Origin of the sequence: Plantactinospora sp. KLBMP9567 (assembly GCF_033446045.1) — a bacterium.
Taxonomy (GTDB): domain Bacteria; phylum Actinomycetota; class Actinomycetes; order Mycobacteriales; family Micromonosporaceae; genus Plantactinospora.
Window position 1 is genome coordinate 1 of record NZ_JAWQRR010000059.1, and the last position, 55,641, is coordinate 55,641.

Genomic DNA, 55,641 nt, shown 5'->3' on the forward strand with positions numbered 1-55,641 from the left:
GGGGACGCGGGGTGCCATTGGAGAAAATGTGTCCCGAGGCGTCGTGGCCTCCAGGGACAACAGGAGCACCCGAATACCTGCGCGGGGGGCGGCTGGTACTCGGGCGAACACCATATGTAACGACCGGCGGCCCCGGATCATTCCCCGGGGGCCCGGCATCAGCCCAGGTCACAGGCGGTGCTACTCGGCCGTACGCGAAATGTAACGACCGGGTGGGGCCCAGCATTCCACCCAGGCGAAGTCGATCTTAAAACCCGGAGCCAGCCGGGCGCATCATCCGGATTGCCCGGCGACGCGTGCGCCGTCCCCCATTCAGGCAGCGGTGAGCCGGACGACGAACCGGCAGCCGCCAGCGGTGTTCTGTACGTCGACGTGCCCGCCGTGCGCCTCGACCAGTCCGTGCACGATGGCGAGGCCGAGTCCACCGGAGGCGCTGCCGCCGACCCCGACGCCCTGTCCAGGGGTACGCGCCGGTTCGCCCCGGAACGCGACGTCGAAGAGTCTGGGCAGGTCGGACGGGGGAATTCCGCCACAGCTGTCCGTTACCGCCAGCCAGGCGGCGTCACGTTCCCGACCGGCCTCGACGCGTACCGTGCCGTCCTCCGGGGTGTACCGGACCGCGTTGAGGAGCAGGTTGCCGACCACCCGGGCGAGTTCCGGTTCGCTGGCGACGACGGTGGGCCAGCCGGACTCGGCGGCGACGAGTCGGATCCGTCGGGCCGCCGCGAGCGGGGCGGTCGTGGCGAGCGCGTCCGAGACCACCTCACCGAGCGGTACGGCGGTCAGCGACAGCCGCAGCGCCCCGGCGTTGATCCGGGACAGCTCGAACAGGTCGTCCACGAGTCGGGTCATTTGGTCGGTCTCGATCCGGATCCGCCGGTGGTACTCGCCGACGGTCTCCGGATCGTGCACCACCCCGTCCTCGAGCGCCTCGGCCATCGCCCGCAGCCCGGCGAGCGGGGTACGCAGATCGTGGGAGACCCAGGCGACGAGATCGCGGCGCCCCTTCTCGAGCTGCCGTTCCCGGTCACGGGCCTGGGCGGTCCAGACCGCCGCGGCCGCCAGCCGCCGGCCGAAGTGCCCGCCGACGGCGAGGCTGACCACCGCCGCCGCCGCGACCGTGATCAGGACCACCTCCAGGTCGTGCGGGGACAGGAACATCGCCTCCGCTACCACGGCCACGCCGCCGACGACCGCCAGCACAGTGACGGTGAGCAACACGTAGAGGTGCACGGTGATCGAGGTGTGACGCAGTCGCCGCAGCAGCAGCGCCCCGGCCACGCCGACGGCCAGCGCCGCGGCGAGCGCCATCGTGAAGATGAGTACGAGGTCACGCATCGGCTGGCTCGTACCGGTAGCCGACGCCCCAGACCGTGACGATCCGGCGCGGCTCGGCCGGATCGGTCTCGATCTTCTCCCGCAGCCGCCGTACGTGCACGGTCACGGTCGAGTGGTCGCCGAAGTTCCAGCCCCACACCTGTTCCAGCAGTTCCGCGCGGGTGAACGCCCGGGACGGATGCCGCATCAGGTGTACCAACAGGTCGAACTCCCGCAGGGTCAGCGCGAGTTCGGTACCGCGCAGCGCCGCCACCCGGGGGCCGGTACGCACCTCGAGGTCGCCGTCGGCGAGCCGTTCCGGCCGATCCGGTGCCGGCTCGCCGCCGGTGCGGCGGAGCACGGAACGCACCCGCAACACCAACTCGCGCGGGGAGAAGGGCTTGCTCAGGTAGTCGTCGGCACCCAACTCCAGGCCGAGGACCCGGTCGGCCTCGTCGCCGAGCGCGGTCAGCATCACGATCGGGATGCCGTCCGGCCGGCGGCGCAGCTCGCGGCAGACCTCCAGGCCGCTCACCGTCGGCAACATCAGATCGAGTACGACCAGGTGGGGTGCCTGGCGGGCGACGGCGGCCAGTGCCGCGGCCCCGTCGCCGACGTGACTGACCTGGTAGCCGGCGTGCCGCAGATAGCGGCAGACCACGTCGCTGATGGTCCGGTCGTCGTCCACCACCAGCACGCGTTGCGTCACCACCGACCTCCCGCCGATCCCACCCGACCAGCGTAGCCAGGCCCCCGGGAGGAGCCGGCCGTCCGAGATCTTGCGGGAGTCTTACGGCTCCGCCGGAACCTCCGGTGCACCCGTCGGCGGCGCATACCGTGACCGGAATGCGGATACTCGTCACCGGAGCCGCCGGTTTCATCGGATCGCACGTCGCAGACCTGCTCGTCGCGCACGGCCACGAGGTCGTGGCCGTGGATGCGTTGCTTCCGGAGGCGCACGGCCCGACGGCGCCGGACTGGGCGCACCGGCACCGGCCGGTCGTCGGTGACGTTCGCGACCTCGACCTGCTGGCCGGGCTGCTGCGCGGCGTCGACGCCGTCTGCCACCAGGCGGCCATGGTCGGACACGGTCTCGACCCCGCCGACGCCCCCCGGTACGCCGGCCACAACGACGTCGGTACCGCGACCCTGCTGGCGGCGATGCACGGCGCGGGGGTACGCCGGCTGGTGCTGGCCAGTTCCATGGTGGTTTACGGCGAGGGCCGCTACCACTGCCCGGAGCACGGGGTGGTGCGGCCGGCCGAGCGGCGGGCTGCCGACCTGGCCGCCGGCCGCTACGAACCGGTCTGTCCCCGGTGCGCGGTTCCGCTGGTTCCGGGTCTGGTGCCGGAGGACGCCCCCCTGGAACCGCGTAGCACGTACGCGGCGACGAAGCTGGCCCAGGAACACCTGGCCGGTGCGTGGGCCCGGCAGACCGACGGGCAGGTCTGGGCGCTGCGCTACCACAACGTCTACGGCCCCCGGATGCCCCGGGACACCCCGTACGCCGGGGTGGCGTCGATCTTCCGGTCGGCGCTCGCGGCCGGCCGGCCGCCCCAGGTGCTGGAGGACGGACGACAGCGGCGCGACTTCGTCTCCGTCAGCGACGTCGCCCAGGCCAACCTGCTCGCGTTGACCACTGCCCCACCGGAGCCGGTGGTGGCGGTGAACGTCTGCTCCGGTGATCCGCACACCGTCGGCGACCTGGCCCGCGAACTGGCCGCCGTGACGGGCGGCCCCGACCCGGTCGTGGTCGGCGGCGGCCGGGCGGCCGACGTCCGGCACGTGGTCGCCGATCCCGCCCGAGCGGCCCGGCTGCTCGGCTTCACCGCCCGGATCCCGTTCGCCGCCGGTGTCGCCGAGTTCGCCGCCGCCCCGCTGCGCGCACCGGCGACGGTCAGGACACCGTCCACAGTAGGTGGTTGACCGCCAGTGCGGTGACCGCCTGGACCACGAGCCACCAGCGCCGCTGCCGGGCGGGCAGGTGCGCGGTGGCGACCAGCAGCCAGACCCCGAATGGTAGCCAGATCCGCTCGACCTCCGCCTTGCTCAACGCGGACAGGTCCGCGACCAGCACCGCTACGGCCGCCGCGATCGGCAGCCACACCGTCGCGCCGCCAAACCCGCGCCGCCGGCGGTGCGGCCGCGCCCGATCCTCGCACTCCGCGCCGCCCGCCCGATCCGCCGGGCGTGGCCGCCCGGGCCACCCGGCAAGCACCGCGCGGCGGAGCGCCGGCCCGACCACAGGGCCGGCGGAGAGCAGCAGGGCGGCCAGGTTCGCCCAGATCCAGTACCCGAACGGGCGGTCCGCCGCCCAACCCTGGTAGTACCGCCGCACCACCAGGTGGTAGCCGTCCCACCACCGGAAGCCCGCCGCAGTGAACACGGCGACGACGGCGGCGACCGCGAGCGCGGCCAGCACGCCGACCCCGACCCGATCCCGGGTACGCAGCGCCAGCACGGTCAGCGCGAGCAGTCCGACGAGCACGAACCCGTACGACAGGTAGAGCGCGAAGCCGAGCAACAGCCCGCCGAGGACCGCCGGAGCCCGGCCGCCCACCGCCAGCAGGGCCAGCCCGGCGGCGACCACTCCGGTGAAGATCCCGTCCGCCGAGGCGCCGACCCAGACCGCGCCGGGGAACAGCAGCAGGAACGGCCACACCGCCCGGGCCGCGTCCTCGGCGCCCAGCGCCCGCAGTGTCACCGGGACCGAGACGGCCACCGTCGCCCCGAGCAGCACACAGGCCAGCCCGGCGGCGGCGCCTCCGCCGAGACCGATCCGGTCCAGCCAGACGAAGAGCAGCAGCGCGCCCGGCGGGTGCCCGGCGGTGTGCGTGGACCACGAGTCGGGCTGGAAGTCGAGGATCCGGCCGGTGAACCCGGCCAGCATCGCCCCGACATCGGCCACCCGGGGCACCTCGTGCAGGTACTCGGCCTGCGCGGTGAGCCGTCGGGCCAGGCCGGCGGACCAGCCGTCGACCAGAGCCAGTGACAGCGTCCAGGCCAGCGCGCCGAGATAGCCGACGGCGAGCAGCCGGGGCCAGGACGCGCTCCGGGCCCAGCCGGGACCCCGCCCGATCACCAGCGCGGCGACCAGCAGCGCGGCCGGGGTGCCGGGACCGAGATGCGGTCGCCAGGCCGCGTAGAGCGGGGCGGCGTCGGCGTACAGCTGGACGCCCCGGGCGTTGAGCAGTGCGCCGACCCCGATCGCGGCGAGGAGCAGCGCCGCCTCCACCGTGACGACGACCGCGTCGGCGTGCCGGTGTCGTACCGGCCGGTTCAGCATGGTCATGGCGACGGCCGACGATACGAGCCCGGCAGCCGGGGCGGAAGGCGATCGGGCCGGACGTCAGGAAGTCGTAAGAACCGTTGCGGCGTAAGCGATCCGTAAGCCCACCAGGCATTCCCGGCGGGTGGTGCGGCGCCTAGCGTCGCCGGACATGAGCACAACGATTGACGTGGTGCTGCCGTGTCTGGACGAAGCGGCCGCCCTGCCCGCCGTACTCGCCGCGCTGCCGCCCGGTTACCGGGCTGTGGTGGTGGACAACGGCTCCACCGACGGGTCGCCGGAGGTGGCCGCCGCGCACGGGGCGCGGGTCGTCTCCGAGCCGCGGCGCGGCTACGGCGCGGCGGTGCATGCCGGACTACTGGCGGCCGAGGCGGAACTGGTCTGCGTCCTCGACGCGGACGGGTCGTTCGACCCGGGCGAGCTGCCCCGGCTGGTCGCGCCCCTGCTCGCCGACCGGGCGGACCTCGCCGTGGGCCGCCGTCGACCGGTCTCGGCCGCTGCCTGGCCGTGGCACGCCCGGGCCGGCAACGCGCTGGTCGCGGCGCTGCTGCGCCGCCGGGGCGTACCGGTGCGCGACATCAGCCCGATCCGGGTGGGCCGCCGTACGGCGCTGCTGCGGCTCGGCGTCGCGGACCGGGCCTTCGGCTATCCGCTGGAGCTGCTGCTGCGGGCGGCAGCGGCCGGGTGGCGGATCGTCGAGCTGGACACGGCGTACGCGCCCCGGGCCGCCGGCACCGCCTCGAAGGTCTCCGGCTCGGTACGGGGCACGCTGCGCGCCACCCGGGACTTCGCCGGGGTGCTGCGCTCCACCGCCGGTGCCGGCCGATGAACGTCCTGCTCGTGGTCGCCAAGGCACCGGTGGCCGGGCTGGCGAAGACCCGGCTCTGCCCGCCGGCCACCCCCCGACAGGCGGCCCGGATCGCGGCGGCCGCCCTGCTGGACACGCTCGCGGCGGTACGCGCCACCACGGCGGCCGTCCCGGTGCTCGCGTACACCGGCCGGTTCTCCGACGCGGAGTGCGCGGCCGAGCTGACGGCCGCACTCTCCGGCTGGCATCTGCTGCGCCAGTACGGCGACACGTTCGCCGACCGGCTCGCCCACGCCCACGCCGAGGTCGGCGTGGCGTTCCCCGGGATGCCGGTGTTGCAGATCGGCATGGACACCCCGCAGGTCCGCCCCGGTACCCTCGCCGACGCCCTGCACCGGCTCAGCGGTGCCGACGCGGTGCTCGGGCCGGCCGCCGACGGTGGCTGGTGGGCCCTCGGCCTGCACGACCCGGCGCAGGCGGCCGTGCTTCGGCCGGTGCCGATGTCCACCGCCGACACCGGCCGGCTCACCCTGGCCGCACTGCGGGACCGGGGCGTGCGGGTCGCCGCCCTGCCGGTACTGCGCGACGTGGACGACTGGCCCGCCGCTCAGGCGGTCGCGGACGGGCTGCCCGGCAGCCGGTTCGCCGGAGCCGTACGCGCCGTCGAGGTCATGACGGCCGGCCACCGGGCGCGCCGATGAACCGGAGCAGCTCCTCGGGTGGCTTCGACGGCCCGCTCGCACCGCCGGCCTGGCGAGGCTGGCCGCCGGCCGGACGCCGTCGACCGGGTGGGTGCGGCGGCACGGCCGACACCCGCCGCGCCGAGCACTGGCTGGTGCACGCCGACGCGCCGGCGTACCCGTTGCCGGTGCGCCGCTGGCACGGCCCGCCGGAACCGGCCGTCGCACCGATCGTGGCGCGCTGCCTCGGCCCGACCATCGACCTCGGCTGCGGACCGGGCCGGCTGGCCGCCACACTGGCCCGACGCGGCGTGGTCACGCTCGGGGTGGACATCTCTGCCCACGCGGTACGGCTGACCCGGGCCCGTGGTGCGGCGGCGTTGCGCCGCGACATCTTCGCTCCGCTGCCTGCTGAGGGACGCTGGGCACACGCCCTGCTGATCGACGGGAACATCGGCATCGGCGGTGACCCGGTGGCGCTGCTGCGCCGGTGCGCCGCGCTGCTCGCCCCGGGCGGCACCGTGTTCACCGAGTTGGAGCCGCCCGGCACCGGCCTGTGGCAGGGCCTCGCGCACGTCGCCTCGACCGGGCCGGACCGCGGCCTGCGGCGCGGGTCCGCGTTCCGCTGGGCCCGGGTCGGGGTGGAGTCGGTGCAGCACGTCACCGCCGGCACCGGGCTGCGGGTGACGGAGCTGCTGCGCTGCCGCGGCCGCTGGTTCGCCGAGCTGGTTCGCCGATGATCCGCCGACGATCCGGAGGACCGGCTCGGCGCCCGGCCGGGCCAGCCGGTCCGATCAGCCGGCTGGTCCGGTCGGTGCCGCGCCCCGAGGACTTCACCGGGCCGTCACACTCGCCGCTGGTGGCGGCCCGGCTCGGCCGCTGGCTCGGCGTCGCGTTCGGGCTCTGCTTCGTCACCGGGCTGCTCAGCCACGCCGTCGCGCACCCGCCGGACTGGTTTGCCTGGCCGACCCGCCCGGCGAGCCTCTACCGGGTGACCCAGGGCGTGCACGTGCTGTCCGGGATCGCGGCGATTCCGCTGCTGTTGGCGAAGCTGTGGAGTGTCTACCCCCGGTTGTTCGCCCGTCCGCCGCTGCGCCGGCCCGCCCGACTCGTCGGGCACGTACTCGAACGCGTCTCCATCCTGCTGCTGGTCTGCGCCGCGTTCTTCGAACTGGTCACCGGGCTGTTCAACGTCGCCCAGTCGTACCCGTGGCGGTTCTTCTTCCCCGCCGCGCACTACGCGGTGGCCTGGCTGGCGGTCGGGGCGCTGCTGGTGCATGTCGGGGTCAAGTTGCCGGTGACCCGGGCGGCCCTGGCCAGCCGCCTCGACCAGGAGCCGGTACCCGGCCGGCGGGCCTTCCTGCGCACCGCCGCCGGCGCGAGCGGCGTGGCCGTACTGGCCACCGCCGGGGTCACGGTGCCGTGGCTCCGGCACGTCTCCGCGCTGGCCTGGCGTTCGGCCGGCGGCCCGCAGGGCGTACCGGTGAACCGCACCGCGACCGCCGCCGGGATCGTCGTACCGGCCGACTGGCGCCTGGAGATCGTCTGGGCCGGCGGCCGGCGCGGTCTCGGCCTCGCCGACCTCGCGGCCCTGCCGCAGCGGACCGGACGGCTGCCGATCGCCTGTGTGGAGGGCTGGAGCGCCGTGGCGGACTGGACCGGCGTACCGGTGGTCGACCTGCTCACCGCCGTCGGCGCGCCCGCCGGCCGCCCGGTACGGGTCTCCTCGCTGGAGACCGCCGGGCTGTACGCGACCAGCACGCTGCCGGCGGTGCACGTCGCCGACCCGCTGACCCTGCTCGCCCTGCGGGTCAACGGGGAGGTGCTACAGCCCGACCACGGGTACCCGTGCCGGATCATCGCGCCGAACCGTCCCGGTGTGCTGCAGACCAAGTGGGTGACCCGGCTGGAGGTGCTCGGATGAGCCGCACCGGAAGGAGCCCGGGCAAGCGGCCGGCACCGGACGTCGGGACCGACAGCCGGGCGGGCGGTACCCGAGCGGTCCGGATCGCCCTGGTGGTGCTCGGCACGGCAACGGCGGCGTACGGCGGATCGCTGATGCCCCGGCCCGGGCCGGTCCTCCCCTGGCTGGTCGCCGGTCCGCTGCTGCACGACGTGCTGGTCGCCCCGCTGATCGGACTCGTCGGGCTCGTCCTCGGCCGCCTGGTGACCGACCGGACGACCCGTACCTGGATCGGTGCCGGCCTGACGGTGACGGCGACGCTGCTGGTGATCGCGGTGCCGCTGCTGTGGCGGCCGGCACCGGCACCGCCCAATCCGGGGCTCCAGGACCGGGACTACCTGGTCCAGCTCACGGTCTGGCTGGCCGTCCTCTGGGCTGGGCTCGCGATCGGCTACCGGATCCGCCGCCGCGCCACCCGACGCCAGGTGGACGGGGAACCGGACCGGTAGCGGACGGTGACCCGGGGAACCGGGTCGGCCGACCCGGTAGTCCGGGGAACCGGACCGGACCGGCGGGGAACCGGACCGGACCGGCGGGGAACCGGGGCGGTCCGGGTTCCGGGACCCAGCGGATCGAGGTGGCGATGGAACAGGCCGGCGTTTCCGGCACGTTCCGCCGGTCTGAACCGTGCGTGATCAAGATTCGGTCCAGGAACGGTCGAGGAGAGATCGTTACCTTTTTGTCCTTACCGCTGCCCGGATCCCGGAGGCGGGCGACCGGCTCCGCGGATTCGGAGGAAGCGCCGTGACCAGCACCTACCTGGGCGCCAACCCCGACGAGGCCGGCCATCCACCGCCGCACCGGCAGCCGGGTCCGCGCACACCGGCGCCGTCGGCACCGGCCGGGCCGCGCCGCCGCCCACGGCGGCAGGCCTACCCGAGAGCCGGGCTGGTGCTGCTTCCGCTGCTGGTCACCACCGCCGCGATGGCGGTGCAGCACCGCACCGGGAGCTACTGGGGCGACCTCGCGACCTACCACGCGGGAGCCTCCGCCGCCGCGTCCGGGGACGGCGGCCTCTACCAGGCCAGCCACCGGGGCACGGACGGCATCGCGCTGGGCTTCACCTACCCGCCGTTCGCGGCCCTGCTGTTCCAGCCGCTGGTACCGCTCGGTGTGCCGGTCGCGGTCGGGGTGTGGACCTTCGCCTCGGTCCTCGCGCTGCTGGCTGCGGTCCGGCTCACGCTCCGCGCCACCGGCGTGCCGGCGGAGCGCCGCGCACTGGCGACGCTGGCCGGCGGTGCCGCCGCGCTGCCGATGTTCGCGGTGTCCGGGCACCTCCAGGCCGGCCAGGTCGGGCTCTTTCTGATGCTGCTCGTGCTGCTCGACCTGACCGGTGACCCTCGACGCCGCTGGTCCGGCCTCGGCGTGGGGATCGCCGCCGGGATCAAGCTCACCCCGCTGGTATTCGTGGCCTACCTGCTCGCCACCGGCCGGTTCCGGGCGGCGGGCACCGCGGCCGGCGGGTTCGCCGCCACGGTCGCGCTCGGGTTCGCCTGGCGGCCGGGCGACTCGGTACGGTTCTGGACGGGCGCGCTCTTCGACACCTCGCGGGTCACCGCCGATCCCCGGACGGTCCTGAACCAGTCGCTGGCCGGCGCGCTGGCCCGGTTGACCGACTCCGCCGATCCGGGTACCACTTGGCTTCCGGTGGCCCTCCTGGTCGCGGCGCTCGGGATGGCGGTCGCGGCGTACTGCGCCCGGGCCGGCGAGCAACTGCTCGGCGTTCTCGCCTGCGCGACGACCGGCGTCCTGGTCTCGCCCGTCTCGTGGCACCACCACTGGGTCTGGTGCGTACCCGCGCTGGTGCTGCTGGCCGTCCGGTGGTGGCGGCGCCGCAGCCGGCTCGGGCTCGCGGCCGCCGGCCTCACCTGGCTCGTCTTCGTCGCCAGTACGAGCTGGGTACTCGCCGGCCTGCACGGCTGGGACCTGCACTTCCGGGGTTGGGGGCTGCTCTACAGCAACCTCTACGTACTGGTCGGCCTCGCCGGGCTCGGCTATCTCCCGGTCCACCTGCGCCGGGCCGGGCGGCGCGGTCCGGCCCGCCCCGGCTCCGAGCCACCGACCGGTCTCCGGCGGCGCGTCGCGTCGCTCCCGCCCGGTGCCGAACCGCTCGAACCGAGGCCGGAGCCCGGGACGAAGCTGTAGCGGTACCGAGATCGGCGGACCTGTGGTCACGCCGTGTCGACGGTGGTGTGCACCTCCGCGGCGTAGAGCAGCGCGGGGTCGAAGCTCATCCCGGTGAAATGACCGGCGACCTCCAGGCTGACCACGCCGTGCAGCCGGGTCCAGAAGGTGAGTGCGCGACGCAGCGCCGCCGGCGGGGCGGGATGCCCGTCCGCCCACTGCCGGTGGGTGGCCAGATGCTGGTCGAAGGCTGCGGCGGGTTCACCAGTGGGTCCGCTCCGGTCCTCGCCGGCGGCCTCCGTGAAGGCGTCGAGCAGTATCGACATGATGCTGGCGGCAACCGTCGTCGCCTCGGGCGGGGCGGCGTAGCCGGGTACCGGGGTGCCGTAGATGAGCAGGTAGCGGTGCGGGGCGCCCAGGGCCCAACCGCGCAGGGCGGCGGCGACCGCCGTCAGCCGGGCCGTGGCTGTGTGCTCGGCTGCCGCCGCGGCCCGACAGGTCTCGAACAGGTCGTGGTAGGCGTCCAGGACGAGGTCGGTGATCAGGTCGTCCCGGTTGCGGAAGTAGCGGTAGAGCGCCGGACCGCTGATCCCCATCTGTCTGGCGATGGCGTTGAGCGACAGCGCGGACGCGCCGGTACTGGCCACCTGCGTCCAGGCGTGCGCCTTGATCTCGTCACGGACCTGCGCACGGTAGCGCTCCCGCGGACTCCTGGCGGCCTCGTCCATGCCGGTCCCCTCGCTTGACATCGCTTCAGTGAGGCCATAATACTGAAGTTAGAGGTTCTAACTGTAGCTAGATGCAATCATCGCCCCTCGGAGGAGACGAGATGACAACCGATCGACGGACCGAGATCGTGCTTCCCGGCGTGGTGACCCCGGACGGGCTACAGATACGCATGTCACCGATCCCGACTCCCGGCACCGGCCAGGTGGTGATCCGGATGGAGGCCACCGGCGTGTCCTTCGCCGAGCAGCAGATGCGGCGGGGTCGCTACTACGACCAGCCACCGTTCCCGTTCGTCCCCGGCTACGACCTCGTCGGTGTCGTCCAGGCCGCCGGACCCGGCACCGACCCCGTGCTGCTCGGGCAACGCGTCGCGGCGCTGACCAAGGTGGGCGGCTGGGCCAGCCACGTCGTCGTCGAGGCCGCCGACGTGGTGCCGGTGCCCGCCGGGCTGGACCCGGCGGCGGCGGAGACCGTCGTGGTCAACGGCATCACCGCCTGGCAGATGCTGCACCGGAAGGCGCGGGTCCGCGCCGGCCAGACGGTCCTGGTACACGGCGCCAACGGCGGCGTCGGGACCACGCTGGCACAGCTCGCCCGCCTCGCCGGGGCTCAGGTGATCGGCACCGCCTCGCCGCGCCACCACGACCGGCTGCGCGAGCTCGGCATCACACCGATCGACTACCACGCCGACGTGCCCGCCGCCGTCCGGAAGATCGCACCGGGCGGCGTCGATGCTGTCTTCGACCACCTCGGCGCGCGTAGCGTGTCGGACTCGTGGCGTCTGCTCGCCCCCGGCGGCACCCTGGTCGCCTACGGAAGCGCCAGCACCCGGGACGACACCGGCTCGAAGCAGTTGCCGGTACTCAGGATCCTTGCCAGGGTCTGGACCTGGAACGCCCTGCCCAACGGTCGGCGCGGCTACTTCTACAACATCTGGGCCGGCCGCCCGCTGGCGAAACAGCGGTTCCGCGCCCGGCTGCGAGACGACCTCGGCCAGGTCCTGGAGGCCATGGCCCAGGGACACCTCAGCGCACAGATCGCCGCCCGGTTCCCCCTCGCCCGCGCCGCCGACGCCCTGCGCCTCGCCGAATCCGGAACCGTCACCGGCAAAGTCATCCTCACCCCCTGACCGCGCCTGCCGACCCGGGACACCACCGGGGCCGGTAACGCGGAATCAACGCCGGCACGGGGACGTTGCCGGGACACCTGCGCGGTACCGTCGCACCGTGGACCAGGCCGAGGAGGGCGCCCGGATCGGCGCCGCGCTGACCCGTTGGCTGGGCCGGCTGACCTTCGCCGACCAGACGAGTGACGAGGTCACCGTGCTGCTGATCGACTCGGTGGCGGCCTGGGCCATGGCACAGGGCTGGCGAGTGTACCGGCGGGCCGCCAGCGTGATGCCGCTGCCACCGCCGTACGAGCACCGGCACTCCATAGTGGATGTCGGGTGTGCGCGGGCGGACGGCGCGCCGGTGGTGGTCGAGGTCGACCACTCCGACCGGCAGCGTTCGGTCGACAAGCTCAACCTGGAGGCGGCGGCCGGTCGGATCGCCATCTGGCTGCGCTGGGGCGAGCGCAGGTTCGAGCCGCCGCCGGCACCGATCGTGATGGTGCCGTTCCGGGTCACCTCCCGGCCGGACCGAGAGGGATCCGGGCGGCGGTATTCAAGGCTGCCGGCGACCGACCGGCCGGCGCCGGCCCACCTGGCCGGGGACGTGGAGCTCGGCGAGCAGGTCGACCTCTTCCCGCCCCCTGCCCCGGAGGGCCGGGCCGACCCGGCCCGGAGTTGACCGGGGCGGGAAGCCGGCGCCGTCGCCGCCGAGCAGTCAGCCGCGCTTCATCAGGCGCCCGACTGCGGCCATCATCTCGGTGGCCATCTCGTCCGCCCGGCCCTCGGCGGCGCCCTCGTGCATGCAGTGCCGGGCGTGTCCGTCGAGCAGCCCCAGCGCGACCTTGTCCAGCGCCGCCTGGATGGCGGAGATCTGGGTCAGCACGTCGATGCAGTAGCGGTCGTCCTCGACCATCCGCTCGATCCCGCGGACCTGCCCCTCGACCCGGCGCAACCGCGCGAGCAACTGGTCCTTGCTGGCGGTGTAGCCGCGAGTCGGGGTCTCCGCAGGTGTCGTCATGCAGCAAGCATAGCTAACCCCCCCGGGGTATGCTACGGTCCTGGGTACGGATACCCCTGAGGGGTAAAAGTGCCCGGCAAATACCCCCCTCGGGTATATCGCGGGTCAGGGAAGGGAGAACTGCAATGATCACCCAGAGCTACCAGGTCAAGGGGATGACCTGCAGCCACTGCGTCAGCGCCGTCAGCACCGAGGTCGGGGCGATCCCCGGCGTGACCGAGGTGAGCGTCGACCTGGCCTCCGGCGCGGTCACCGTCACCAGCAACGACCCGGTGGACCAGGAACAGCTCCGCGCCGCCGTCGACGAGGCCGGCTACGAACTCGTCACCTCCTGACCGTGCTCGATCCAGCAGAAACCAGGTAGCGCGATGAACACCGCGACGAAGTTGGGCGCCTTCGCGCTCGGGCTCGCGACAGTGTTCGGCGGGGGGGGGGGGGGCGCCGCCCGCCCCCGCCCCCCCCCCCCCCCCCCCCCCCGGCTCCAGCAGTTCGACCGGCTCCGCCCACTCCACCGGACACGGCACCGGCACCGGGGCGAGCACCGCACCGCGGCTACCGGGCGGGCTGCTCGTCTCCGACCGGGGCTACACGCTGACCGGCGTACCGGCCCCGGCCGGCGAGTTCGCGTTCCGGATCATCGGGCCGGACGGGCAGCCGGTGACCGGCTACGACGTGGAACATGACAAGCGCATGCACCTGATCGTCGCCCGCCGGGACCTGTCCGGCTTCCGGCACGTGCACCCGGAGATGACCGCCGACGGCACCTGGCGGGTCGCCTCGCCGTTGACCGGTCCCGGGAGCTGGCGGGCGTTCGCCGACTTCAAGCCCAGCGGCGCGGAGGCGCTGACCCTCGGGCTCGACGTCGCGGTGGCCGGCGACTTCCAACCCCGACCGCTGCCGGCACCGGCCCCGACCGCCGAGGTCGACGGCTACCGGGTACGCCTGGACGGCGCCCTGACGCCGGGACAGACCAGCGAACTGACCCTGACCGTCAGCCGCGACGGGCGACCGGTCACCGACCTGCAGCCCTACCTCGGCGCGTACGGCCACCTGGTCGCGCTCCGCGAGGGTGACCTGGCGTACCTGCACGTACACCCGGACGGCGAGCCCGGTGACGGGCGGACGCCGGGCGGTCCCGAGATCACCTTCTTCGCCGACGTCCCCTCGGCCGGCAGCTACCGGCTGTATCTCGACTTCCAGCACGGCGGCACCGTCCGGACCGCCGAGTTCACCCTGACCGCCGGCACGCCGGCCCAGCCCCCACCCACCGGTACGCCGGGCGGCGGTGCGACACCCGACGGGCCCGCTCCGACGGCCACCGCCGGAGCGGACGAGCCGGGGCACGGCGAGCCCGGCCACGGACACAACTAGCACAGGAGGCAGGAATGGCACCGGCCGCCGGACGACCACCGATGGCACCCAACCGGATCGAACTGAAGATCGGCGGGATGACCTGCGCCTCCTGCGCCAGCCGGATCGAGAAGAAACTCAACCGGCTGGACGGGGTGACCGCCACGGTCAACTACGCCACCGAGAAGGCGACGGTCACCTTCGACGACACCCGTACCCCGGACGAGCTCATCGCCACGGTGAAGAAGACCGGCTACACCGCCGCGCTGCCACCGCCGCCCCGACCGGCCGACGACTCCGGGTCGGAGCCGGGGGCACCCGTCGACGAGCTGCGGACGCTGCGGACCCGGCTGCTGGTGTCGCTGGTGCTGACCGTGCCGGTGATCGCCCTGGCGATGGTGCCGGCCTGGCAGTTCGACTACTGGCAGTGGCTCTCGCTCACCCTCGCCGCGCCGGTCGTGGCGTACGGCGGGCTGCCGTTCCACCGGGCGGCCTGGGTCAACCTGCGGCACGGCGCCGCCACCATGGACACCCTGATCTCGCTCGGTACGCTCGCCGCGTTCGGCTGGTCGGTGTGGGCGCTCTTCCTCGGCACCGCCGGTACGCCCGGCATGACGCATCCGTTCAGCCTCGACATCGGCCCGAGCGACGGCGCCGGCAACATCTACCTGGAGACGGCGGCCGGGGTCACGCTCTTCATCCTCGCCGGCCGCTACTTCGAGGTCCGGTCCAAGCGTCGGGCCGGTGCCGCCCTGCGGGCCCTGCTCGAACTCGGTGCCAAGGAGGTCACGGTGCTCCGCGACGGCGTCGAGCATCGGATCGCTGCCGACCAGCTCGCCGTCGGCGACCGCTTCGTGGTCCGCCCCGGCGAGAAGATCGCCACCGACGGTGTGGTCGAGGACGGGTCGTCCGCCGTCGACGTCAGCATGCTCACCGGGGAGTCGGTGCCGGTGGAGGTCGGTCCCGGCGACCAGGTGGTCGGGGCGACGGTCAACGCCGGAGGGCGGCTCGTCGTCCGGGCCACCCGGGTGGGTGCGGAGACCCAGCTCGCCCAGATGGCGACCCTGGTCGAACGGGCCCAGACCGGCAAGGCCCAGGTGCAGCGCCTGGCGGACCGGATCTCCGGGGTGTTCGTACCGATCGTGATCGCCCTTGCCGTCGCCACCCTCGGCTTCTGGTTCGGCTCCGGGGACGGCGTGAGCGCGGCGTTCACCGCCGCCGTCGCGGTACTGATCATCGCCTGCCCGTGCGCCCTCGGGCTCGCCACCCCCACCGCGCTGCTGGTCGGCACCGGCCGGGGTGCCCAGCTCGGCATCCTGATCAAGGGCCCGGAGGTGCTGGAGTCGACCCGGCGGGTGGAGACCGTGGTGCTGGACAAGACCGGCACCGTCACCACCGGGCGGATGACGCTGACCGAGATCCTCCCGGCCGACGGCCAGGACGCGGACGAGCTGCTGCGACTGGCCGGCGCCCTGGAGAACGCCTCCGAGCATCCGATCGCCCGCGCGGTCGCCAGCGCCGCCGCCGAGCGGACCGGGCCACATCCCGAGGTGGGCGGGTTCGCCAACGTCGAGGGGCTCGGCGTGACCGGTACCGTCGACGGCCGTGCCGTCACGGTGGGCCGGGCCCGCCTGCTCGCCGACCGCGACCTGGAGCCGCCCGCCCCGCTCGGCGCGGCGGTCGCGGACGCCGAGGCCGCCGGCCGGACCGTGGTGCTGGCCGGCTGGGACGGTCGGGTCCGGGGAGCGCTGGTGGTCTCCGACGCGATCAAGCCGACCAGCCGCGAGGCGGTCGCCGGACTGCGCCGGCTCGGCCTCACCCCGGTGCTGCTCACCGGCGACAACCACGCGGTCGCCCGGTCGGTCGCCGCCGAGGTCGGCATCGACGAGGTGATCGCCGAGGTGCTGCCGGCGGACAAGCTCGACGTGGTCAAGCGGCTCCAGGCCGAGGGTCGTGTGGTGGCGATGGTCGGGGACGGCGTCAACGACGCCGCCGCGCTGGCGCAGGCGGATCTCGGGCTGGCCATGGGCACGGGTACGGACGTCGCGATCGAGGCCGCCGACCTGACCCTGGTACGCGGTGACCTGACCGCCGCCGTGGACGCGATCCGGCTGTCCCGGGCGACGCTACGGGTGATCCGGGGCAATCTGTTCTGGGCGTTCGCCTACAACGTCGCCGCGCTGCCGCTGGCCGCGATCGGGATGCTCAACCCGATGATCGCGGGTGCGGCGATGGCGTTCTCCTCGGTCTTCGTCGTCGGCAACTCGCTGCGGCTGCGCCGCTTCAGGCCGTACCAGGACGACCGGGCGGTCGCCGCCGGCAGATAGCCGCAGTTGGGCGCCCCCGGGGCGGGTCAGCCGAGCAGAGCCAGCGCGGCGCGTACCCGGCGGCGCTCCAGGGTGCGGTCGAAGCTGGTCTCGCCCCGGCAGAAGGCGGTGAACATCCGCCAGCCGGGCGGGGTGGCCAGGGCGGTGTGGAAGACCCCCGGGTGCTGGGAGAAGGCGGCGAGAATCCGGTGCCCGGCCCGCATCGGCGGGACGAGCTGGTCGTGCACCGCCCGGACGTACCCGTCGAGGCCACCGCCGGCCGCCGCCGCGCCGGCCAGCGCACCGGAGCGCAGCGCGAAGCTGATCCCCTCCCTGGTCCACGGCTCCAGCAGGCCGGCCGCGTCACCGGCGACCAGCACCCGGCCGTGCCGCAGCGGGGAGTTGTCGGCCCGGCACCGGGTCAGGTGCCCGGAGTCGTGCGCCGGCTCCAGGCCGGACAGGCCCAGCCGCTCGACGAACCGCCGCAGGTAGCGCCGGGTCCGCTCCCCCTCGCCCCGCGCGGCGATCACCCCGACGGTGAGCCGGTCCCCCTTGGGGAAGACCCAGGCGTACGACCCGGGCAGCGGGCCCCAGTCCAGCAGCAACCGGCCGCGCCAGCGCTGCTGGAGCGGGGCGGGGATCGGAATCTCCAGTTCCAGCCCCAGGTCGACCTGCGAGTACTCCACCCCCACCTGGCGAGCCGTCACCCCGGCCGAGCCGTCGGCGCCGACCGCCACCCGGGCACGCAGTTCGGTGCCGTCGACGAGCCGGACCCGTACGCCGTCGGGGTCCTGCTCAATCCCACGCACCGCGATCCGTTGCCGGAGTACGGCGCCCGCGTCGACGGCGGCGCCCCGCAGCCGGTCGTCGAACTCCTCCCGCCGCACCATCGTGAGCAGTTGCCCCGGCCGGTGCCGCCGGGTGAACTCCCGCCGGCCGTCGGCGGTGAACGTCACCCGGTCCACCCGGTCGTCGGCGGGTACCTCGATCCGCGCGGCGGCGGCGGCCAGCGAGGTGCCGATCAGACCACCGCCGCAGGTCTTGTAGCGCGGATGCTCGGACTTCTCCAGCACCACCGTCCGCGCTCCGGCCCGGGCGGCGGCGAACGCGGCGGAGAGCCCGGCCGGTCCAGCCCCGATCACGGCCACGTCCCAGATCACGGGTAGCAGCCTAGGCGACCGCCCGGTCGGCTCCGGGAACGGGACGCCGGCCGACTATCGTGGCGGATCCGTTACCCGGGTGCATCAACGCCGTCTCGGTGGGTAATCGCGGCCTCGCGAACTGCCCGTGCGCGGTGCGCGGGCGAGGAGGTCACCATGCAACAGCTACATCTCAGCGACATCGAACAGCGGGTGTACGAGGCGGTCACCACCCTGGAGGCCCGGGGACAGGTGCCGTTTCCGGAGGCCATCGCGGAGGAGGTCGGCCTGCCACCGGACCAGTTGACGACGCCGCTGCACGTGCTCGGCGAGAAGAACCTTCTGCACCGCGAGGACTCCCCGTTGGAGGGTCTGGACTTCGGTCCGCGCTGGTGCTCGCAGCAGCTCACCTGAGCTGCCTGGCCGACCGGGTCGAGCGGCGGGGCGACGAACCACCGGGCAGGTCAGCAACCGTGCATTGGGGCGGTTTGCGCTAGTCTGTCCCCGGTGGTCACCGTTCGCGGCCCACGACTCGGACGCGGCACCAGTCAGCGAGGCCCGATTGAGCGCGGCACAAGGCAATCCACCGGATCGTGCCGGCCGGCCCGGGCCGGGCGACCGGGCCGGACCGGCAACACCGGAACCGGATCCACTGGCCGGGCTGGACGAGCGGACAGCCGCCCGGCGGCGCCGGCAGATCCTGACCATCGGACTGGTCGCCGCGTTCATGACGCTGCTCGATGTGAGCATCGTGAACGTCGCGATCCCCTCGATCGACCGGGCCATCCACGCCGACCCGAGCGATCTCCAGTGGATCCTCTCCGGCTACGCGCTGACCTTCGGCCTGATGCTGGTGCCCGCCGGCCGGTTCGGTGACGCCCGGGGCCGACGCAACGTCTTCATGCTCGGTCTCGCGCTGTTCACCCTGACCAGCGCGGCGGCCGGGCTGGCCGAGTCGCCGGCCTGGCTGATCGCCGCCAGACTGCTGCAGGGCGCGGCGGCCGGACTGGTGAACCCGCAGGTGATCGGGCTGATCCAGCAGCTCTACCGGGGTGCGGCCCGGAGCCGTCCGTTCGGGCTGCTCGGCGCCACCATCGGCATCTCCACCGGCGTCGGACCACTGCTCGGCGGCGCCCTGATCGAACTCGGCGGCCAGCATCTCGGCTGGCGGTTGGTCTTCTTCGTCAACGTCCCGGTCGGCATCGCCACGATCGCCTTCGCCTGGCGGCTACTGCCGGCCGGTCCCGGGCGGCGGGCCGGCCGGAAGGATCTCGACCCGTTCGGCGTACTGCTGCTGGGACTCGGTGTCGTCCTGCTGCTGCTGCCGCTGGTGCAACAGCGGCAGTGGCACGGGCCGCTCAAGTGGCTGCTGATCCCGGTTGGGCTGCTGGTGCTGCTCGGCTTCGTCGGCTGGGAACTGCGGTACCGGCGCCGCCGGGAGCCGCTGTTCGACCTGGCCCTGTTCCGGCTCCGGTCGTACTCGCTCGGCACCCTGATCGGGCTGCTCTACTTCGGCGGCTTCGTCGCGGTCTTCTTCCTCTTCACCCTCTATCTGCAGGCCGGGCTGCACTACACCGCGCTGGAGGCAGGCTTGGCGATCACGCCGTTCGCGCTCGGTTCGGCGGTCACCGCAGCACTCGGCGGCCGGATCGTCAACCGGTTCGGCCGGCCGCTGGTCGCGATCGGCCTGGCCACCGTGGTGCTCGGGCTCGGCGCCGTCATCCTGGCCCTGCACTTCGTGCCCGGGCGCGGCGCACCGCTGGCGACCGCCCTGCCGCTGCTGGTCGCCGGGCTCGGCAGCGGACTGGTGATCACGCCCAACCAGAACCTCACCCTCTCCGAGGTACCGGTCGGCCAGGCCGGTAGTGCGGCCGGAATGTTGCAGACCGGCCAGCGGATCGGCGCCGCCACCGGCATCGCCGGAGTCGGCACGATCTTCTTCAGCACCCTGGCCGCCACCCACGACGGCTGGTCACGGGCGTTCCGGGACGCTCTGCTGGCCACCATCGGTTTCGTCCTGGTCGCGCTGGTCGCGGCGATCGTGGACAGTTGGACCGAGCGGCCCGGCACCCCGGCCGGACCGGGCCGCACCAGGTGACCAGCACGCGGAGCGGTTCGCTGGCCGGGCGTACCGGTCCGCCGGTAGTGGTGCGTCAGGCCGTCTGGCCCGGGGTGAGCCAGCGGTAGCAGCCGGCGCTCTCCTCGGCGAGCCACCCGTGCACGCTCTGCAGCCCCCGATCGTTGACCTGCCCGTCGTGGATGCCGTACGCCCGTTCGGGTGCGACGGCCCGGACGAAGTCGATCGCCTCGGCAGTCTTCAGCCAGGACCCCTGCACCGGTACGAGCAGGGTCTGCACCGGCACGTCCGGCCGGTGCACCGAGTCGCCGGGATGATAGACCTGCCCCTCAACGAGGTATCCGAGGTTCGGGCAGTCCGGCTGGCCGCCGTAGATGGTGGCGTGCCGACCGCCGAAGGCGCGCACCCGCAGGCCGGCGGCGGTGAACTCCTCCCCCGGTGCGACGGGGTGCACGTCGAGGCCGGGGATGTCCGCCCCGGCCGGGGCGTAGACCGGGACGCCGAGGCCGGCCAGCCGCAGCACGTCGACGTGGTCGGTGTGCTCGTGCGTGACGACGACCGCGTCGGCACCGCGCAGCGCCGCCTGCTCGCTCCAGACGCCGGGGTCGATGACCAGGACACCGCCGGAGTGTTCGAGCCGTACGCAGGCGTGGGTGTATTTGGTGAGCCGCACCCGGTCACGCTATCCGCCGCTCCGACAGTCATGATCTCCGCGTTTGAAGTGACGCAGATCACACATATCGCCGGTTCAGTGGGGTTCGAGTTCTCCGCCAGCGTGTAAGCACTGCCGACCTGCCGCGCCCAGCCGGGGAGGAACGCATGTCACGCCAACAGTTCGGTTTCGTCGTCGGTTTCCTCGTCGCGGCGGTATGGGCCGTCGCCGGCTTCGGAGCGGCGGCGGGTGCCGTGCTCGCCGGCCTGGTCGGGTGGCTCGCCGTACGGGTGATCGACGGTGATCTCAGCGTCGCCGGCCTGGCCGACCGGGCGAGCGCGTCCCGACGGCGCTGAGCGGTGCAGGCAACCCGCACCGGATCGACCCGGCATCGGCAGGAGATGGGGACAGGCGATGGCTGACAGCAGTACCGCCACCAAGAACGACAACCGCACACAGGCGGCCACGCCGGGCCCGATGGCCACGCCGGACGGCGGTGGACCGGCCCGGGCCGAGTTGACCACCGAGTCCGGCAAGACCCGCATCGCGGAGGGCGTGGTCGCCAAGATCGCCGGGTTCGCCGCGCGGGAGATTCCGGGCGTGCGCTCGATGGGTGCCGGCCTGGCCCGGCGGGTCGGACAGCTCCGCGGTCTCGTCCCGGGCGGCAGCGAGACCATCCGGCAGGGCGTCTCGGTCGAGGTCGGCGAGCGCGAGGCAGCGATCGACCTGGACATCGTCACCTTCTACGGCCAGAGCATCGTCGAGGTCTCCGAGGCGGTGCGCCGCAACGTCGTCGACCGGGTCCAGGCGATGACCGGCCTGCGGGTCGTCGAGGTGAACATCAACGTCGACGACGTCTTCGTCGAGGGCGACCAGGACGGCGACGACGGCCAGCAGCGGGCGCGATGACCAGCCGGGCGGCGAGGAGCGACACCAACCGGGCGGCGCAGGGCGGCACCAACCGTGGCGGCCGGACCACCGCCGAGGCCGGCCGCGCGACGACCGGCCGCGACACCCGTAACCGCCGCACCTCGCCGCGGACCAACCCGGCGACGGCGGAGGCCCCGAACACCAGGACGGCGACTCCGCAGAGCGGCCGGGCGACCACCACCCCGACCCCCGAGGCCGCCCCTGAGGCCAGCCCCGTCACCGAGGCTGCCCCGGTCACCGTCGCCGACCAGGCCACGGTCGCCGGGAAGATCCGGGACGCGGTACTCGGGGTTCGCGGCGTGACCGGGCTGACCGCCGGTACCGGCGTGGAGGTGGCCACCCTGTTTCCCGGCGGCAAGGTCGTCGGCATCCGGCTCGGGGACCCGGTCGAGGTGCATGTCGGGCTCGGCCCGGTGCCGATCGCCCCGGTGGCCGAGCAGATCCAGGTGGCGGTCCGGGACGTACTGGCCGGCTTCGGTCAGCAGCCGTCGGTGGAGGTGGTCGTCGACGACATCGACCTGCCGGTGCCGGTGGACGGGAGCTGAGATGCGCCTGGTCAACCGGCTCGCCACCCTGCTGCTCGGCTGCGCTCTGCTGGGCGGCGGGCTGCTGCTGATCGTGGAGGTCTTCGCGGTGGCCCTGGGCCGGGAGTCGGTGGTCGTCGACCGGGCGGCCTGGTACCGCACGCTGACCGGTACCCGGCTGGAGGATCCCTGGGTGCGGACCGGGATCGTCGCCGCCGGCGTACTCGGGCTGCTGATCCTGTGGGGACAGTTGGTCCGCTGGAAGCCCGACCGGCTACCCACCCGGCTCGCCGACGGCTGGCACCTGCAACGCCGCTCGGTGGAACGGCAACTGGCGACGGCCGCGAACTCGGTACCCGGAGTCGAGTCGGCGAGCGCCCGGGTCCGCCGCGAGGGCCTCGGCTGGCGGACCCGGATCCGGGCGGTCGGCGACGCCTCGGTCAGCATGGCGGTGGAGTTCACCGTCCGGCGTGAACTGGAACGCCTCGGCGCCCCGCCGCACGACCACGTCGGCGTGCAGATGATCCGGTCGGGCAGCCGGCCGCGGACCGACGTACCCCGGGTGGAGGGCTGATGCGGCAGCCTGGAGAGCCGGCATGACGAACAGCGCCATCCGGGTGCTCTGGACGGTGGTCGGCCTGGTGCTCACCGCCATCGGCGTGGTCGGGCTGATCGCCAGCCTCGGACACCTGGCCGGCGTCGACAACAACGCACCGCTGCTCTGGTCGGGTCTGCTCCGCACCTGGCGCGACCTCGACCCGTGGGGTCTGGTCATCCTCGGCGTGCTCGGCACCTTCTTCGCCTGGCTGGGGTCGAAGCTGCTCGGCCGGGTGCTCCGGGCCCGCCGGTACCCGGTGCTGGGCGACCTCGACCTGCGGTCCGTCACCGGTCAGACCGCGGCCGCCGGTCCGGCGCTGCCCGGCGCCACCCGCGTCCGGGGAGCCCGGCTGGCCCGCGGCCTCGAACGCGACCTCGCCCGGGATCCGCAGGTCCGCCGGGCCTCGGTCACGCTGGCCGGCACGGCGCCCCGGCCGGAACTCTGGATCGAGTTGCAGCTCAACTCCCGGGCCGGGCTGACCGCCGTCCGGGAACACGTGGCGGCGGCGGTCGAGAGGTTCCGGGCCACCTCCGGGCTGGCGCCCCGCCGGCTGGAGGTGACCGCCCGGATCGACGCCGCCGGTCCGGTCCGGGTGCACTGAGCCCGCCGCCCGGCTGCACCGCCCGGCCACGGTCACACCGCCCAGCGAGTGGCCGAACACGCCGTGCCGGGACGGCGGGTCAGAGCCAGCCGTAGCGGCGGGCGATGGCCACCGCCTCGTGCCGGTTGGCGGCACCGACCTTGCCGGCCGCCGAGGAGAGATAGTTGCGCACCGTCCCCGGCGAGAGCGAGATCCGCTGGGCGATCTCCTCGATCGGCGCGCCGTCCGCCGCCAACTCCAGCACGTCGGCCTCGCGGGGCGTGAACGGGCTGTCGCCGGCACTGATCGCCTCGGCGGCCAACTGGGGATCGACGTACCGGCCACCGCGGTGGACGCTGCGGACCACGTCGGCGAGCACCTCGGCGGAGACCGTCTTCGGCAGGAAGCCCCGTACCCCGACCGCGAGTGCCCGCTTGAGGTGCCCGGGCCGGCCGTGGCTGGTGACGATCATCGTCCGGCAGCCCGGTACCTCGGCCCGGATCGCCTCGGCGACCGCGATGCCGTCCAACTCCGGCATCTGCAGGTCGAGCATGGCCACGTCGGGCCGCAGCGCCCGGGCCAGCGAGAGCGCCTGGGTGCCGGTCGCCGCCTGGCCGATCACCACCAGGTCGTCGTGCAGCCCGAGCAGCGCGGTCAGCGCGCCGCGGATCAGGTGCTCGTCCTCGGCGAGCAGGATCCGGATCTGCTCGGGCGAGCCGGCCCCGATCCGTTCGCCATCCCGCACGACGGGCTCCGGCTCCGGCGGTCCTGGCCGGCCGGTCACGATCGGCTCCGCTGTGCCGGGACGGAGTCGGGCGCCTCCCCGGACGGGGCCCCGCCGGACGGCCCACCCCCGGGCACCGCACCGGAGCCCGCCCCGCCGGACGGCGGCGCCGCTGCGGTCAGCGGTAACTGTGCGGTCAGCCGGAACCGGTCCCGGCCCGGTCGGGTGGCGGTCACCCGACCGCCGAGCGGCGCCAACCGCTCGCTGAGCCCGAGCAGGCCGTTGCCGAACACCAGCGGGTCGCCGGGACGTACGCCGTCGTTCTCCATGACCAGGGTCACCAGGCACGCGCCGTCCGGCGGGTCGGGGGCGTACCGGGAATGGTCGCCGTCGACTGCTCCGGCTCCGTCGGCCGCCGGCCGGCCCCGGCGCACCGAGACGGTGCAGGTCAGCGCCTCACTGTGCCGCAACACATTGGTGGTGCCCTCCCGGACCACCCAGCCGAGCGCGCTCTGCGCCTGCGGGCTCAGGTCGTGCCCCTCCCCCAGCACCCGGCACCGCACCCCCGCCGAGGTGAGCACCGCGCGGGCGCCGGCCAGTTCCGCGTCCAGGTCGGTGGAGCGGTAACCCCGGACGACCTCGCGTACCTCGGTCAGCGAGTCCTGCGCGATCCGGCGCACCTCCAGCATCTCCTCCACGGCCCGGGGCCGGCCCCGCTTCGCCAACTGCGCGGCCAGTTCGCTCTTCAACGCCACCACCGCGAGGTTCCGGCCGAGTACGTCGTGCAGGTCCCGGGCGAACCGCAGCCGTTCCTCGGCCACCGCCAACCGGACCTGGTTGCCCCGGGACCGTTCCAGCTCCCAGAGCACCCCGAGCATCCACAGCGAGCACCGGAAGGTGGAGAGCAGCACGAGGAAGCCGAAGAACACCGTCCAGGCCGACGAGAGCAGCAACCCGGCCGGCGCCCGGTCGATCAGCCCGACCAGCATTACGACGCCGGCCAGCCCGACGGCCCCGCAGAAGGCGTACCGGGGTGGGGCCACGGTGCAGAGCACGCCGAGGAAGTAGCACGAGACCAGCACCGTCACCGGCAACGTCCACCCGGCGGAGCCGGGCTGCGCGCCCGTCAGCGCGTTGGTCACCTCGGCGGCGACGATGGTGACCAGGGTCAGCCACCCCGCGGCCACGACCAGCCGGGTGGGGCGGTCCCGGCGGCCGATGAAGTGGTCGACCCCGGCCCGTACGGCGAGCAGGCAGAGCACCATGTGTGTGGTGCCGAACCCCAGTACCGCGATCCGGCCGGCCGTCGGCCACCCGGCACCGGTCGCGTTGAGCAGCGCGATCGGCTCGGTCGCCGAGACCAGATAGAGGGTGGCCCGGGTGACCAGGTCGAACCGCTCGGGCTGGCCGCGTCCGGTCCACCAGCCGACCAGCTCACGCATCCGGGACCTCCCTGCGTCCGACCTGGGCTAGCGTCGCGTGTCCCAGCGGAACCAGCGGCGGGTCGCCGAGACACCGACGGCCAGCCACAACAGTATGATCAGCGCCGGTCGCCCCGCCTCGGCCAGTACGCCGACGAAGTCGCGCGGCGCCTCGGCGCCGGTGGTGCCGACCCAGCCGAGCCGGACCAGTTCGAGCACCGGAGTCAGCGGCAGCATCTGGAACACCCTGGCGACCCCGTCCGGGAGCGAGTCCACCGATCCGGTGAAGCCCGACCCGATCATCGACAGGATCAGCACCGGCATCGTGGTGATCTGTGCGGTCTCCACCGTCCTGGTGAAGCCCGACGAGGCGGCCGCGAGCAGGACGAAGACGGCACCGCCGGCCAGTACCGCGACGAGCAGCAGCGGAAGGTTGACCGGCACCGGCAGGTCGAAGAGGACCGTCGCCGCGACGACGGTGAGCACCACCTGGGCCAGGGCCAGCACCAGGGCCGGAACCGCCGTGCCGACCAGGATCTCGCCGTCGGTGACCACCCCGGTACGCAGCCGCTTGAGCACCCGCTCCTCGCGCCGGGCGACGTAGGTGGTCACGAGGTTGTAGTAGACGACGTAGAGCAGGACGAAGCCGAACATGCTGGTGGCGAGCAGCGCTCCGGTGGAGACGTGCCCGTCGCCGCTGAGGAAGGTCGAGAAGAGCCCCACCGTGGCCAGCGGCAACAGCAGCGCGGTGATCGCGGCGGTCCTGTTGCGTACCAGCAGGACCAGCTCCGCCCGGCCGAGCGCGCCGATCCGGCGCAGGCTCACCCGGCCGAACCCGAGCCGCCGGACGAGGCCGCCGCTGGTCGCCTTCGCCGGTGCCGTCATCGGACCTCCTCCTCGACCAATCCACCGGAATGCGCCACCGCGAGGAACGCCTCCTCCAGGGACGCGGACCGGGCGTCCAGCCCGGCCAGGTCGAGGCCGCGCCCGTTGGCCCAGCCCAGCAGCGTGGTCAGCGCGGGTTGCAGCGCGTCGGTGTAGAGGGTCAGCCGGCCGCTGGGCGCGGCCGGCGCACCGGCCGGCGGCGGCTGGATCCCGGGCAGGGCCGGCAGCTCCGCCGGGTCGAGCCCGTCCGGCAGCGCGAAGCTGATCCGCGCCGGGTGCGCGGCCACCACCTCGGCGACGGTACCGGCCGTGACGATCCGGCCCCGGTGCATGATCGCCAGCCGGTCGGCGAGTTCCGCCGCCTCCGCGAGATAGTGCGTGGTGAGCAGGACCGTGACGCCGTCGACGAGCAGCGCCCGGACCAACTGCCAGGTGTTGTGCCGGCTCTCCGGGTCCAGCCCGGTGGTCGGCTCGTCGAGGAAGAGCACGTCCGGCCGGCCCAGGATGGCCATCGCCAGGTCGAGCCGGCGCCGCTCACCGCCGGAGAGCTGCTTCACCTGGGTACGTGCCCGGTGGCGCAGGTCCACCAGCTCCAGCACCCGGTCGACCGGTTGCGGGTCGGGCAGCGTACCGGCCCACATCCGGGCGGTCTCCGCCACGGTCAGGTCGGCGGGAAAGCCGCCCTCCTGGAGCATCACCCCGGTGCGCGGCCGCACCGCCGCCCGGTCCCGGTACGGGTCCCGCCCGAAGACCCGGACCGTGCCGCCGCTGGGCCGGTCCAGCCCCTCGACCAGTTCCAGGGTGGAGGTCTTGCCCGCACCGTTCGTGCCGAGCAGCGCGAACAGTTCACCCTGGCCGACCGAGAAGGAGACCCCGCGCACCGCCTCGAAGCCGCCGCTGCCGCCGTACCGTCGTCGTAGGTCGCTGACCTGGACAACGGTCGGGTCGGGCGGCGCGAGTCCCGGGTCGGTGGCCGTCATCGTCTGGTTCATGGCTCGATTCTTCGGGCCACCGGTCACCGGCGGCAGTGCCACCGATCACCGCTTTCCGTGCGGGGCACCCGGTCGCACCCGTGACGAATGTCAGTCGAGCAGCGCGGCGACGGCAGCCGCCGGGTGCCGCTGCCGGCGGGCGCCGACGGTCAGCCGGCCGGGACCACCGGGACCGGTCGCGGTGGCTGGGTGGACAGGTCGACCACCCGGGCGCTGCCGACCGGCGCGTCGAGCGGTACGGCGGTGCTCTCGACCCGCGCCGAGTTCGGCACCTCCTCGGCCGGGCCCGGGGCCCGTTCCCGCACCCAGACCAGCAGGCCCACCTGGTCACCGTCGCGGCGCTGCTCGACCCGGTCGATGCCGTCGGCCAGCGCCGACATCGCCACCCGGATCCGCAGCTCGCGGTCGCCGGGCGCCGGACTGCGCTCCAGGGTGAGGCTCAGCGCCGGAACCACCCGGGACGAGGCCGGCCCGCCGCCGCTGCGGTCCGCACCCGCACACGCCGCCGGCGTTGCCGCCACGGTCGAGAGCACGACCATGGCGACAACCCGGCGGCGTACGGAACGCATCAGCTCAGGTTACGCACCGCAGCGTAGAGGTTCGAGACCCCGTCACCGAAGTACGGCCCGTAGATCTGCGTCAGGTCGTTGCCGACGTGGTAACTGTTCACGCTGATCGTGTAGCCCGAGTCGCCGTTGAAGTCGGCCAACCAGGCGCCGCCACTGCCACCGCCCTGGATGGTGCAGGCCAGCTTGAGGTCGCCCCAGAGGACGTACCGGAGCGACGTCGCGCCGTCGCAGGTGATCAGGTCCTCGCCGTCGAACGGGGAGTTCAGCGGGAACCCGAAGTGCCACACCGACGGGGTCGACGGGCCGTTGATCCGGATGCCCTGGCTGCCGGTGACGTCGGCGAGCCGCTGCCCGGCGTTCAGGTGCATCACCGCGACCCCGACGTCGTACGCCCGGTCGCCGTCGTTGATCCAGCCGTTGAGCGACCACAACTCCCGGGCGGTCCAGGTGCCGAGCGGCCGGTCCCCGTAGTAGTAGTCGGGGATGAACGTCCAGTTGGTGTTCTGCCAGGCACCGCCGGAGCCTTCGTGCACGCAGTGTCCCGCAGTGAACACGGTGTTGCGGGCCTCGCTGCTGACGACCACGCCCGAGCAGTGCCAGAGCCCTCCGTTGTGCTCGTAGAGCACCTTGCCGTTGGTCAGCGACACGAAGTCGTGCCGCCACGGCCAGGAGGTACCGGTCGGGCCCGCCATCACGGACGCGTCGCCCCGGGCGGCCTTGGCCGGCCCGGCACCGGACTGGCCGTGCAGGTTGGTCGCGGCGGCGCGCGGCGGCAGACCGGCCACGGCGGTTTCACCGAGTACGGAACTCTGCGCGGTCTTGCGGAGTTCGGCGAGCGAGACGCCGTTGTCGGCCGGCCTGGCCGCTGCGATGCGCTCCTTCGTCCAGAACCGGGCGAGCGCGATCTCCGGAGTGCTGCCCAGCGCGGCGGCCTCCGGGCTGAGCTTGACCGACGTCGAGCTGACCCCGGCCGGGTCCACGGGTGCGGCCGCGGCGCCCGCCGTCGTCAGCGTCGACGACAGGACGGTGGCGGCCAGGATGACGATCGTCGCGGTGGTGGTCCGAAGAGATGGTCGTAGTCGCATGGATGTCCCATCTGATGCGAAGCAAATCAGGACCGGCTCTCGAGTGCCACACCGAAGCTATCGAGGAACGTTCATATTGTTCTGTCGCCAGAACGGCAGTGTCGGAAAACTCCCCCGGGCCGCCGGGAACGTCGGTCAGGGCTTGCGGGCCACGGCGCCGTAGGCGTCGATGTGCTCGGTCTCGGAGTCGTCCGGGCGCCACCGCGTGATCGGCACCAGGCCGGGTTCCACCATGGTCAGGCCCTCGAAGCAGCTCGCGAGCTGCTCGGGGCTGCGCAGGATGTAGGGAGCTCCGCCGCTCTCCACCAGCTTGTCGGCGCCGTCGACCACCGCCGGGCTGGTGTCGCTGCCGTCCCACAGCACCAGGTGGCTGCCGGAGGCGGCGGGTTCCAGTATCCGGCCCACGATGGAGCGTACGACGTCCAGGTCGGGCTCGTAGCCCAGTACGCCCATGAACATCACCGCGACCGGCTTGCGGAAGTCGAGCGCCTCGGCCGCCTTGGCGAGGATCCTCTCCGGATCGTGGTAGTCGGCGTGCACGTAGTTGGTCAGCCCCTCGGAGGTGGTGCTGGCCAGCAGGGCGCGGGCGTGCACCAGCACCATCGGGTCGTTGTCGACGTAGACGATCCGGGACTCCGGCGCGATCTGCTGGGCGACCTCGTGGGTGTTCTGCATGGTGGGCAGGCCCGTGCCGACGTCGAGGAACTGCCGGACGCCCGCCTCGGCGGCCAGGTACCGCACGGCCCGGATGAGGAAGCGCCGGGACTGCCGGGCCATGACGACGATCTCCGGGTAGACCTCCGCGACGGCGGCCCCGGCGGCCCGGTCGGCCTGGAAGTTGTCCTTGCCGCCCATCCAGTAGTTCCAGATCCGCGCCGCGTGCGGCACCTCGAACTGCAACCTGGCAGCGAGTTCGGGATCCAGGTCGGCCATGGCCAGGCTCCAATGTGAGGGGACCATCGGGTGCGAAGACGGGTGCGCAACGAGATCGACATCGTACCCGCGAGGCGGTCGCGAGTTTTTCTCAGCACGCCGCCGGAGTCGGGGGCACGGGCGAGCCGCCCGGCCCTCCGGCGACGGTTACCTCTGCCGCGGCAATCCGCGGCCGCCCGGACCCGGGCGGCCGCAGTCTCGGAGTACCTGACGGCGCGGCACTGCTCCGACGCGCGCCGCGCCATCACCCGGTACGACGGGAGTCGCCATGTCCACCGTGTCCACCGCAACCCCCGGGCTGGAGATCCTCTCCACCGCCCTCACCGCGCTCCGGCCCCGGATGGAGGCGGTCAGCCTCGCCATCCACGCGCGGCCGGAGCTGAAGTTCACCGAGTTCCACGCCCGGAAGCTGCTGACCGACTGGCTCGCCGAGTCGGGCTTCACGGTGCGGGCGCCACTGGGCGGGCTGGAGACCGCGTTCGCGGCCGAGCACCGGGGCGGCCGTCCCGGCCCGTACGTCGCGGTTCTCGCCGAGTACGACGCGCTGCCCGGCGTCGGGCACGGCTGCGGCCACAACCTCATCGCGGCCGGTGCCGCCGCAGCGGCGATCGCGGTCGTCCGCGCGCTCCCCGATCATCCGGGCACCGTCGCGGTGCTCGGCACTCCCGGTGAGGAGATGGGCGGCGCCGGCAAGGTCCGGCTGGCCGAGGCCGGGGTCTTCGACGGCGTCGACGCGGCGTTGATGTTCCATCCCGGCGACCGTTCCCTGACCGCCCGCCCCGGACTGGCCGCGGCGCACCTGCGGGTCGCCTTCACCGGGACCAGCGCGCACGCGTCGATCTCCCCCTGGCTGGGCCGCAGCGCGCTGGCCGGAGCCCAACTGTTCCTCCAGGCGGTCGACGCGATGCGCCAGTTCGTGCCGCCCACCGTACGGCTGCACGGCATCGTCTCGGACGGCGGCGCGGCCCCGAACGTCGTACCGGCGCACGCCGCCGTGGACCTGTACGTCCGGGACCGGACGGCAACCTCGGTCGAGGCGCTGGTCGAACGGCTCCGTAACGCGGCCGACGGCGCGGCACTGGCCACCGGGACGGCCGCGGCGCTGCACGAGACCGGCCCGATGTACGCCGAACGTCGCAACAACACGGTGCTCGCCGAGCGTTTCGGTGCGGCGGTACGGGCGCTCGGGGTGGAGATCCTGCCCGGTGACCCGGCCGGCCCGGCGGGCTCCTCCGACATCGGCAACCTCTCCGGGCTGCTGCCGGTCATCCACCCGTACATCCAGATCGCCCAACCCGGCACGCCGAGCCACTCGGCGGCGATGCGCGAGGCGGCGGCGACGCCCTTCGCGCACGAGCGCACCCAGATCGCGGCGACCGGACTGGCCCGGGTGCTCGCCGAACTGCTCACCCGGACGGAGCTGCTGGCGGCGGCGCGGGCGGAGTTCGCGGCGCAGGCCGAGGTGCGGGCGTGACGAGGTGCCGACCATACACTCACCGTCATGTCGGTCGTGATCCTCCTGGCGGGGGTGGGCCCCGACCGATTTCCCGTCGTCGTGTCGCCGCTGGCCGAGCTGGCGGCGAGCCTGCACGTGCTGACCGGCCATCTCCACCACCCCGAGCACGCGTCCTGGGCGGCCGAGGTCTCCCGGGCCGCCCCGCCCGCCTTCCGGGCCGGGCTGCTGCGGTTCGCACCACTGTGGACCGCACTGCGCTGGCGGGCCTTCTATCCCGGGCTCGGCACGGGAGCACCGGCAGCGCCGCTGACCCGGCTCCCACTGAACCTTTTTCAACCTGAACCGCGCGGCGCTCACACACCGCGTCCGACCTCGCGCTCCGGCGGACCGCAAGGGGAGGTTGAAAGAGGTTCACTGCACCGGTTCGCCGAACTCACCGCGTTCACCTGCGCCAGCGGCTACCACGGCTTCGACTTCGGCCGGGTGCTGCACGACCCGGCGCAGGCCAGTGCGCTGCGGCAGGCCGCATCCCGGCTGCCGGAGCCGCACCTCAGTCTCGCCGAGGACCTGTTGCGCGACCCCGAGGCGCTCCGCGCCGACGTACTCGACTTCCTCGGCCTGTGCCACCGGGTCTACTTCGGCGACCTCTGGGCCGAGACCGAGCCCCTCCTCACCCGGGCCGCGCACCGGGTGCGCCAGCGCCTGGCCGACGAGGGTCCGGCGGCCGCCCTGGTCGGGCTGAGCCCGTCCACCGCGCGGACGGCCACCCCGTCGACCGGGCCGGCCCGGGTCGTCTTCGACAAGGTGCACCACGCGGTGATCAGCCCGTCCCGTACGCCGGTCCTGCTCATCCCCACCCGGTACGGCGCACCGCACCTGCTGGTGAAGAACGAGCCGGGGCTGCCGCCGGTGGTGCACTTTCCGGTCGAGGCGCCGGAGGTCGGGGTCACCCTGGCCCGCAGCCGCCTGCTGGCCCTCACCGACCCGCGTCGGGTACGCCTGTGCCGGCTGATCGCCCGGCAGGCGATGACCACCGCCGACCTGGCGGACCGGCTGTCGATGACCCGGCCCCAGGTCTCCCGCCACCTGCGGGTCCTGCGCGACCTGGGACTGGTGCGGGTGGAACGGCACGGTCGCTACGTGCTCTACGGGCTCGACCTCACGGCGGTCGAACGCGTCGGGCGGGACGTGGCGACGGCGTTGCAGTACTGAGGTCACCCCGGGGGCGGACCCTGCGAGGATGGGCGGTGGATCTGGAATCGGGTGCCGGGCTGCGGTCGCGGCTGCACAGCCGGTTTCCGGACGCGCGGCTGCGGACGCTGGTCGGCGCCGACGGGATACACGAATACCCGCTCGCTCTGCTCTGTCTCGGGGACGGCGAGCCGGCGGCGGCACCCACCGGTCCGGCCGCCGTCGGTGAACTGCCGCCGGTCGAGCTGCCGCTCTGCACCACGGCGCAACGCGCGGGCGAGCGTGACGGCCTCGGCCCGGCCTGGCCGGAGGGGCCGGAGCTGCCGGACGTACCGGCGGCGGAGTCCGTGGACGAGGTGGTCCGGCGGCGCGGCTCGCAGCGCCGGATGGACCCGCGCCGGACGCTGCCCCGCGCGCTGCTGGACTGGCCCCTGCGGGCGGCACTGCGCGGTGTCGAGGTGCCCGCACTGGGTGGCCGTGCACGGTGTCGACGGGCTGTCCCCGGGGATCTACCGGTGGCCGGACCTGGAGCGTCCGGTGCGCGCCGGTGGCCACCGTGCCGAGTTGCTGCGGGTCTGCCTGGACCAGGGCCTCGCCGGCGACGCGGCGTACGTCGTCATCGCGGCGACGCCGCTGGCTGGACGACCGTGGCTACCGCGACGCGCAGCTGGCCGCCGGCTGGTGGAGGGGCGGCTGCACCTCGCGGCGTACGCCCTCGGGGCCAGCGCCAGCGGCATGACCTTCGTCGACACGGAGATACCCGGGCTGCTCGGCGAGCCCGAGGATCTTGCGGCGCTGCTGTTCACCTGCGTGGGGGTGCCCGGGTACCGATCGCGGCGTGCCGGCGACCCCGGTGCCCCGACGGCGTTCCGACCGGTCACGCCCCGGCTGCGGGAGGAGTAGCCGGCGTCCTGCCCGGCCGGCGCGGTCGTCCCGTGGCGCCGGCCACCCGGGTGCGCCAGTGAGGCGTGCCACTGCTACCGAAGGTGATGATCATCACGGGCGCCTCCCAGGTCAGGAAGGTAATGCCGGTCCTCTGATTACCCTGTGAAACCGGTGAGCGGGAAGATCACCGCACCGCGCAGCAGCCGTCGGGGGGAAGCACCAGCATGACCGGTACCGCCACACGCTCCTGGCAGGGCATGACCATTCCGGCGCCCGGCACCTACCTCCTCGACCCCGCGCACAAGCGGGTCGGCTTCCTCGCCCGGCACATGATGGTGAGCCCGGTACGCGGCGAGTTCGGCGAGGCGACCGCGCAGATCCTCGTCGAGCCGGACCCGCTGGAGTCCTCGGTGACCGCGACGATCCGGACGGCCAGCATCAGCACCGGCAACGCCGACCGGGACAAGCACCTGAGCAGCGCAGACTTCCTCGACGTGCTGCGGTACCCCACCCTCGAGTACCGCAGCACGGGGATCAGGTGGCAGCCGGACCGGAACGATTCGATCTTCTACTGGGCCCGGCTGCGTAGCCAGCGCCCGGGTCGACGCAGCGAGGTCACCGTCCCGGCGCAGGCCGACCGGACGTCCGGCAAGTTCGTGCTGACCGGAGAGCTGACCGTCAAGGGGATCACCCGACCCGTGGACCTCCAGGTGGAGTTCGGCGGCGCCCGGCGCGACCCGTACGGCCAGGACATCTTCGGGTTCAGCGCAACCGCCGAGATCGAGCGTGAGGACTACGGACTGGTCTGGAACGTGGCCCTGGACAGCGGCGGCGTGCTGGTCGGGAAGAGCGTACGGATCGAGATCGCCGGCGAGGCCATCCGGCAGTCCGGACCGCGCATTGGGCCACGGGCCGGGCACGCCGGTGAGTGAACCTTTTTCAACCTGAACCGCTTGGCGATGACGGCTCAGTCGCCCACCGTCAGATTCGAGTGTCCGCTGCTCTGGTACCCCTCCGTTGCGAGGATCATATAGTAGCGGAAACTGCCCAGGTTCATGCCATTGTTGGCCCACGCGTCAAAGTGGTTGCCCGTGGTTATGGTCCCGCTGCTCCTCTTCGACTGTCGGACACTCCAGAACCGAGGGAACGTTGTGATGCCCTCGACGGAGGCAGCGTTGTATCGCATCGTCAGGTAGATGTCGTACGTGCCGCCGTCGCTGGTGACTGCGCCCCTGCGAATGCCTATGGGACGGTAGTCGCCCCAGTTGTCGACGATGATGTACTCCACGAGTGGGTTGGACGTCCACCCTTGGAGAGCCAGATAGCCGTCGGAGGTGTTGAAGCTGCCGGAGTAGCTCACGTTCCTGCGCCCGCCGCTGCTCCAGCCCTTACCACAGACGAAACTCCCGCAGTTTGTCCATGACGCGCGGTAACTTCCACCGGAGTTCAAAGTCATCGAGACCGATCCACCGCCATCGGTCCAGAACGAATAGTAGTAGCCGTCGTCCATGCCGGTTTGGGTCGTGGTGATGGTCGTCGCGGCGTTCGCAGTTCCGTGCAGCATGGTTGTGGCCGTGACCAGCCCCAAGGCGCCGGCGCCGAGGACGAAGCTCCTGCGCGTGATCTGGTTGGTGGGGGCATTGTTCAGGGCCATACTTCTCTCCTCGTTACGCTTCCCGGTGTGGAGGCTGGTGAGCGGCCGGGTCGTCGGATCGGCGGTTGTCGAGAACTGCCGAGGAACTGCCGGCCGATACGGTCCCGGGCCCGCGACGGACGGATCCGCCACGGGCCCGGACCGGTTGGTGCTGCCGTCAGTTCGGGGCGTGCACCCCGTTGGCAGCCCAGTCCCTGGTCGCACCACGGACGTACATGGTCGACGACTGGTTACCGGAGAAGTACTGCTGGATGGAGCCGGCGAACGGCGTACTGGAGGCGTTGCGGCCGTACACGTCGGTGTAGACCGTGGTCGAGCCGCTGTTCTGCACCTGGAAGGTGCCCGGCCGGAACTCCCGCAGGGTGCCCTTGAACGGCGAGCGCGGGTCGTCCCAGGCGAGGTTCTGCCCAGCCTGCCGGGCCTGGTTGCAGTAGTCGCCGCCCGCGAGGTCCGTGTAGCACAGGTCCACGATCCGGCCCAGGTTGTTCGGCTTGGTCGGGTCGTAGTAGCGGGACGGGTTGACCACGTAGAACAGCGGCGCGAGGCGGAAGTTCAGCCCGTTACCCGTCACCTGGAAGTCGGAGAACCAGAAGTCGTCCATGTCGGAGACGGTGAACGGCACCGGGTTGGGGTAGAGCGGGTCGTAGTGGGTCCGACCCTCACGGATCGCCTGCACACAACCCGGTTCGGTGATCAGCCGGCCCAGCGAGCGGGTGTCCGACGGCGAGTCCGCCGGCACCGGGGGCGCGACGTTGATGAACGCGCCGCCGAAGCCCGGGCATTCACTCGGGCTGAAGCCGCCGGCCCGGCCGAGCGGGATCATCGCGTTGTACCGGGCCTCGGTGACCTGGCCACCGTTGCTCGCGGTGCAGCGCTGGTTGAAGAGCAGCTCGTGGACGTTGTTGCTGAACGCGTCCGGCGAGTGGGTGCCCTGGTGGAACTTGAGCAGGGTGTCGCAGACGGCGATCGTGGTGCCCTGCGGCGGGAAGAAGCTGGTGCCGTTGTCACCCTGGATCACGTTGGTGTTGTTGACCGAGAGCACCTTGTGCCCGACGTGGTCCTCGTGCCGGTGGCTGTTCTCCGGCATGTTGTCCAGCATCACCTCGCTGGTGTAGCCGAAGGCGGGCCAGCCGACGGTGCTGTACAGGTCCGAGTTTCGCGGGTCGTCACCGTGTTCGTGACCGAAGTTGCAGCCACTGGGATCCCGGGTCGGGTGCCAGGTCGGATAGACCTTGCCGTCGGGGCCGTACGTCCAGTAGCGGGCGTGGATCTCGACAGAGCACTCGCCGGACCTCGGCAGGTACCCCTTCTCGTTGGCCGTGGCGATCAGGTCGTACGCCCGGCTGGTCTCCGCTCCCGCCGGCGGCAGCGCGGTGCCCCAGGTGGGGTTGCCGGGCGGCGGCGCCGAGGTCGGCGGTGGGGTGTCGGGTGGCGTCGTCGGTCCGGTGGTGGGGTTGGGGCCGGGGGCCCCGGTGCAGGCGGTGCCGTTCACGGCGAAGCTGGTCGGCGCGGGGTTGCTGCCGTTCCAGGACCCGTTGAAGCCGAACGAGACGCTCGCTCCGGTGGCAATGCTGCCGTTGTAGGTGGCGTTGCGGACGGTGACCTGACTACCACTCTGCGACACGGTGCTGTTCCATGCCTGGGTGACCTGCTGGCCGGCGTCGTAGCTCCAGGTGAGCGTCCAGGAGCTGATCGGATCGCCGACGTTGGTGACGGTGACCGTCGCGGTGAAGCCGCCCTGCCATTGCGAGCCGACGGTGTAGGTGACGCCGCAGCCGGCGGCGGCCGCTGCGGGTCCGGCGACGGTGATCGCCGCTCCGCTGGCGACGACCACGGCTGCCACGGTCACGGCTGACCACAGCCGGGACCGGGGACGATGTAGGCGCATTGCTGGTCCTCCGAACGATGGTGGGTGGATCGACGGGGAACGTGGGCCCCGACAGGCGGGTGTGCCGGACGGCGGGGACCGGGGCTTGCCCGCCCGGTGACGGGCGCGAGCCGCACCGGTCACCGGAGCGGCCGGGCGGGAGACCCCGGCGGGGTGCCGGTGCGTCACCATCGATTGATTTACATCTATGTTACTGGCCAGGTCGGGACTGTCAACGCGTATCGGCCGGTACGGCCGAAATCGGTATTGATGCAGGTAGATGTATATCGCATCGGTGGGAAAGCGGTGCGGCCACCCCTTGTTCCTGGGCGCCAGCACCGACGCCGGATTTCCGGTTTGCCGGCGCAATCGACGTTTACCCGCCCGCCGTGCGGGAACGGCTACCGCCATGAACGTTCGGGTGGCCGGGTGCCGACACGGTCGGCGGATCATCGGTGTACGGCGGGTCGCCGGCGGCCGGGACGGCGGGGCCGACCGGTGACGCCGGCACGGGGCGGCACCGGGTCGGGACTGCGGGTGGTGGTGGTCGGCGCGACCGGCAACGTGGGGACGAGTCTCGTCGAGGCGCTCGGCCGGGACCCGGCGGTCGGCACGATCGTCGGGGTGGCGCGGCGGCCACCCCGGTGGCGGGCCCCGAAGACCGAGTGGGCCGAGGCGGACATCGTCGCCGCCGACCTCGTCGAGATCTTCGACGGCGCCGACGCGGTGGTGCACCTCGCCTGGCTCTTCCAGCCCACGCACCGACCGCTGACCACCTGGCGGGTCAACGCCCTCGGCGGGCGGCGGGTCTTCGCCGCGGCGGGCCGGGCCGGCGTACCGGCGCTGGTGTACGCCTCGTCGGTCGGGGCGTACTCGCCGGGGCCGAAGGACCGACCGGTGGACGAGAGCTGGCCGACCGACGGCTGGCCCACCGCCGGATACACCCGGGAGAAGGCGTACCTGGAGCGGGCCCTCGACGCCTTCGAGCAGCGGCATCCGGAGATGCGGGTGGTACGGCTGCGGCCCGGGTTCATCTTCAAGCGGGAAGCCGCCAGCCAGCAGCGTCGACTCTTCACCGGCCCGCTGCTGCCGGGCCGGCTGGTGCGGCCGGGGATCGTACCGGTACTCCCCGACCTGCCGGGGCTACGGTTCCAGGCCCTGCACTCGGCGGACGCCGCCGAGGCGTACCGGCTGGCGGTGCTGCGCGACGTGCGCGGGGCGTTCAACGTGGCCGCCGAACCGGTCGTCGACGGGCGGCTGCTCGCCGACATCCTGCGGGCCCGCCCGGTACGGCTGCCGTCCGGGCCGGTCCGGGCTGCCCTCGCGCTGGCCTGGCACCTGCACCTGGTGCCGGCCTCCCCGCACCTGCTCGACGCGGTGCTGCGGCTGCCGGTCATGGACACCACCCGGGCCAGGACCGAACTGGGCTGGACACCCCGGTACACCGCCCGCGAGGCGATCGAGGAGTTCCTGCACGGACTGCGCACCACCGGTGGGATGCCGACGGCACCGTTGACGCCCCGGCTGAACGGTGGCCGGCTCGCCGAGGCCGGCACCGGCGTGGGCGAGCGCCCCTGACGGGACCCGGCGGAACCCGCCAGCCCCTCAGACCCGGGTGACCCGGACCGCGTCGGCGACGACGTAGCCGGTGCCGCTGGTCCACCGGCTCACACCCACCCGGTCGCCGTCCCCGGCGGCCAGCGTGAAGACGCCGAGCGACACCCACTGGCCACCGGTGAGACGCTGGTTCACCCGTACGGTCTGGTTGCCGCTCGTGCTGGCGACGACGAACGGGGTGGAGTCGTTGTAGTCCGGGTTGGCCGCGTACCAGACCGAGATCTCGTAGCTGGCCGTCTCCGGGACGTTCACCCTGTACCACGCGACGTCGCTGGCCAGGACGGGGTCGGCGAAGCGGTAGTCGGCGCCGTACCGCTGGCTGGAGTAGGTGGACGTTCCCCAGTTGGCGCTGGCGGTGAACCGGCCGGCGGTGCTGTTGTCGACGATGCTGCTCCAGACCGGCGGCTGGCCGCCGCCACCGTCGGTGGAGACGTCGAGATAGTTGCGGTCGATCCGGATCTGCACCCCGCCCCAGGTCTCGTAGACGTCACCGGCGTACTGGTGCAGCCGTTGGTGGTCGGCGTAGTACTCCGCCGGGCAGTACGGGCCGGCGTCGAGGTTCGCCGCGCCGTTCCACCAGGCGAACCAGAGCTGGTCCACTCGGGTGTAGGCCGGGTCGTTGTACGCGCCGCACAGGTCTGCGACCCCGGACGAGCCGCTGGAGTACATCCCCGAGAGGTAGCCGAGCGCGTGCAGCCGCTCCGTCCAGCCGGACAGGTACGACAGCACGGCGGCCTTGCATGACGCGTTCGACGGGTAGTGCTCGATGTCGTTGTAGATCGTGCTGCCGGCGAGGATGCCGAGGGCCTGTGCGGCGTTCACCGCGCTGGTCGCCCGGCTGGCGCCCTGGGATCGCGCCGTGGCCGGGTCGCTGGACATCTTCGGCGTCCGGGTGCCGCAGGGGGCCTGCCGGTCGAGTTCGATGGGGATCAGGCGCCAACCGTTGTTGGTCTGGTTGGTCACCCAGGTCGCGGTCAGGTTGGGTTGCGAGCACGAGCGGCTGGCACCGCTGATGTAGATCCCGACGGCCCGGTACGGCGAACTGGCCCGCCAGGCGTTCATGGTGGACTGGGACGGGGCGGCGCAGGTGTCGAAGCCCCGGCCCAGGAAGGTGCCGGGTTGCGGGCCGGCCGCCGCCAGCGGCGCGACCGCAGCGGCGGGTCGGGTCAGCGACCCGAGGGCGGAGGATGTCAGCGGCACCGCGTCCGGTCCGAGGGTCGCGGCGGCGAGGATCCGTCGGACGAGGCCCTCGGTCAGCGGCGTGTGCACGGCGGTGACGAGCACGCCCGCGTCCCGGACCGCGACCTGGATCGCGTCGTCCCGGGACGGCGGTGCGGCCACGGTCGCCGCGCCGGCCGCCGTGGTGGCGGCGGCCGGCAGCCGGTCCGCCGAGCGGGCGTCGATCGGTTCGAGGATCAGCCCTGCGGTCCGCCCGACGAGCCGGGCGGAACACTCGGACTGGTCGCCCGGATGGCCGAGGTAGACGGCGGGGCGGTCGAACCGGACACAGGCGTGCGGTCGGGCGGCGAGGTCGACGACCTGCCAGCTCTCCGGCACGGCGACCCGGTAGCCCTGGTAGCTCACCGTCCGGCTGCCCTCGGGCGCGATCGGGCCCTCGACGAGGCCGGCCCGGGCCGGCATGACCGCCATCGTCGAGCCGGCGACCAGGGCGGCGAGGCCGGTCAGGCCCGCCATGGTTCTCTTCATCCGAACCTCCTGGAGAAATCCTTACCCGAAGCCTCGATGGTTGGAAAATTCTTACCAGACATCGACGGCGACCGCTAGTAGTGCTTTGTTGGGTTCGGTGGCGTTTATGCGGTGCGCTGGCCTCACGGGCTGCCGACGGCGACGCGGACACCGGTCCAGGCCACCCGGACAGCAACTGCCGCCCCGGACTGGCGCAGGCGACCGAGGCCGACCGGAGCTGTGTTCCGGGTTCTGGACATGGCGCCGTTGTCCCGGCTCCGAAGCCCCCCGCGGTGGAGGGAGGCACAGGCGAGGGGCCGGTGCGCGACGCGGGACCACAAAGACCACAACGAACTCCATGACCGTAACAGTGACGGCCGTCACCTCGACCGGAAGCATCTACGCAACCCAGCGGTAACGCTGCGGCAACGGCGGCGCATGTCGAGGAGAGACCGATGACAGACCTTCGGAACACGCGGGGCCGGCTCCGGGGCGGCTCCCGCCCGCCGGGCGCCCCCGGGTGGGGTACGGGTGGCCGGCGGCGGGTCACGGCGCTCGCCTGCGTACCGCTGATCGCGCTCGCCGCGGTCGGCTGTGGCCGCAACGGCGGCGGGGGCGACGATGCCGCGGCCGTGAAGTATCCGACCCGGACGATCCAGTTGATGGCGCCGGCCGCACCCGGCGGCGGCTGGGACAGCACCGCCCGGGCACTACAGAAGACGCTGACCGACGGCAAGCTGGTCACCGAGTCGGTCGAGGTGACCAATGTGACCGGTGCGGGCGGCACCCTCGGCCTGTCCCAACTGGTGACGAAGAACCGGGGCGACGCACACCACCTGATGGTGACCGGCCTGGTGATGATCGGCGGCGTGCTGACCAACAAGTCCCCGGTCAACCTCGGGCAGACCACCCCGATCGCGACGCTCACTGCCGAGCAGGAGGTCATCGTCGTACCGGCGAACTCGAAGTACACCACCCTGCAACAGTTGATGGCCGACGCCACGGCCAACCCGACATCGATCAACTGGGGCGGCGGCTCCGCCGGTGGCACCGACCAGATCCTGGTCGGACTGCTCGCCAAGGCGGCCGGCGCCGATCCGAAGGCGATGAAGTACGTCGCCTACTCCGGCGGCGGCGAGTCGAAGGCCGCGCTGCTCTCCGGTGATCTCACCGCGGCGGTCTCCGGCGCGAGCGAGTACGCCGACCTGGTCGCCGGTGGCCAGGTCCGGGCCCTCGCGGTCTCCGGCGCCGCCGGCATCGACGTCGGTGCCGGCAAGCCCGCACCCACGATCAAGGAGTCCGGGTACGACGTCGAGCTGATGAACTGGCGCGGCCTGGTCGCCGCACCCGACGTCTCCGACGGCGAGCGGGCCGCCATCATCGAACTGGTCGACAAGCTGCACGCCTCGGAGCAGTGGAAGCAGACCCTCGCCGCGCAGAAGTGGGACGACTTCTACCGCAGCGGCGACGAGGCGGCGGCGTACTTCGCGCAGGAGAGCAAGCGGATCACCGAGGTCCTGACCGAGATCGGACTGGCCGGCTGATGCCGTCGGAGTCGCAGACCGGGGCAGGGGCGGTCGAGCCGGCCGGTCCCGTCCCGGCGCCCCGGGGAGCCCGGGTCCTCGGGGCCGTACTGCTGGCGGGCGGGCTGTTCCTGTTCTGGACGGCGTACCGGGCCGCCGGCGGGGACTACTCGGTCTCCGGGCCGTGGCTGGCCCCGCTGGTGGTGACGACCGGCTGGGTGGTGCTGGCCGGGTGGTATCTGCTCACCCAGTTCCGCATACCGGCCCGGGTCGAGCCGACCGGTGCCGGGGTCCCGGACCGCTCCCCCGGCACCCTCGACGAACCCACCGCCGACCAGGACGCCCCGGCGGGACAGACCGGCACAGCCGAGCAGAACGCCGAAGCCGAGCACACCGGCACAGCCGAGCGGAACGCCGAGCCGGCGGCGGCCGTACGCTGGCTTCCGCCGGTGCTGCTCGGCGCGGCGCTGCTCGGCTACGTGCTGCTGCTCGGCCCGGCCGGCTTCGTGCTCGCCTCGGCGCTCTTCTTCGTGGCGTGTGCCCGGATCCTCGGCAGCCGGCACTGGCTCCGGGACGTCGTGGTCGGTGTGCCACTCGCGGTCGGCGTCTACTACGGCTTCACCCGGGGACTCGACATCACGCTGCCGGCCGGGGTGTTGCCGCTGTGAGCGTCTTCGGCGACCTGCTCGGCGGCTTCGGCACCGTCCTGGAGCCGCAGTACCTGCTCTACGCGGCGATCGGCGTCACCCTGGGCACCTTCGTCGGGGTGCTGCCCGGGATCGGCCCGGCGCTGACCATCGCCCTGCTGCTGCCGGTCACCTTCAACCTGGACGACCCGATCGGCACGTTCATCATGTTCGCCGGCATCTACTACGGCGCCATGTACGGCGGCTCCACCACCTCGATCCTGCTGAACACCCCAGGCGAGTCCGCTTCTGTGGCGACCGCGATCGAGGGGTACCAGATGGCCCGGCGCGGCCGGGCCAGGGCGGCGCTGGCGACGGCGGCGATCGGCTCGTTCGTCGCCGGCACCATCTCGACGCTGCTGCTGACCCTCTTCGCCAAGCCGGTGGCCGCGCTCGCGGTCGAGTTCCGCGCGGCGGACTACTTCGCACTGGCCCTGCTGGCGATGGTGGCGGTCACCGCCCTGGTCGGCCGCTCGCTGGTCCGTGGCCTGATCTCGCTCTGCCTCGGCCTCCTGCTCGGCCTGGTCGGGCTCGACGAGCTGACCGGGCAGGCCCGGTTCAGTTTCGGCACCCTGGAACTGCTCGACGGCATCGACGTTGTGGTGATCATCGTCGGGCTCTTCGCCATCGGCGAGACGCTCTACGTCGCGAGCCGGCTCGGACAGTTGCCCGACCGGGTCAGCACGCTCGAACCGGCCCGGGGTGGCTTCGGCTGGCTGAGCCGACAGGACTGGGCGCGGTCGTGGCGGCCGTGGCTGCGCGGCACCGCCGTCGGCTTCCCGTTCGGCGCGCTGCCGTCCGGCGGCGCCGACATCCCGACCTTTCTGTCGTACACCTACGAGCGGCACCGGGCGAAGAACCGGGCCGAGTTCGGCAAGGGGGCGATCGAGGGAGTCGCCGGGCCGGAGGCGGCGAACAACGCGGCCTTCTCCGGGGTACTCGTGCCGTTGCTCACTCTCGGCATCCCCACCTCGGCGACCGCGGCGGTGATGCTGGCGGCGTTCCAGATCTTCAACGTGCAGCCGGGGCCGCAGCTCTTCGACAAGTCCCCGGAGCTGGTCTGGGCGCTGATCGCCTCGCTCTACGTCGGCAACGTACTGCTGCTCCTGCTGAACCTGCCGCTGATCCGGCTCTGGGTGAAGGTACTCCAGATCCCCCGGCCGATCCTCTACGCCGGCATCCTGGTCTTCGCCACCCTCGGCGTCTACGCGGCCACCACCAGCGTGACCCAGGTGCTGATCGCGTACGGGATCGGGGTGGTCGGGTTCTTCATGCGGCACTTCGAGTTCCCGATCGCACCGGTCATCCTCGGCGCCATCCTCGGCCCGATGATGGAACTCCAGTTCCGCCGCACGCTGGTGCTCTCCAACGGGGACCTGAGCGTCTTCGTCACCCGGCCGCTCACCGCCGTACTGCTCGGGCTGGTCGTGGTGGCGGTGCTGGTGCCGTTCCTGCCCCGGATCGTCGCCCGGCTGCGTGGCCGGCCGGCCACCGCGCAGCGGCTCGCCTTCGGCGAGGACGACTAGTAGGACTTTGTCATGATCTGATTGGGTAACGGATTTCGACCCGGAGGAACACGGAACAGGACCGCCTCTTCAACCGCCGGTCGGTTGGACACGACGCGGTGTCGGTGTCGAGGAGTTCCTTCGCGCCTCGGCCATGACCGTGGCCTCGGCGAGTGCCTGCAGGGTGCCAGCGAGCATCAGGTTGGTGGCCAGTTTCACCACCCGAGCCTCCTCGGCCGCGCCGACAACGGTCTGCTTGGCGGTGATGTCGGCCAGCACGTCGCGGGCAGCGTCCAGCGCGTCCCGCGGGCCGGACAGCAGCAGGGAGGCGTTGCCGGCGGAGACGACGGCGGGGGTGCCGCTGACCGCGCCGCGCACGTACCGGACACGCTTTGCCTGCGCGGCCTCGGCCACGGCACGGGAGGACTCGACGTCGATGGTGGACAGGTCCACGATCGTGGATCCGGGTTCCATGGCCGCGAGCGCGCCGCGGTCGAGCAGTACCGACCGTACCGCGGCACCGTCGGTCAGGCTCGTCACCACTACCGGTGCGCCCGTCACTGCGGCCGTGACGTCGGTCTGAGCGCGTACGGCCGGGCCGCTCAGCGCACGCGCGCCCGCGACTGTGCGGCTCCATACGACGACTTCGCGGCCGGCAGCGGTCCAGCGAGTGACCATGGCGGCGCCCATCTTGCCCGCGCCGAGCAGGGTGACCGTGCGCTGTTCCATGTGTGCCTCCGTGAAGCCCGTCAGGCGGGGTCGGTCATGTTGCCGGTGTTGAGTGAAGCACGGTCGGGCGTCCCGGGTGCCGGGGTGTGGCCGGACGGTGTGGTGTTCGTCTGCTGCTGGTTCGCCCAGAGGGCGAGTAGGCGTAGGTTGTCATGCGAGGTGCTGCCGGGGGCGGTGGTGTAGATGAACAGCGTCTGCTCCTCGTCACCGGGCAGGGCCAGTGCCTCGTACTGGATGGTGATCGGCCCGACGGCGGGGTGCACCATGTGCTTGGTGCCGTGCGTACGCTCGTACACCTGGTGACCGTTCCACCAGGTACGGAACTCCCGGCTCTTGATCGTCAACTCTCCGACCAGCTCGTTGAGCAGGGGGTCGTCGGGGAACCGCCCGGCGTAGAGCCGCAGCGTGCCGACCACCTCGGCCGCCACGGTCGGCCAGTTGAGGAATGCCTCCCGAGCGGTCGGGTCGAGGAACACCCAACGCGTGTAGTTCCGATGCCGGGGCGGCAGGCGGGTCCAGTCGGTGAGCAACGCACGCGCCAGCGTGTTCGATGCGAGGACGTCCGTACGGCGACCGACGACGAAGGCTGGCAGGTCCATCGAGGCGATCATCTGGTGCATCGCGGGCCGGACCCGCTGGGGCGGCATCGGCGTCGCGTGACGCCGGACCGGTCGGGCCAGGTCGGCGAGGTGGGCGCGGGCTGCGGCGTCGAGCCGGAAGACCCGTCCCAGGGCGTCGAGCACTCCTTCGGAGGGGCTGCTGTGCCGGCCCTGCTCCAATCGGGTGTAGTAGTCGACGCTGACCCCGGCGAGTTGGGCCACCTCCTCTCGACGTAGACCACGCACCCGACGTCCGGTCTGGCCGGGATAGCCAGGAATGCCCGCCATTTCCGGTGTCGTGTCCGCCCGGCACTTCCGCAAGAAGTCACCCAGATCTGTACGTCCCGCCATGCCATCAATAATCGCCGTACTGGTCGTGTGATGCCCACGGTCGGGGTGGGCATGTCATTCCCAGGTAGCGCCGTCCTCCGCGGAGGCAGTTGAGCTTGCAACACCGGGACACAGTCCACGACCGGCCTGCTGCTGCTCCCGCGACAGGGCCAGCAGCTCGTCCCGGGTTCACTCGGCAGCGATGTCGGTGGTGGCGGCCAGCTCGCGGCCGGCCTCGATGTCGTTCGTGAGCGCCTCGATCCGCGACTTGGCCAGCCCGTAGGAGTCGGAGCCGAGGATCTGGTGCAGGGGCGCGTTGCCGGACACCGCGACCCGGATGATCTCGGCGGCTGCCATGACCGGGTCGCCGAGCTGGGTGCCAGGCATCGCCAGATGCGCCTCGGTCATCTCCCGGACCGCCTCGTAGCCCTCTACGGTCGTGGCTGGCAAGCCGAGCGAGTGTGTACGCAGGAAGTCCGTACGGGTGTAGCCGGGCTCCACCAGGTTGACCTTGATACCGAAGCTGGCGGGCCCGGAGGCGGATATGGCGTAAAACAACCCCTTGACAGCTTACCCGGCTTCCGTCCCTACACGGCAGGCATTCCACGCCGTCGCAGAGCAGATACCGAAAATCCACCAAGCGCAGCGCTACGTGGGGACGACAGCTCCACCTAACCGTGGGCAAAACTCCCGGAGTACGGCAATCATGAAGGGGTGACAGCTCCGTTTCGGTCGCCGTTCTCGCTGCTGACCCAGCTCGTGGGCGATCAAGAACAGCTCGGCATCTTCGCGCCGGACGGCTGTCTGGAGAGCTGGCTGGCAGCCGAGCGGGCTCTGGCGCTCGGTCAGGCCGCCAGCGGAGTCATCGAGGTCGCCGACGCCGAGGCGATCGTTGCCGCCGCATGCGCCGGCAACATCGATCACGACCGTCTGTGGGCGAAGGCTCGGACCGTCGGATACCCAATCGTCGGACTCGTACGGGAGATCGAGCGCAATCTGTCGGACAGTTTGGTTGGACGTGTGCATTTCGGCGCCACCACACAGGACATCATGGATACCGGGCTCGCTCTGCAGCTGTCTCGCTCGCTCTCGGCCCTGGATCGGCGGCTGGGTGATCTCGGCGATGCCATCGCGGAGCAGACGCGCCGGTACGCGCACACCGTCATGGCCGCCCGGACCCACGCGCAGCAGGCTGTGCCCACCACCTTCGGCGCCACCTTGGCGACGCTGCTTGCGCAGTTCGCCCGGCATCGCCGACGGCTGGCGCAGGCACATCCGCGCATCGCCGTCGTCTCGCTCTTCGGCGCGGGCGGGACCTCGGCGGCCCTGGGCGAGCGCGCTGGCCAGATCCGCGCCGACATGGCGGAACGCCTGAATCTGTACGACACCGAGATGCCGTGGCATGCCGATCGGGACGGTGTCGCCGAGTTCGGCTGGCTGTGCGCGACGATCACGGCGGCGTGCGCCAAGCTGGCCCGCAACGTCGTCGACCTGTCCCGTACCGAGATCGGCGAGGTGTCGGAGCCGTATGTCTCCCACCGAGGCGCGTCCTCGACCATGCCGCAGAAGGTGAACCCAATTTCCTCCGAGGCCATCATCGGCCTGTCCGGGGCGGCAGGGGCGCTGAGCTCGTCGCTGCTACGCCTGCAGGAAGCCGGCCACGAACGCGCGGCCGGCGAGTGGCAGATCGAATGGCACGTCATCCCGCAGCTGGCCGTCCTGGCCGGCAGCGCGCTCGGTGAGGCGTTGACGCTGGTGCGTGGTCTCCGCGTCGACCCCGACCGCATGCGTACGAACCTGCTCCTGGGCGGCGGCACCATCATGGCCGAGGCCCAGATGATGCGGCTCGCCGAGACCATGGGTCACGATCGGGCGCACGCGCTGGTGTACGAAGCTGCTGCGCGGACCCGTCAACGCGGCATCGCGCTGACGCACAGCCTGCGTGAGGTCGCCGAGGAGCAGAACGTGCTGCACCTGGTACCCGATCCACTCATCACGGCCGACGACTACCTCGGCCAGGCCGTTCAGAACTGCGCCCGCACGGTGAACGCCTGGCAGCAGACGCCCGCCCTGAAGGTCCACGACATCGCCATTAGCGAACTAGCCCGCGAACGGCATTGAACGGCGCTAGCTCGCCGCCTCTAGAGGGACGGTGTTGGGTGCGGCGGCGGGTGTCGCCGCCGCTGCCGGCAGGGTGATGGCGGCCAGCAGGTCGGCCCGGGTGGAGGCGGCTCCGCGGACCCAGCCGCCTGGTCCGGACGCCGCGCAGTACTGAACCTTTTCGACCTCCCCCTGCGGTTCGTCGTGGCCGCAGGTGCGAGTCGGGGCAACGCACCGCGCTGTCCAGGTCGAAAAAGGTTCACTGTCCCACCATCGTCGACGCCGCCGCTGGCGCATCGTCAGCGGAACGGGCAATTGTCACAACGGCCCACCGGGCGGCGAGGGCTTTTCGGACGCGCTCTGCCGGGTGCGGACCGTGTCGGTGATCGCAATTCCGGTGAGGACCACCGTTGCGGCCAAGGCGACCACCAGCGGCGGTACGCGCAGTGCCCCCGGTACGATGACGGCCAGCACGAGCAGCCCCACCGGCCGGTCTCGAGAGACCCGCCTGAGCACGGCATGTTCGAATTGCGCGCGCCCGACCAGGAAGAGCGCGGGTCCGCCGAGGATGACGGCCGTCCAGTCAGGTGGGGTGTGTCCGAGTGGATGTGCGATGACGAGCTCGACGCCGACGGCGGTCACGACGATTCCGGCCATCATGACCATGTGCGCGGAGAGCGTCGAGATAGCCAGGCGGAGCGGGTCAGGGGATGCTTCGATAGCCGTGGCCAGTACCTCCCCAGCCCGATAGATGTAGATCCGCCAGAGAAGCACAGTGATGGCGATCGATGTCAGGAAGGCGGCACTCTTGTCCACCGCCATGTCGTTACCGCTGAAGGTCAACGAGGTGACCAGGATCAATTCACCGAGTGCGATGATGAAGAACAGGCGATAGCGTTCGGCCAAGTGCTCGGCCACGATCCTCCACTCCGAACTGGATGAGCGGCCCAAGCCGGGCGTGGGCCGGCCGAGGGCGAATGCCACGTAGTCCACGGCCACCGCCAGCGTCCACAGCACGTCGCGCGTCGCGCCGTCCGCGCCTGCCCCGACAAGCCAAGGCACGGCCGACACACTGAACCAGCACAGCGCCCGCGCCGGCCGGCGCCTCAGCTTGCGCTCCCGTAGCGCGAAAAGGGTGAACAGGGGGCGACCGATCTGGATGGCGACGTATGCCCCCGCGAAGACCAGGCCCCGCTCGCCGAAGGCCGCGGGCACTGCGGCGACCAGAACGAGAGTGCCGACCAAGGTCGCGATGACCAGTACCTGGATCACCGGCCGGTGCGGGTTGTACCGGTCGGTTATTGCCACCGTGATATACCAGATCCAACCCATGGCGAACAGCAGCACCAGCGTTCGGAAGGCACCACGCCAACTGAGATCATTCGCTAGCACGTGCGAGAGTTGGATAAGCGTGACGACGAACGCCAGGTCAAAAAAAAGCTCCAGGAAAGTCGTCCGCTGCGGCTCGCCGGGTCTCCGCAGGAGTTCGCGCGCCTCGCCTGCCATTCGTTTGCCTGTTCCGTTCGCTTCGCCTCGGCATCGAAGTAGTCGTACCACGCAGTCGCTTGGTGCGGATGTAAACAAGCGCTTACTGGACGTACTCTTGTTCCACTTCGAGGCCCCGGGGGAAGTGACAAACGGTGATCGACACGCCGGACCACGCGGGCCAGCCGGGCAGCTCATCTCCTGAGGGCCGACGATACAGTCACCGAGCCCCCAACGCGTTCAGCGCACCTGGACGACCGTTCTGCCGCGCAGGCCGTCGGTCGCAGGGCGGTCTTTCCGCATGGCGACTGTGATCACCGGTGGCCCCGAGCTCGACGTCCGGCCGAGACCGATGGTCTGGTGACCGGCAGCATCCAGATGGTCGGCGCGACCTTGTCGGTACCCAGCCACGGTCACCTGCCGTGCCCGTCGCACATCGTGAGGATGGCGTTGGCCACCGCGCCGGCCGAAGCCGGGTTCTGACCGGTGATCAACCGTTCGTCCGCGACCACGTACGGCAGCCACGGCGGACCGTGTTCGAACCGCGCGCCCAGCTCGACGAGCCGCGACTCCAGTAGGAACGGGGCCTTCTCCATCGTGCCGTACAGCTTCTCCTCCTCGTTGTCGAGAGCGGTGACCCGGCGGCCGGCGAACAGCCATCCCCCGTCTGGGCCGGTCGCGCTGAGCAAAGCAGCGGGGCCATGACAGACCGCGGCGATGACCGTCCCGGACTCCATCGCCGCAGAGAGCAGACGGCCCATCGCCGGGTCCTGGTACAGGTCCTCCATCGGCGCGTGCCCGCCGGGAATCATGATCGCGTCGTAGTCGGCAGCATTCACCGCATCCAGCTTCTGCGGCGACTGCCACTCCTGCGCGATGGAGTCGCAGTACTGCCCGTAGTATCTGCCATTCGGGCTCGCCGGGCTCGACTCCCGGCCGACGGGATCCAGGTTTGGTCGCCGACCCTCGGGGGATGCGAAGCCGACGTCCGCCCCACTTCGCACGAACACCTCGTGGGGCGCTCCCAACTCTTCGGGAATGAACCCCGCCACCCTGGTGCTGCCGTCGCTCTGGGTCCAGTGATCCGCCCCAGAGAGCACGAACAGGATACTTGTTGTCATGGGGTTCTCCGCTCATTCTGGGCTACTGCACTACGCCCCCGCAGCTGACTCACCCTCGACGAATCCCCACGGTAGTTGCGACCATGCATCGCCAAGCGCGCCCGTCTCGAACTTGTCGAAATGCGGCACGCTCCCCGGCCGCCCAGGCGTGGACGAGAACGAACTCAGGTTGTGCTGGTCGCCGGCCGCCTGAAATGTGCTGGGCCGGCGATACGGCTGGTGGCTGGAGCCACTGCTCGACGGGGACGCGGAGATCGACTTGGACGAGGCTGGCGCCGATGAGCAGGCCGAGCGTTGACCGAGTGGAACGCGTGACCGAATGGGGTGAGAACGTGCCGAGGCCGGGCTGACCGGGTCCCCGTGAGGTGTCCACCTGCGCTGAGGCCGGCGTAGGCCATCACCGATCGAGCGTACCGGCGCTACCGGAGTGCCCGATCGGTGATGGCGTTGCGTGATATGCGGCTCAGGCGTCAGGTCAGAACGTCACCACGGCCTTGAAACGGACCTTGCCACTGCTGGCAGCCTCGTACGCTTCGCCGACACGCTCCTTCGAGAAGACCTCGACCATCGGCTTGACTGCTCCTCGGGCCACGAAGTCGAGGGCCTCAACCAGGTACTCCATGCCATTGTGCGCGGATCCGATCACCTCATAACCCTGAAAGGTCAGCGGTCCGGCCGGCAGCGGCAGCTCGTCGGTGGCGACGCCCATCATCACGACCTTCCCCCAGGGCTTGAGGCCGTTCATGGCGTCCACGATAGCGGCGTGCGAGCTGCTGGTGTGCATGAGGACATCAGCCCCGCCGGCCTCCTTCAGTGCCGCACCGTCGGCGACGACATTATCGGCGCCGAGCCGCCGCGCGAGCTCCTGCTTGTCACCAGTACGGGTCACGGCAGTGACGTGGTAGCCGGCAGCCTTCGCGTACTGGATGGCGAAATGGCCGAGGCCGCCGACCCCCACGACAGCAACCTTCGCGCCAGGCTTGGGGTCAACCTTGCGCAGCGCGGCCCACACCGTGTAGCCGGCGCACAGAGTCGGAGCCGCGTCCTCGTAGGAGATGCCGTCAGGCAGCAGCACGGTACCGTCGGCATCAGCAGCGATGTACTCGGCGAAAGCGCCGTCAACCGTGACGCCGGTCAACGTCGGGTTGGCGCAGTTGACACCGCTGACAAAGCTGACCGGGTGCTCCTCGCGGCAGAAATCGCACACACCACAGGTCCGCTGGGCCATCGGGATACCGACCCGGTCGCCGACCCTGCGCTTGGTCACGCCCTCGCCCACGGCGACGACCTCCCCGACACCCTCGTGCCCGAGGATCAGCGGAAACTCGTGGAACGACAGGGTGCCATTGGCCATCCACACATCTGTGCCACAGATCCCGCACGCGCGAATCCGCACCAGCACGTCGTTCGGTCCCACCTCCGGAACAGGCCGATCTTCCAGCACCCACGCAGCGTTCGCCTCTGCGATGACTGCCGCCTTCATCTGTGACATGATCGATCCTCCTGGTGCCTCAGCTTGATGCCTGTTTGCCCCGCCGCAGGTGGTGGCGGCGCTTCACTGAACCCTTCTCAACCTGAACCGCGCGGCGCGTCCGCCCCGACTTCCCCCTCCGGCCACGACGGACCGCAAGGGGAGGTTGAACAGGTTCGCTGATTGAGCGGCTCCCGGGACTTGGGGTTCAGGCCGGAAGCCGCCTCCGTCCCGGCCAACACAACCACCCCGGACGGGTGCACGAGGCCCTCGAACTGGCCCGGCTCTACCTAGGCAGAGCCAACCTGGGTACAGCAGACCCACCCGGCGCCGCCGACACCAGCACCACGCCAGACAAGCCCACTACCAGCTAAGACACCAACCAGCTGTGGCTGGACCTGCCCGACAACCGCGTCCACAGCACCATCGTGCGACACAACCGGGAAATCGGATTCAAACTGGCAGATGGGTGGCACTGGAAGGGACCGGGCGAGCAGGAGTGAGGGACAGCGTCTGACAATCAGACGGTGGTGCTGGTTGAGCAGTGACCTTCCACCTGAGTCGTGCGGCGCCCACGCACCTCGTCCGGCCACCGGGTCGCAGGGTCACGCTCCGCCGGTCCACCGGTAGCGTCGCTCCGGTCGGCCGGCGGAGCCGTACCGCAGGCTCACCCCGGCCTTGCCGGCTCCGACGAAGTGCTCCAGGTAGCGCCGGGTGCTGACTCTCGACAGCCCGACCCGGTCGGCGCACTCGGTCGCCGACAGATCGCCGTCGGTCGACCGCAGTGCCGTGGCAACCAGGTCGGCGGTCGGCTGGGTGAGCCCCTTCGGCAGTTCGATCGGGGCCGGCCGGAGCGCGACGAAGAGCCGGTCGACGTCCTCCTGGGCCACCTCTCCCGAGCCGGCCAGCCGCTGCTGGGCGGCGGCGTACCGCTCCAGCCGATCGCGCAGGGCGTCCGAGGTGAACGGCTTGATCAGGTAGTGCACCACCCCGCCCCGCAGGGCGGTCCGGATCGTGTCGACGTCCCGGGCCGCCGTCACCGCGAGGACGTCCACCACCGCCTCGCCCTCGCGCAGCCGGCGCAGTACCTCCAGCCCGGAGAGGTCCGGCAGGTAGATGTCGAGCAGTACCAGATCGGGGCGCAGCCGGTGCACCGCGTCGAGCGCCTCCGCGCCGGTGTGCGCCACCCCGACGACGGTGAAGCCGGGCGTCCGCTCGACGAAGCCCTGCTGGACCCGAGCCACCATGAAGTCGTCGTCGACCACCAGTACCCGGATCATGCCGGCCCCGTGCCGGGCAGCGGAGCATCCCGGGCCGGGTCGCGGCCGGACGGCGCCGCCTGCCGGGCCCGGTCGTCAACGGGCGGCGCGGCCTCCCAGGCCGGGTCCGTGGCGGGCAGCGGCAGCCGGGCCCGGAACGACGCGCCGTCGACCTCGACGCTGCCGCCCCGGCGCTGGCAGATCAGCCGGACCAGCGCCAGCCCCAGTCCGTGGTGGCCCCGGGCCGGATCCTTGCTGCTGTAGCCCTGCCGGAACACCGCCTCGACCAGTTCCGGGGGCACCCCCGGACCGGAGTCGCCGACCCGGACCACGACCTCCGCGTCGACCCGGGCGAGCGCGACCTCCACCCAACCACCGGAGCCGGCCGCGTCCAGCGCGTTGTCGACCAGGTTGCCGACCACCGTGACCAGGTCGGCGGCGAGCTGCTCGTCGACCGCGGGCAGGTCCGACTCCGGGGAGACCGCGAGCCGGACACCCTGCTCGGCGGCGAGGCTTGCCTTGGCGATCAGCAACGCGGCCAGTGCCGGGTCGCGGACCAGCTCGGTGACGTCCCGGTTCAGCTTCTCGTGCACCTGGCTGGCCCGGGTGACGTACCGGATCACCTCGTCGTGTTCGCCGAGTTCGATGAGTCCGGCGATGGTGTGCAGCCGGTTGGAGAACTCGTGCGCCTGGGCCCGCAGAGCCTCGGTGGTGTGCCGGCTGGCGTCCAGCTCGCGGCGGAGCGCGGTCAGTTCGGTCCGGTCCCGCAAGGTGGTCACCGAGCCGACCCGACGGCCCCGGACCAGCACCGGCCGGCGATTGAGCACCAGTACCCGGTCGTCGCTCAGGACGATCTGGTCCACCCCGGTGACCTTGCCGGTGAGTACGTCCCGGAGCCGGGGCTCCATCGGCTCGGCGTGCAGCGATCGGCCCACCGGCAGGGCCGCCAGCCCGAGCAGCCGGACCGCCTCGTCGTTGACCAGGGTCACCCGGTCGGCGGTGTCGGTGCCGAGCACGCCCTCCTTGATGCCGTGCAGCATCGCCTCACGGTGCTCGACCAGGCCGGTGATCTCGCGCGGCTCCAGCCCCAGCGTCTGCCGCTTCACCCGCCGGGCCAGCAGCAGTGACCCGGCCACCCCGAGCACCCCGCCGAGCAGCAGGTAGGTGAGCAGGTTGGTGAGGCCGGCCGCGAGCTGCTCGGGCAGCGTCGGATAGGTCTGGCCGACCACGATCAGGCCGAGGAATCGGCCGTCCTGTTCGTCGAGCACGGGCACGTGCGCGACCAGCGCCTTGGAGCCGTCGTCGACCACACCGACCCAGGACCGGCCGGCGAGGCCGTCACTGCTGCCGAGCACCATCGACGATCCCGCGTCCGGGCCGGTGACCAGTTTGCCGGTGGCGTCGGCGATCAGCACGAACGTCGCGCCGGAGACCGCCCGGGCGCTCTCCGCCACCGCCGCCAGCGCCTCCTGACCGTGCGGGTCGCCGATGCCCATCCGTACGGTCCGGTTGATCGCCGCGTTCTCCCCGACGGAGCGCAGCCGGGAGCCCTCGTTCCGGCGGAACGCCGCGTCGGACTCGGCGATCGAGACGGCCGCCACCGTGCAGACGACGAGCAGGACGATGCCGAGTTGCAGCAGCAGGAACTGACCGGCCAGGGACATCCGCTGCCGCATCGCTCCTCCTCGTCCGGTTCGTTCGCCGGGGCTGGTTCCGACGCTCTCGCCGGCCCCGCCACGGCGCCCGGCCGGGCAACCGGGAAGCTCTCACCTGACCAGTCCCGACGTCAACCGGCAAACTGGTCCGGTCACGGGTGGTGACAACCGGGCGCCGGCCGGCCAGGATCGGCGGATGGCCCGCACCAGATATCCGACGACGAGAAGGCTGGCCGGTGCGGTCGCCGCCGGCCTCGCCGTGGTGCTGGTCGCCGTGTCGGGCTGCGCCGGACGCCTCGCCGACGGAACTACCGAACTGCGGCTGCTCGTCCCCAACGCGCCCGGCAGCGGCTACGACGTGACCGCACGCACCGCCGCCAAGGCACTGGCGGACGCCGGGATCGCCCGGGCCGTGGAGGTCTTCAACCTGCCCGGTGGCGGTGGCGTCGTCGGGCTGCGACGGCTCGGCTACGAGCGGGGAAACCCGGACCTGATGATGCTGATGGGGCTCGGCGTGGTGGGCAGCCAGTACGCCTCCGGGGCCCGGTTCACGCTCCAGGACACCACCCCGATCGCCCGGCTGATCGAGGAACCGGCCATCGTGGTGGTGACCCGGGACTCGCCGTACCGGGACATCGGCGGGCTGATCGCGGCCTGGCGGGCCGATCCGGCGGGGGTGCCGGTGGGTGGCGGCTCCTCCGCCGGCGGACCGGACCACCTCGCCCCGATGCTGATCGCGGACGCGGTCGGCATCCCGCCCCGGCAGGTGAGCTACCGGCAGTTCGACGGCGGTGGCGACCTGCTCGCCGCGATCCTCGACCACCAGGTCGACTTCGGCGTCTCCGGCCGCAGCGAGTACGCCGACCAGATCGCCTCCGGCCAGCTCCGGGTACTCGCCGTGACCAGCAAGTTCCGGGTCACCGGCACCGCCGCGCCGACCCTGCGGGAGCGCGGGGTCGACGTCGTCTTCACCAACTGGCGGGGCATCGTCGCACCGCCCGGACTGGACGGGGACGAC

At 72.2% G+C, this 55,641-nt stretch carries 54 protein-coding genes (1 of these 54 only partly in view); 29 read left to right on the forward strand and 25 right to left on the reverse strand.

What is annotated here, in order from left to right; all coding sequences use genetic code 11:
* Positions 1-312: 312 nt before the first annotated feature.
* Complete coding sequence (locus R6Y94_RS41025) at positions 313-1,338, reverse strand: sensor histidine kinase (protein WP_318402345.1); 1,026 nt, start codon at positions 1,336-1,338, stop codon at positions 313-315.
* The gene (locus R6Y94_RS41030) at positions 1,331-2,026 is read right to left on the reverse strand and encodes a response regulator transcription factor (protein WP_318402347.1); all 696 of its coding nucleotides are present in this window, start codon (positions 2,024-2,026) and stop codon (positions 1,331-1,333) included. Before R6Y94_RS41030 ends, R6Y94_RS41025 begins: the two co-directional genes overlap by 8 nt.
* 137 nt (positions 2,027-2,163) lie before the next feature.
* Here R6Y94_RS41030 and R6Y94_RS41035 point away from each other — a divergent pair, with 137 nt between their 5' ends.
* Positions 2,164-3,243, forward strand: coding sequence for an NAD-dependent epimerase/dehydratase family protein (locus R6Y94_RS41035; protein WP_318402349.1), 1,080 nt, complete (start codon positions 2,164-2,166; stop codon positions 3,241-3,243).
* On the opposite strand, the gene R6Y94_RS41040 is transcribed toward R6Y94_RS41035, so the two are convergent.
* The gene (locus R6Y94_RS41040; protein ID WP_318402351.1) at positions 3,215-4,609 is read right to left on the reverse strand and encodes a hypothetical protein; all 1,395 of its coding nucleotides are present in this window, start codon (positions 4,607-4,609) and stop codon (positions 3,215-3,217) included. The two genes, R6Y94_RS41035 and R6Y94_RS41040, sit on opposite strands and share 29 nt — an antisense overlap.
* A 148-nt stretch (positions 4,610-4,757) precedes the next feature.
* Here R6Y94_RS41040 and R6Y94_RS41045 point away from each other — a divergent pair, with 148 nt between their 5' ends.
* The 6 genes from R6Y94_RS41045 to R6Y94_RS41070 all read left to right on the forward strand — a co-directional run bounded on the left by R6Y94_RS41045 (position 4,758) and on the right by R6Y94_RS41070 (position 10,202).
* Positions 4,758-5,435 carry a glycosyltransferase family 2 protein gene (locus R6Y94_RS41045; RefSeq protein ID WP_318402353.1) on the forward strand — a complete coding sequence of 226 codons (678 nt, stop codon included), beginning with the start codon at positions 4,758-4,760 and terminating at the stop codon, positions 5,433-5,435.
* Positions 5,432-6,115 carry a DUF2064 domain-containing protein gene (locus tag R6Y94_RS41050; RefSeq protein ID WP_318402354.1) on the forward strand — a complete coding sequence of 228 codons (684 nt, stop codon included), beginning with the start codon at positions 5,432-5,434 and terminating at the stop codon, positions 6,113-6,115. The genes R6Y94_RS41045 and R6Y94_RS41050 overlap by 4 nt, the downstream gene beginning before the upstream one ends.
* Complete coding sequence (locus R6Y94_RS41055; protein ID WP_318402356.1) at positions 6,112-6,834, forward strand: class I SAM-dependent methyltransferase; 723 nt, start codon at positions 6,112-6,114, stop codon at positions 6,832-6,834. Before R6Y94_RS41050 ends, R6Y94_RS41055 begins: the two co-directional genes overlap by 4 nt.
* Positions 6,831-8,018, forward strand: a complete 1,188-nt coding sequence (locus R6Y94_RS41060) for a molybdopterin-dependent oxidoreductase (RefSeq protein ID WP_318402358.1) — start codon at positions 6,831-6,833, stop codon at positions 8,016-8,018. The genes R6Y94_RS41055 and R6Y94_RS41060 overlap by 4 nt, the downstream gene beginning before the upstream one ends.
* On the forward strand, positions 8,015-8,506 hold the full coding sequence (locus R6Y94_RS41065) for a hypothetical protein (RefSeq protein ID WP_318402360.1): 492 nt from the start codon (positions 8,015-8,017) through the stop codon (positions 8,504-8,506). The genes R6Y94_RS41060 and R6Y94_RS41065 overlap by 4 nt, the downstream gene beginning before the upstream one ends.
* 310 nt (positions 8,507-8,816) lie before the next feature.
* Complete coding sequence (locus tag R6Y94_RS41070; RefSeq protein WP_412102997.1) at positions 8,817-10,202, forward strand: glycosyltransferase 87 family protein; 1,386 nt, start codon at positions 8,817-8,819, stop codon at positions 10,200-10,202.
* A gap of 26 nt (positions 10,203-10,228) precedes the next feature.
* Here the strand turns inward: R6Y94_RS41070 and R6Y94_RS41075 are convergent, their stop codons facing one another.
* Positions 10,229-10,930, reverse strand: coding sequence for a TetR/AcrR family transcriptional regulator (locus R6Y94_RS41075; protein WP_318402364.1), 702 nt, complete (start codon positions 10,928-10,930; stop codon positions 10,229-10,231).
* A gap of 80 nt (positions 10,931-11,010) precedes the next feature.
* Between R6Y94_RS41075 and R6Y94_RS41080 the strand changes: the two genes are divergently transcribed.
* Complete coding sequence (locus R6Y94_RS41080) at positions 11,011-12,039, forward strand: medium chain dehydrogenase/reductase family protein (protein ID WP_318402366.1); 1,029 nt, start codon at positions 11,011-11,013, stop codon at positions 12,037-12,039.
* Between the two features lie 97 nt (positions 12,040-12,136).
* Entirely contained in the window at positions 12,137-12,700 is a 564-nt protein-coding gene (locus R6Y94_RS41085) for a hypothetical protein (RefSeq protein ID WP_318402368.1), read from the forward strand.
* A gap of 36 nt (positions 12,701-12,736) precedes the next feature.
* Here R6Y94_RS41085 and R6Y94_RS41090 read toward each other — a convergent pair whose 3' ends face one another.
* The gene (locus tag R6Y94_RS41090; protein ID WP_101365859.1) at positions 12,737-13,039 is read right to left on the reverse strand and encodes a metal-sensitive transcriptional regulator; all 303 of its coding nucleotides are present in this window, start codon (positions 13,037-13,039) and stop codon (positions 12,737-12,739) included.
* A gap of 125 nt (positions 13,040-13,164) precedes the next feature.
* On the opposite strand from R6Y94_RS41090, the gene R6Y94_RS41095 reads away from it, so the two are divergent.
* The 3 genes from R6Y94_RS41095 (at position 13,165) to R6Y94_RS41105 (ending at position 16,716) form a co-directional block, all read left to right on the forward strand.
* A complete protein-coding gene (locus tag R6Y94_RS41095) occupies positions 13,165-13,374 on the forward strand; it encodes a copper ion binding protein (protein ID WP_318402370.1) in 210 nt (69 codons plus the stop codon).
* A 322-nt stretch (positions 13,375-13,696) separates the two neighbouring features.
* The gene (locus R6Y94_RS41100; protein ID WP_318402372.1) at positions 13,697-14,410 is read left to right on the forward strand and encodes a hypothetical protein; all 714 of its coding nucleotides are present in this window, start codon (positions 13,697-13,699) and stop codon (positions 14,408-14,410) included.
* A 14-nt stretch (positions 14,411-14,424) separates the two neighbouring features.
* Positions 14,425-16,716: a heavy metal translocating P-type ATPase gene (locus R6Y94_RS41105; RefSeq protein WP_318402374.1), complete on the forward strand. Its 2,292-nt coding sequence runs from the start codon at positions 14,425-14,427 to the stop codon at positions 16,714-16,716.
* A 26-nt stretch (positions 16,717-16,742) separates the two neighbouring features.
* Here the strand turns inward: R6Y94_RS41105 and R6Y94_RS41110 are convergent, their stop codons facing one another.
* Entirely contained in the window at positions 16,743-17,855 is a 1,113-nt protein-coding gene (locus tag R6Y94_RS41110) for a geranylgeranyl reductase family protein (protein WP_318402376.1), read from the reverse strand.
* A 156-nt stretch (positions 17,856-18,011) separates the two neighbouring features.
* Here R6Y94_RS41110 and R6Y94_RS41115 point away from each other — a divergent pair, with 156 nt between their 5' ends.
* Both R6Y94_RS41115 and R6Y94_RS41120 read left to right on the forward strand, forming a co-directional pair.
* Positions 18,012-18,248 carry a hypothetical protein gene (locus R6Y94_RS41115; protein WP_318402378.1) on the forward strand — a complete coding sequence of 79 codons (237 nt, stop codon included), beginning with the start codon at positions 18,012-18,014 and terminating at the stop codon, positions 18,246-18,248.
* 313 nt (positions 18,249-18,561) lie between these two features.
* Positions 18,562-19,932, forward strand: coding sequence for an MFS transporter (locus tag R6Y94_RS41120; RefSeq protein ID WP_318402500.1), 1,371 nt, complete (start codon positions 18,562-18,564; stop codon positions 19,930-19,932).
* A gap of 55 nt (positions 19,933-19,987) precedes the next feature.
* Here R6Y94_RS41120 and R6Y94_RS41125 read toward each other — a convergent pair whose 3' ends face one another.
* Positions 19,988-20,584, reverse strand: coding sequence for an MBL fold metallo-hydrolase (locus R6Y94_RS41125; RefSeq protein WP_318402380.1), 597 nt, complete (start codon positions 20,582-20,584; stop codon positions 19,988-19,990).
* A 146-nt stretch (positions 20,585-20,730) separates the two neighbouring features.
* On the opposite strand from R6Y94_RS41125, the gene R6Y94_RS41130 reads away from it, so the two are divergent.
* Genes R6Y94_RS41130 through R6Y94_RS41150 form a run of 5 tightly spaced genes read left to right on the forward strand, consistent with a single transcriptional unit; the run spans position 20,731 to position 23,216 of the window.
* Entirely contained in the window at positions 20,731-20,919 is a 189-nt protein-coding gene (locus R6Y94_RS41130) for a hypothetical protein (RefSeq protein ID WP_318402382.1), read from the forward strand.
* 58 nt (positions 20,920-20,977) lie between these two features.
* Complete coding sequence (locus R6Y94_RS41135; protein WP_318402384.1) at positions 20,978-21,472, forward strand: Asp23/Gls24 family envelope stress response protein; 495 nt, start codon at positions 20,978-20,980, stop codon at positions 21,470-21,472.
* Positions 21,469-22,038, forward strand: coding sequence for a hypothetical protein (locus R6Y94_RS41140; protein ID WP_318402385.1), 570 nt, complete (start codon positions 21,469-21,471; stop codon positions 22,036-22,038). Before R6Y94_RS41135 ends, R6Y94_RS41140 begins: the two co-directional genes overlap by 4 nt.
* Position 22,039: 1 nt before the next feature.
* Positions 22,040-22,591, forward strand: coding sequence for a DUF6286 domain-containing protein (locus R6Y94_RS41145; protein ID WP_318402387.1), 552 nt, complete (start codon positions 22,040-22,042; stop codon positions 22,589-22,591).
* A gap of 22 nt (positions 22,592-22,613) precedes the next feature.
* Positions 22,614-23,216 carry a hypothetical protein gene (locus tag R6Y94_RS41150; RefSeq protein ID WP_318402389.1) on the forward strand — a complete coding sequence of 201 codons (603 nt, stop codon included), beginning with the start codon at positions 22,614-22,616 and terminating at the stop codon, positions 23,214-23,216.
* Positions 23,217-23,295: 79 nt separating this feature from the next.
* Here the strand turns inward: R6Y94_RS41150 and R6Y94_RS41155 are convergent, their stop codons facing one another.
* The 7 genes from R6Y94_RS41155 to R6Y94_RS41185 form a co-directional block, all read right to left on the reverse strand.
* Positions 23,296-23,940 carry a response regulator transcription factor gene (locus R6Y94_RS41155; protein WP_318402391.1) on the reverse strand — a complete coding sequence of 215 codons (645 nt, stop codon included), beginning with the start codon at positions 23,938-23,940 and terminating at the stop codon, positions 23,296-23,298.
* Positions 23,941-23,975: 35 nt separating this feature from the next.
* Complete coding sequence (locus R6Y94_RS41160; RefSeq protein ID WP_318402393.1) at positions 23,976-25,361, reverse strand: sensor histidine kinase; 1,386 nt, start codon at positions 25,359-25,361, stop codon at positions 23,976-23,978.
* Between the two features lie 27 nt (positions 25,362-25,388).
* A complete protein-coding gene (locus tag R6Y94_RS41165; RefSeq protein ID WP_318402395.1) occupies positions 25,389-26,225 on the reverse strand; it encodes an ABC transporter permease in 837 nt (278 codons plus the stop codon).
* Positions 26,222-27,217: an ABC transporter ATP-binding protein gene (locus tag R6Y94_RS41170; protein ID WP_318402397.1), complete on the reverse strand. Its 996-nt coding sequence runs from the start codon at positions 27,215-27,217 to the stop codon at positions 26,222-26,224. Before R6Y94_RS41170 ends, R6Y94_RS41165 begins: the two co-directional genes overlap by 4 nt.
* A gap of 149 nt (positions 27,218-27,366) precedes the next feature.
* The gene (locus R6Y94_RS41175) at positions 27,367-27,786 is read right to left on the reverse strand and encodes a hypothetical protein (protein WP_318402398.1); all 420 of its coding nucleotides are present in this window, start codon (positions 27,784-27,786) and stop codon (positions 27,367-27,369) included.
* Positions 27,786-28,871: a hypothetical protein gene (locus tag R6Y94_RS41180; RefSeq protein WP_318402400.1), complete on the reverse strand. Its 1,086-nt coding sequence runs from the start codon at positions 28,869-28,871 to the stop codon at positions 27,786-27,788. The genes R6Y94_RS41175 and R6Y94_RS41180 overlap by 1 nt, the downstream gene beginning before the upstream one ends.
* A gap of 135 nt (positions 28,872-29,006) precedes the next feature.
* Complete coding sequence (locus R6Y94_RS41185; protein ID WP_318402402.1) at positions 29,007-29,804, reverse strand: SAM-dependent methyltransferase; 798 nt, start codon at positions 29,802-29,804, stop codon at positions 29,007-29,009.
* 268 nt (positions 29,805-30,072) lie between these two features.
* Here R6Y94_RS41185 and R6Y94_RS41190 point away from each other — a divergent pair, with 268 nt between their 5' ends.
* The 4 genes from R6Y94_RS41190 (at position 30,073) to R6Y94_RS41205 (ending at position 34,268) form a co-directional block, all read left to right on the forward strand.
* Positions 30,073-31,278, forward strand: a complete 1,206-nt coding sequence (locus R6Y94_RS41190) for a M20 family metallopeptidase (RefSeq protein WP_318402404.1) — start codon at positions 30,073-30,075, stop codon at positions 31,276-31,278.
* A gap of 27 nt (positions 31,279-31,305) precedes the next feature.
* Positions 31,306-32,472 (forward strand): ArsR/SmtB family transcription factor, encoded by a 1,167-nt coding sequence (locus R6Y94_RS41195; protein WP_318402406.1) that lies wholly within the window; start codon positions 31,306-31,308, stop codon positions 32,470-32,472.
* Between the two features lie 450 nt (positions 32,473-32,922).
* On the forward strand, positions 32,923-33,354 hold the full coding sequence (locus R6Y94_RS41200) for a hypothetical protein (protein WP_318402408.1): 432 nt from the start codon (positions 32,923-32,925) through the stop codon (positions 33,352-33,354).
* 206 nt (positions 33,355-33,560) lie between these two features.
* Positions 33,561-34,268: a YceI family protein gene (locus tag R6Y94_RS41205; RefSeq protein WP_318402410.1), complete on the forward strand. Its 708-nt coding sequence runs from the start codon at positions 33,561-33,563 to the stop codon at positions 34,266-34,268.
* Between the two features lie 35 nt (positions 34,269-34,303).
* Here R6Y94_RS41205 and R6Y94_RS41210 read toward each other — a convergent pair whose 3' ends face one another.
* Together R6Y94_RS41210 and R6Y94_RS41215 are read right to left on the reverse strand one after the other, a co-directional pair.
* The gene (locus tag R6Y94_RS41210; RefSeq protein ID WP_318402412.1) at positions 34,304-34,990 is read right to left on the reverse strand and encodes a glycoside hydrolase family 11 protein; all 687 of its coding nucleotides are present in this window, start codon (positions 34,988-34,990) and stop codon (positions 34,304-34,306) included.
* Between the two features lie 157 nt (positions 34,991-35,147).
* Complete coding sequence (locus R6Y94_RS41215; RefSeq protein ID WP_412102992.1) at positions 35,148-36,839, reverse strand: cellulose binding domain-containing protein; 1,692 nt, start codon at positions 36,837-36,839, stop codon at positions 35,148-35,150.
* A gap of 516 nt (positions 36,840-37,355) precedes the next feature.
* Here R6Y94_RS41215 and R6Y94_RS41220 point away from each other — a divergent pair.
* The gene (locus R6Y94_RS41220; protein ID WP_318402416.1) at positions 37,356-38,435 is read left to right on the forward strand and encodes an NAD-dependent epimerase/dehydratase family protein; all 1,080 of its coding nucleotides are present in this window, start codon (positions 37,356-37,358) and stop codon (positions 38,433-38,435) included.
* Between the two features lie 27 nt (positions 38,436-38,462).
* On the opposite strand, the gene R6Y94_RS41225 is transcribed toward R6Y94_RS41220, so the two are convergent.
* Positions 38,463-40,181, reverse strand: a complete 1,719-nt coding sequence (locus tag R6Y94_RS41225; RefSeq protein WP_412102993.1) for a glycoside hydrolase domain-containing protein — start codon at positions 40,179-40,181, stop codon at positions 38,463-38,465.
* 434 nt (positions 40,182-40,615) lie between these two features.
* Between R6Y94_RS41225 and R6Y94_RS41230 the strand changes: the two genes are divergently transcribed.
* Genes R6Y94_RS41230 through R6Y94_RS41240 form a run of 3 tightly spaced genes read left to right on the forward strand, consistent with a single transcriptional unit; the run spans position 40,616 to position 43,895 of the window.
* Positions 40,616-41,704: a tripartite tricarboxylate transporter substrate binding protein gene (locus R6Y94_RS41230; RefSeq protein WP_318402418.1), complete on the forward strand. Its 1,089-nt coding sequence runs from the start codon at positions 40,616-40,618 to the stop codon at positions 41,702-41,704.
* A complete protein-coding gene (locus R6Y94_RS41235; protein WP_318402420.1) occupies positions 41,704-42,351 on the forward strand; it encodes a tripartite tricarboxylate transporter TctB family protein in 648 nt (215 codons plus the stop codon). Before R6Y94_RS41230 ends, R6Y94_RS41235 begins: the two co-directional genes overlap by 1 nt.
* Positions 42,348-43,895: a tripartite tricarboxylate transporter permease gene (locus tag R6Y94_RS41240; RefSeq protein ID WP_318402422.1), complete on the forward strand. Its 1,548-nt coding sequence runs from the start codon at positions 42,348-42,350 to the stop codon at positions 43,893-43,895. Before R6Y94_RS41235 ends, R6Y94_RS41240 begins: the two co-directional genes overlap by 4 nt.
* A gap of 69 nt (positions 43,896-43,964) precedes the next feature.
* On the opposite strand, the gene R6Y94_RS41245 is transcribed toward R6Y94_RS41240, so the two are convergent.
* From R6Y94_RS41245 to R6Y94_RS41255, 3 genes are all read right to left on the reverse strand, one after another.
* The gene (locus R6Y94_RS41245) at positions 43,965-44,603 is read right to left on the reverse strand and encodes an NAD(P)-dependent oxidoreductase (RefSeq protein WP_318402424.1); all 639 of its coding nucleotides are present in this window, start codon (positions 44,601-44,603) and stop codon (positions 43,965-43,967) included.
* 20 nt (positions 44,604-44,623) lie between these two features.
* Positions 44,624-45,553, reverse strand: a complete 930-nt coding sequence (locus R6Y94_RS41250; RefSeq protein WP_318402425.1) for a helix-turn-helix transcriptional regulator — start codon at positions 45,551-45,553, stop codon at positions 44,624-44,626.
* A 168-nt stretch (positions 45,554-45,721) separates the two neighbouring features.
* On the reverse strand, positions 45,722-46,090 hold the full coding sequence (locus R6Y94_RS41255; protein WP_318402427.1) for a hypothetical protein: 369 nt from the start codon (positions 46,088-46,090) through the stop codon (positions 45,722-45,724).
* Positions 46,091-46,246: 156 nt separating this feature from the next.
* On the opposite strand from R6Y94_RS41255, the gene R6Y94_RS41260 reads away from it, so the two are divergent.
* Entirely contained in the window at positions 46,247-47,653 is a 1,407-nt protein-coding gene (locus R6Y94_RS41260) for an adenylosuccinate lyase family protein (RefSeq protein ID WP_318402429.1), read from the forward strand.
* Between the two features lie 297 nt (positions 47,654-47,950).
* On the opposite strand, the gene R6Y94_RS41265 is transcribed toward R6Y94_RS41260, so the two are convergent.
* From R6Y94_RS41265 to R6Y94_RS41285, 5 genes are all read right to left on the reverse strand, one after another.
* Positions 47,951-49,138, reverse strand: coding sequence for a low temperature requirement protein A (locus R6Y94_RS41265; RefSeq protein WP_318402430.1), 1,188 nt, complete (start codon positions 49,136-49,138; stop codon positions 47,951-47,953).
* A gap of 392 nt (positions 49,139-49,530) precedes the next feature.
* Positions 49,531-50,238, reverse strand: a complete 708-nt coding sequence (locus R6Y94_RS41270; RefSeq protein WP_318402431.1) for a type 1 glutamine amidotransferase domain-containing protein — start codon at positions 50,236-50,238, stop codon at positions 49,531-49,533.
* A gap of 475 nt (positions 50,239-50,713) precedes the next feature.
* Positions 50,714-51,730: an alcohol dehydrogenase catalytic domain-containing protein gene (locus R6Y94_RS41275; protein ID WP_318402433.1), complete on the reverse strand. Its 1,017-nt coding sequence runs from the start codon at positions 51,728-51,730 to the stop codon at positions 50,714-50,716.
* A gap of 584 nt (positions 51,731-52,314) precedes the next feature.
* On the reverse strand, positions 52,315-52,989 hold the full coding sequence (locus R6Y94_RS41280; RefSeq protein ID WP_318402435.1) for a response regulator: 675 nt from the start codon (positions 52,987-52,989) through the stop codon (positions 52,315-52,317).
* Positions 52,986-54,644: an ATP-binding protein gene (locus tag R6Y94_RS41285; protein WP_318402437.1), complete on the reverse strand. Its 1,659-nt coding sequence runs from the start codon at positions 54,642-54,644 to the stop codon at positions 52,986-52,988. The genes R6Y94_RS41280 and R6Y94_RS41285 overlap by 4 nt, the downstream gene beginning before the upstream one ends.
* 175 nt (positions 54,645-54,819) lie before the next feature.
* Between R6Y94_RS41285 and R6Y94_RS41290 the strand changes: the two genes are divergently transcribed.
* Positions 54,820-55,641: the 5' portion of a Bug family tripartite tricarboxylate transporter substrate binding protein gene (locus R6Y94_RS41290; RefSeq protein WP_318402439.1), read on the forward strand. The gene runs 207 nt beyond the window's last position; only the first 822 of its 1,029 coding nucleotides appear in the window; its start codon is at positions 54,820-54,822; its stop codon lies beyond the right edge, outside the window.

Coding starts and splice junctions, on each gene's coding strand:
- R6Y94_RS41285 (WP_318402437.1), bottom strand. CDS start 54,644: ATGCGGCAGCGGATGTCCCTGGCCGGTCAGTTCCTGCTGCTGCAACTC.
- R6Y94_RS41225 (WP_412102993.1), bottom strand. CDS start 40,181: ATGAAGAGAACCATGGCGGGCCTGACCGGCCTCGCCGCCCTGGTCGCC.
- R6Y94_RS41190 (WP_318402404.1), top strand. CDS start 30,073: ATGTCCACCGTGTCCACCGCAACCCCCGGGCTGGAGATCCTCTCCACC.
- R6Y94_RS41170 (WP_318402397.1), bottom strand. CDS start 27,217: ATGAACCAGACGATGACGGCCACCGACCCGGGACTCGCGCCGCCCGAC.
- R6Y94_RS41185 (WP_318402402.1), bottom strand. CDS start 29,804: ATGGCCGACCTGGATCCCGAACTCGCTGCCAGGTTGCAGTTCGAGGTG.
- R6Y94_RS41280 (WP_318402435.1), bottom strand. CDS start 52,989: ATGATCCGGGTACTGGTGGTCGACGACGACTTCATGGTGGCTCGGGTC.
- R6Y94_RS41250 (WP_318402425.1), bottom strand. CDS start 45,553: ATGGCGGGACGTACAGATCTGGGTGACTTCTTGCGGAAGTGCCGGGCG.
- R6Y94_RS41265 (WP_318402430.1), bottom strand. CDS start 49,138: ATGGCAGGCGAGGCGCGCGAACTCCTGCGGAGACCCGGCGAGCCGCAG.
- R6Y94_RS41195 (WP_318402406.1), top strand. CDS start 31,306: ATGTCGGTCGTGATCCTCCTGGCGGGGGTGGGCCCCGACCGATTTCCC.
- R6Y94_RS41145 (WP_318402387.1), top strand. CDS start 22,040: ATGCGCCTGGTCAACCGGCTCGCCACCCTGCTGCTCGGCTGCGCTCTG.
- R6Y94_RS41205 (WP_318402410.1), top strand. CDS start 33,561: ATGACCGGTACCGCCACACGCTCCTGGCAGGGCATGACCATTCCGGCG.
- R6Y94_RS41245 (WP_318402424.1), bottom strand. CDS start 44,603: ATGGAACAGCGCACGGTCACCCTGCTCGGCGCGGGCAAGATGGGCGCC.
- R6Y94_RS41235 (WP_318402420.1), top strand. CDS start 41,704: ATGCCGTCGGAGTCGCAGACCGGGGCAGGGGCGGTCGAGCCGGCCGGT.
- R6Y94_RS41115 (WP_318402378.1), top strand. CDS start 18,012: ATGCAACAGCTACATCTCAGCGACATCGAACAGCGGGTGTACGAGGCG.
- R6Y94_RS41095 (WP_318402370.1), top strand. CDS start 13,165: ATGATCACCCAGAGCTACCAGGTCAAGGGGATGACCTGCAGCCACTGC.
- R6Y94_RS41075 (WP_318402364.1), bottom strand. CDS start 10,930: ATGTCAAGCGAGGGGACCGGCATGGACGAGGCCGCCAGGAGTCCGCGG.
- R6Y94_RS41090 (WP_101365859.1), bottom strand. CDS start 13,039: ATGACGACACCTGCGGAGACCCCGACTCGCGGCTACACCGCCAGCAAG.
- R6Y94_RS41065 (WP_318402360.1), top strand. CDS start 8,015: ATGAGCCGCACCGGAAGGAGCCCGGGCAAGCGGCCGGCACCGGACGTC.
- R6Y94_RS41040 (WP_318402351.1), bottom strand. CDS start 4,609: ATGACCATGCTGAACCGGCCGGTACGACACCGGCACGCCGACGCGGTC.
- R6Y94_RS41150 (WP_318402389.1), top strand. CDS start 22,614: ATGACGAACAGCGCCATCCGGGTGCTCTGGACGGTGGTCGGCCTGGTG.
- R6Y94_RS41080 (WP_318402366.1), top strand. CDS start 11,011: ATGACAACCGATCGACGGACCGAGATCGTGCTTCCCGGCGTGGTGACC.
- R6Y94_RS41055 (WP_318402356.1), top strand. CDS start 6,112: ATGAACCGGAGCAGCTCCTCGGGTGGCTTCGACGGCCCGCTCGCACCG.
- R6Y94_RS41060 (WP_318402358.1), top strand. CDS start 6,831: ATGATCCGCCGACGATCCGGAGGACCGGCTCGGCGCCCGGCCGGGCCA.
- R6Y94_RS41210 (WP_318402412.1), bottom strand. CDS start 34,990: ATGGCCCTGAACAATGCCCCCACCAACCAGATCACGCGCAGGAGCTTC.
- R6Y94_RS41160 (WP_318402393.1), bottom strand. CDS start 25,361: ATGCGTGAGCTGGTCGGCTGGTGGACCGGACGCGGCCAGCCCGAGCGG.
- R6Y94_RS41120 (WP_318402500.1), top strand. CDS start 18,562: ATGACGCTGCTCGATGTGAGCATCGTGAACGTCGCGATCCCCTCGATC.
- R6Y94_RS41035 (WP_318402349.1), top strand. CDS start 2,164: ATGCGGATACTCGTCACCGGAGCCGCCGGTTTCATCGGATCGCACGTC.
- R6Y94_RS41025 (WP_318402345.1), bottom strand. CDS start 1,338: ATGCGTGACCTCGTACTCATCTTCACGATGGCGCTCGCCGCGGCGCTG.
- R6Y94_RS41230 (WP_318402418.1), top strand. CDS start 40,616: ATGACAGACCTTCGGAACACGCGGGGCCGGCTCCGGGGCGGCTCCCGC.
- R6Y94_RS41130 (WP_318402382.1), top strand. CDS start 20,731: ATGTCACGCCAACAGTTCGGTTTCGTCGTCGGTTTCCTCGTCGCGGCG.
- R6Y94_RS41105 (WP_318402374.1), top strand. CDS start 14,425: ATGGCACCGGCCGCCGGACGACCACCGATGGCACCCAACCGGATCGAA.
- R6Y94_RS41270 (WP_318402431.1), bottom strand. CDS start 50,238: ATGACAACAAGTATCCTGTTCGTGCTCTCTGGGGCGGATCACTGGACC.
- R6Y94_RS41140 (WP_318402385.1), top strand. CDS start 21,469: ATGACCAGCCGGGCGGCGAGGAGCGACACCAACCGGGCGGCGCAGGGC.
- R6Y94_RS41050 (WP_318402354.1), top strand. CDS start 5,432: ATGAACGTCCTGCTCGTGGTCGCCAAGGCACCGGTGGCCGGGCTGGCG.
- R6Y94_RS41180 (WP_318402400.1), bottom strand. CDS start 28,871: ATGCGACTACGACCATCTCTTCGGACCACCACCGCGACGATCGTCATC.
- R6Y94_RS41045 (WP_318402353.1), top strand. CDS start 4,758: ATGAGCACAACGATTGACGTGGTGCTGCCGTGTCTGGACGAAGCGGCC.
- R6Y94_RS41165 (WP_318402395.1), bottom strand. CDS start 26,225: ATGACGGCACCGGCGAAGGCGACCAGCGGCGGCCTCGTCCGGCGGCTC.
- R6Y94_RS41175 (WP_318402398.1), bottom strand. CDS start 27,786: ATGCGTTCCGTACGCCGCCGGGTTGTCGCCATGGTCGTGCTCTCGACC.
- R6Y94_RS41275 (WP_318402433.1), bottom strand. CDS start 51,730: ATGTCACAGATGAAGGCGGCAGTCATCGCAGAGGCGAACGCTGCGTGG.
- R6Y94_RS41135 (WP_318402384.1), top strand. CDS start 20,978: ATGGCTGACAGCAGTACCGCCACCAAGAACGACAACCGCACACAGGCG.